This window comes from Gimesia sp., assembly GCF_048260065.1.
GTDB lineage: Bacteria > Planctomycetota > Planctomycetia > Planctomycetales > Planctomycetaceae > Gimesia.
This window is the reverse complement of sequence record NZ_JBLXHC010000010.1, coordinates 115,344-173,014: the sequence shown is the minus strand read 5'-3', so window position 1 is coordinate 173,014 and position 57,671 is coordinate 115,344. Positions and strand designations below refer to the sequence as shown.

Genomic DNA, 57,671 nt, shown 5'->3' with positions numbered 1-57,671 from the left:
GATGCGAACTCGTAACCAGAGAACGCTGGCCAGATCAATACAATGTTCCGGGGTGGGGATTTTTACGAACAGCGATGTAAAAATTCGATTCTGTCCTGCCCCTGAGAATCATGGGATTCAGTTTGTACGAACCGATCTGGCTGGTTCGAAACCAATCCCGGCTCTGATTGAAAATGCGGTTTTCAAACAGAGACGAACTGCGATTGAATACAAGGGGGCCTCGGTCGAAATGATCGAGCACGTGATGGCGGCATTAGCGGGCCTGCAGATTGACAATTGCCGCATCGAAATCAATGCCCCGGAAGCACCCTGTTTTGATGGTTCTTCCCGGGAACTTTCAGAAGAGCTGCTGGAAGCCGGCATTGTCGAACAGCCTTTTCCACGCAAACAGATTTGCATTGAGCAGCCTGTGAATGTCGAGGATGAATCGGGCAGCTTTATTCAGGCCAAGCCATTAAACCGCTCGGTACTGGCCATTGGATATTATCTGAATTACGGTGAAGACTCTCCCGTAGCTCCGCAGTGTCTGACACTCGAAATCAATCCGGAAACCTGGATGAGCCAGCTCTCCTTTTCCAGAACATTCGTGCTGGAACAGGAAGTCGAGGCGATGCAGTCGCTGGGCTTTGGTCAGAAACTGTCTGCGAAAGACCTGCTGGTGCTGGGAGCAGAAGGTCCGATTGACAATGAATTACGAACTTTAGATGAATGCGTGCGTCATAAAATTCTGGACTGTCTGGGTGACTTCGCTCTGATCGGTTGTGATCTGCAGGGTTATTTCTGTGCTCACCAGTCCGGACACGCTTTAAACCGCGAGTTAATCAAACAAATCAAAGCAACACACAAGTCTGCTCAGTCTGACAGTACCTGGAAGGTTGCCTGAAAATTTCCATTTCGGTTGCTTGCGAGCAACTCCAAAAATTTACGTTCTGGTACGTCGTTGACTGCAGACTTTTTAGGATGTCGAACATGCCGACAAAAATTTCAAATCTATCCTATGTCGATCCCCAGGCAGAAATCGGGGAAGATGTTACTATCGGGCCATTTTGTAATATCGGACCTCATGTCACCATCGGAAACGGGACGGTACTCGACAGTCATGTTTCCATAACAGGTCATACTACGATTGGCGAACGCAATCGATTTTTTCCCTGCTCGGTAATCGGCAGCGAACCTCAGGACGCTGGTTACACCGGAGCCCCAACGACCGTTATGATTGGGGACGACAACCTGTTTCGTGAAGGTTGTACCATACATCGGGGAGCCGAAAAAGAAGATCACAGTACCCGAATTGGTAATCGGAATACCTTTCTCTGCAATTCACATGTGGCACATAACTGTCGAATTTTTAATGATGTAACACTGGTGAATGGAGTTTTGCTCGGCGGCCATGTCCACGTTCACGACCGGGCCATTGTCTCCGGTAATACGGTCGTGCATCAGTTCTGTACGATCGGGACCCTGGCTTTTATCAGTGGATCTGCCCGGGCTACTATTGATGTGCCCCCTTATATGATCTGTACGGGATCGGATGATTTTCGCGTGAGAACCGTAAACATGGTTGGCATGCAAAGAGCGGGAATTTCAGAGAGTTCGGTTGCCGTCATTCGTCGTGCCTTCCGACTGTTTTACCGCAAGAACAAGAAGCTCGATGAAGTCCGCGAGATTTTCAGTCAGGAGCTGGACGGAGTGATTCCAATGGCTTTACAAACCCTGTTTGATCACTTTCAGGCGATTCAGGGCAGCAAAGCCGGTCGAGGTCGCGAAGCAGCCGCTCGAAGTGCAAAATTCAACCCGGAAGCAACTAATCAGGAAACAACACGGAGAGCAGCATGAGTTCATTGAATGTAGCCGTTGTCGGAGTCGGGGCGCTGGGACGCCATCACGCACGGATTCTGGCAGGTCTGGAAGGCGTCAATCTGTGTGCAGTCGCTGATACCAATCCGGTTCAGGGACAGGCCATTGCAGAGCAGCATGGCAGTCGCTGGGTTGCCGATTATCGGGAACTGTTTGAAGGCGTAGATGCCGTCTCACTGGCTGTACCCACTCACGCACATCTGGCGATTGCCAGTGAATTCCTGTCGCGTCAGATTCCGGTTCTGGTAGAAAAGCCGATTGCCTGCAATCTGGAAGAAGCAGAAGAACTGGTGCGTATTGCCGAGGCTCACAGAACATTACTGCAGGTAGGACATGTGGAACGCTTTAATCCTGCGACACAGGCTGCCTTTGATCGCTGTCCGAATCCACGATTCATTCGCAGTGAGCGGGTCAGTCCTTATACCTTCCGTTCGACCGATATCGGAGTCATTCACGATCTGCTGATTCATGATATCGACCTGGTACTTTCAGTCGTCAAATCGACTGTCAAAAGCGTCGAAGCGTTTGGTATTTCCGTGATGGGCGAACATGAAGACGCCGTACAGGCACGATTGCGATTTCAGAATGGTTGTATTGCCGATCTGACAGCGAGTCGCATTTCTCCCACAGCGAAACGGGCGATGCAGCTCTGGGGTGCAGCGGGTTGTGTCAGCGTCGACTTTACCAGTCGCGAAGTCACCGCCTATCGCCCTTCCGAAACGCTGTTGTATGGAACGCCTCCACTGGAACGCGCACGCAAAGCAGGCGCAAACCTGGAAGCATTGAAGCAGGATGTATTCGGAACGTTTCTGAAAGTGGAAACACCGGAAGTCTCAGCCGCGGATGCTTTAACTGCGGAACTGGCCAGTTTTGTTGATGCGATCCAGACCGGTTCGGCACCACTGGTAGGTGGTACACAGGCGCTGCAGGCAATGCAGGTTGCCGAACGTGTACTGGCGGCAGTGAATGAGCACGAATGGGATGGCAGCCAGCATGGAGCCGTGGGGCCATTCATTCAATTCCCAACAGAAGAACGCCGACTGGCCGGTTAATACAGCCAGTCAGCGGTTCGGGTTTCAGAGAACTGATCAGAGTCTGATTTATTTCAGATCTTTGAGTGCAGCGGTGACTTCTTCGGCGTGTCCGTCGACTTTCACCTTAGGCCAGGCAGCGGCGATTTTGCCTTCCTTGTCGATCAGGAATGTCGATCGCTGAATGCCCATGTATTTCTTGCCATAGTTCATCTTTTCCACCCACACTCCGTACTTCTCTGCGATCTCATGGTTTTCATCGGAGAGCAGGGTAAAGGGGAGTTCGAACTTGGTGGCAAACTTTTCGTGTGATGCGACCGAGTCAGGACTGATGCCTAAAATGACCGTGTCCGTGCGTTTGAATTTGGCAACGCGATCTCGAAAATCACACGATTCTGTTGTGCAGCCTGGTGTGTTGTCTTTGGGGTAAAAGTAAAGGAGAACATTTTTTTCTCCCTTGAACTGACTCAGACGCACTTTCCCTTCCGGGTATGCGGGAAGATTAAAAGCAGGAGCACGCTTGCCGGCTTCTGGTACTTTGCTTTCGGTAGCCATTGGAAATTCCTTGAGATTGAGAGGGAGAGTCGGCTTTATTGCCTGTCGAAAACTGCGTGAAAGGGGAAGCCTGTTTACATCACAGGCTTCGAACGATCAATGACGCACTGATATTTTAACAGGCTACCAACTACTTTTCGACTGAGCGAGTCTCACGAAATGGATGCTGTTGTCTCTGATTACGAACGCCAGTACTGTTTGTGGTACTTTGTAATCGTATCCAAAGCGGGTTTGGCCTGTCCCTGGGGATTGATCAGACCGGAATGAGGAAAACGTCTTGCATCCTGATCTCGAAAACGGGACCAGTACACACCTGTGACGGAGGGTTTGGCCAGCAGGAGCGGCAGGTAAAGATCGACCCATTCCGCCTGGGCGGCTTCACTCCAGTCGGTCTTCCACTGGTTGGACTGGACTTTGGACATGGATGGGTTTTTCTCATCCACGACAGCATCATCACTGGGGAATGCAAGCGTTATGTGCAGAGGCAGATTCAGCACGCTCCATTTATCGATCAGCTTGGAAATATCCAGCAGATCATGATGATGGGAACCGTTAGGGTAGTAGCCGATCCGCAGTTCCAGATCGATGCCGGAAAGCCCGACTCCCAGGCGGTCAATTGCATCTACAAACTGCATGGGGGATAACTGGTGCTGCCCCTTCGACAGGTAATCTCCCCAGGGTTGTTCGACTCGAATGTAGCATTGGATGGAGTCATCGGTCTGCTTGGCGATTTCAATGGCACGGGCCGTCAGAGTGAGCCGCGTTTCTTCGTTAAGACCGAAGACGCCGCCTGTGTTCATTGCGGAAACCAGCGTCCAGGTGCGAATACTGCCGGTATAGCGGGTGATCGCGGTTTCAATGAAATGCGAGATGATACTCTGGAAGTTGACCATGTCGAGCTTCCAGGATTCCAGCCAGTCAGGCAGGCCGTGCGGTGCAAAATCCAGCAGGCAGCCTCCCCGGATCAGCAGATGATTTTTTTCGCACCAGGCTACCTGCTGATCACACAGGTCCCAGTCCTGATCTCCCTCATATTTTTCGATCAGTTTCCAGTTAACCAGATCAATATTTGCGGCGTCGAATGCCTGGCAGATCTGTTTGCTTTCACTGGCATTGGGAATGAATTCTCCCAGGTTGCAGCCCAGTGATACCGGGAGCTTCATGGCCTGCGAACGCTGGTGTAAAATCGTCAGTCGCTGACGGGCATAGATCTGAACCAGCATTTCAGCTGCAGCGTGTGCTTTCTGCAATGCGACCCCTGCCAGCTCCGAGCATTCCTCAAGTTTGTCCTGAATCACGGCAGCCTGGGCGAAGGCAGCAAACGCTTCGTCGTGTAATTTGATTAATTCCGCCGGGATATTCAGGCCGGCAATCTGCCAGACACTGAGCTGATCTTTGAGTGTCGAGATTTTTCCCCGCGCCAGTTCGAGCATCAGGACATACGGTTCTTCCCGTTCGGGGAGCGATGCGGTTCTGACGACGGGGCGACCAAAGTCAGTGATGTTCCAGACAATATTCAGTTTACAACTCTGCGAAGTCTGTCTGCGGAATGTGATGACATTCCCGTCAACTTCAACCCGGGTTGGAAACACCCGACCATCGACAGCATTCAGATAGGCGCGATGAAGATCAGACCAGTCTTCAGGTACTTGAGAAGGTGCAATTAAAAAACGCAGGTTGCCCATGTAACGGGTCGCAATCGTTATCTGAATTAGAAAGAAGGAGTTAAGACAGTCATCGGGTTTATTGTAACGTCTCCTGAACGATTTTGGGATTGAAACGCACAGGATGGATGATGTTATGGATTTAAGGGACAGACGCGCAAGAAATCGGGTCTTAAGCTCTATTATTGCGTTTGAGGGACCAGAGGCAAGTGTAGAGTCGTATGGATGTACATGATGAGGGGAGATGCTGGATCTGGCGTGACCCTGACGATCCCCCATTTTATATGGGATTTATGGGTTATAATCTGCCCTGAATTGTTTAGCAGCTTCGATCCCGCTACACTTCGGATGTTCAAATTCATTAGATTTTAATCAGGATGGTCTCTGAATATGGCTGCAGCCGCTTTTATTGAAAGCACGCTTTCCGGTATTCCCGTAAAACGGGGAAAAGTTCGTGATGTATACGATTTTGGAGATCGGTTGCTGTTCGTCGCGACCGACCGGATCAGTGCATTTGACTGGATCCTGGCTCCCGGAATTCCCGATAAAGGCCGGGTCCTGACGCAGATCAGCCGCTTCTGGTTTGAACGGTTTACGGGGATTCCCAATCACCTGCTGAGCATGAATCCTGCCGACCTGCCACTCCCCGATGATGCCGATCTGGAAGCATTACAGGGGCGCTGTATGGTGGTCCGAAAAACGGAAGTCGTCCCGTTTGAATGTGTCGTTCGAGGCTATCTTTCCGGTTCCGGCTGGAAAGATTATCTGGCGAATGGAGCCGTCTGTGGAATCGAGCTGCCGGCTGGAATGCAGCAGAGTGACCAGTTACCCGAGCCACTCTTTACACCAGCTACAAAAGCAGAGACTGGCCATGATGAAAATGTTTCATTCCAGACCATGCGTGATGCGATTGGCGGCGAACTGGCAGACCGCCTGCGAGAACTGAGTATTCAGATCTATCAGCAGGGTTCAGAATACGCACGTCAGCAGGGCATGATTCTGGCAGATACCAAGTTCGAATTCGGTCTGCTGGACGGGGAACCGATTCTGATCGATGAAGTCCTGACCCCCGACAGTTCCCGCTTCTGGCCGGCAGATCTGTACCAGCCAGGGGGGGCTCAACCTTCGCTGGACAAACAGTTTGTACGTGACTGGCTGGAAACCACGACCTGGGACAAAAACAGCACTCCCCCCGTGCTGCCCGATGAAATCGTGATGAAAACCCGTGAAAAGTATTTTGAAGCATTTCAAATGCTGACCGGTCACGCGTGCACCTGGTAATACGGCCCTGAAAACGATTGGGATTCAGGAAAATCTGGCGATGGGGTCGCTGGCCCACTATACTGGAAACTGATGAACTTCTGCGACGAGGCGAAACGGATTATCGTTTCAGTCGGAACAGATTGCCTTGGTTCTCTGTTTGTATCGGTGTTCGAGGCACTGGATTGCCAAATTCAGCGATTTCTCCTGAACTTTTGCCAATGAACGGTTCCAGGAATCGTAGGTATTGGGCAGGGGGATTTAATTTCTCAAATTCCGACAGGCAGTCTGTCGATGAAACCAGTATGACTGTACGATTATTTCCTGAGTTCGTTTCTGATTCCCGACACAGTTCCGGTCGATTATTTCAATCCCGTTTTGTGTATGCGCTGATTCTCTGTTTCCTCGGGTTGGAGCTGTCTCCACTTTCGACTGCTCAAGCGGGAGAGGTGGAACTGGAGCATGGCACGATTATCAGGGGATCACTGGTTCCAATTCTAGGGCTGACAGATACGCTGGCAGCGAAACTGGAAGGCGACGTCCCTCCGCAGGAATCGGCACGCACGTTTGACGGTGCACCGATTTATCTGGTCGATGACGGGATGGTGCGGTATTTCGTCCCCCGCAGACAGGTAGTACGAAAAAATCACGATCAGGAACTGTCCCGTCTGGAAACTTTCAAGTTGCCTCAGCGGGTCACGGGTCGCAATCAGATGTTGAAGACCGTTGGATCCTATATTGATGTGACCGATTTCGATGAATTTGGTCGGCGGACTGTAACCCTGAATACGAGCAAAGGAAATCTGCCTTTGCTGCAGGGGGTGACCGAGATTACGCCGCAGTATCTCAAGGTGACAGGGCTCAAACATCAATGGGATCTGGGACTACGTACGACATCGATCAAAGAAGAAAACTTAGACGCGATGCTGAACCGCGCCATCGATCAACTGAATCCGAATGAGCGCATCGCTGTGGCTCGGTTTTATATTCAGGCCGGTCTGTATCTGCCCGCCGGCAAAGCATTTGAAAATATCGAACGCGATTTCCCTGAGTACAAAGATAAAATCGCGTCTTACGTGACTGAGTTACGCACACTGCAAAGTCAACAACTGCTTGATGAACTGAATCAGCGCCGTAAAGCAGGTCAGCACCGCCTGGCGCAAAATGCGATCATGAAGTTTCCCACCGATAACGTGGCTCAATCCATTCTCCGTCAGATCCGTGAAGTTCAGGATGAGTACCACCAGCAGCAGGAACAGATCGATAAAGCACAGATTCGTCTGGGAGAACTGGAAGCAGAGATTGAAGATCCTGAGACGAGAAATCTTCTGCAGGCTTATCGTCGCGAAGTGATGTCACAACTCAGTTTCGAAACCATCGGTCGTCTCGGGGCATTCCTGAATCTGGAAAGCGATGAGTCACTCTCCGCGCGGGAAAAACTGGCGCTGGCTTATTCAGGCTGGATCGTCGGTGCGGCGAATGTTGTCACTGATCTGAATACTGCGTTGAACCTGTGGACGGCCCGGGCACAGGTATTGGAATACCTGAGGAGTGAAAATGAGCAGTTGAATGATCAGATGCTTGAAACGCTCGGTAAGCTGGAAGGTGTTTCTGAAGCAGTCGTCAAGCAGATGATTCCGTTGCTGCCCCCCATTCTGGATGCGCCGGTGCGTGATATTTCAAACTCCTTTACCGTGCACGTGACAGATCCGAACGCCGAAGTCCCCGTCTCCTATTCTGTTTTATTACCAATTGAATACAACCCGCATCATACGTACCCGATGATTGTAGCGTTGCGGCCTTCCACTCTGGATGCAAACTCAGTACTGGGCTGGTGGGGAAAGTATAAGAAAGGTCCCGGCCAGTCACAGCGGCGCGGTTACATTGTGATTGCCCCGGAATATCTTTCGAAAGATCAGGAAAATTATGAAGACAATGTCACCGCACATTACACAGTGATTGAATCGATTCGTGATGCGAGAAAACGGTTCAATGTCGATTCCGATCGTGTGTTTCTGTCGGGGCATGGAACCGGCGCCGATGCTGCCTTTGATATCGGGATGTCACATCCGGATCTGTTTGCCGGTGTGATTCCAATCGCCGGTAAAACAAGTGCCTTCAACCTGCACTACTGGCAAAATGCCAAAGATCTACCATTTTATATCGTGGGAGGCGAACTGGATCGCGATACACTGGAGCATAATTCGCTGGTGATAAATCGGATGATGCGTTATGGCTACGATATTATTTATGCCGAGTACAAAGGCCGCGGTTATGAAAGTTACTACGAGGAAATTCATAAACTGTTTGACTGGATGGAACTGCACCAGCGGCTGAAATATCCTAAAGAGATGGAAGAGAAAATTTTAAGACCGATCGATAACCGGTTTTACTGGGTACGCACCGAAAACTTCCCGGCACAAATTATGCGACCAATCAGTTATTCCGGAAATCAGCGTATTCGCGCCCGCCCGGTGAGCCTGAAAGTCAGCATCAAGCTGGGCAATGTGATTTATGTCAGTTCCGGCGGGAAGATCAATACACTCTGGCTCAACCCGGAGCTGGTCGATTTTGATAAACGACTGGAAGTTAGGATCGACGGTCAGCGGAAGTTCAATGATTTTCTGCGACCCGATATGAAAGCCATGCTGGATGATTTCAAAAATCGAGGCGACCGCCAGAAACTGTTCGACGCCCGACTCGATTTCTTTTAACCGTTGGGTTCAGTTTCCCTCGAACGACATGATCCGTGCCGCGTGTCCTTTGCTGGAAGTCTTTTCACTGACGCGAATCTTTGCCTGATGTTTTCCCGGCTTTAACTCACTGTTAAAGACCACAGAGCGCGGATAATGCAGGCCTTTGCTGTAGTGATGATACAGGTCGAATGGTTGAAACGGGCCGCCATCAATGCTCACTTCCAGGATACCAGCGTCGGGACCAGCGACTACGAATACGCCCAGGGCAGTTCCTTCAAAATCAAGTTCCAGTTCTGCTCCTGCAGTATTTGCGGTCAGCATGGGAATGCTGGTGAAGCGGCTGCGCTTACTGCCGGGAATGTCATCCCATTTCGGAACTGAGATCTTCCAGCCTGATTCGATTTTCGCATTTTTGATATCGATGAAGTGCCCATTCATAAAACTGTGGGGATTGAGCGATTTCTCTGGGACGGGATGCTTGGCGGATTCTCCCGATTCCTGCCAGGCTTTCGTCAGCAGTTTTTCAATCATGGCTGCGCAGATGGCATTTCCGAAGGGAGCAGGGTGGGTGCCTCCGAACTGTTCCCAGGTCAGTTGTTTCGCGTCAATCAAGCGGGCGACTTCACTGGCCAGGTCGACGGTAGAGATCTGGTAGTGGCGGGCAACCTGTTCATGGCTGGAACTGGAGAGCGGTTTCTTCTGGTTTTGAATGGTCTCCAGCATGGAAGGATTGACAAAGTGTACCATCACAATATCTGCATTCGGATTGTGGCGGCGGATCTGGGCAATGACTCCTTCCATCCCACGAATGGCGGCCGCTGCGGAGTGACCGGCATCCTGGTCGTCGTTCACAGCGAATTCTACAAAAAACAGATCCACGGGTCCCTGGCTCAATACATCACGCTTCGTGCGAAAAGCGCCCGTATTGGAACACGTTGAAGAGATACCGGCGTTGGTGAATTGAAATTTGGTTTCCGGAAAGGTCTTTTCCAGAAACTCCATGACCATCGGGCGGTAACCATTCATTTCCGTGATGGAGCCGCCCAGAAATGCGACATGCCCGGTTTTGGTCGATTCGAATTTATGTTTGCTGTTCAGATAGCTGCCCCGTTGATGAATATGCTGGTCGGAAACCGCAGGAAGATTCTTTGGCGGTGCAGCCGATAAATGCGAGTTGAGAAACAGGACGATCAGCAAAGCTGTCAGTTGAACGCTGGGGGCAAAGGTTTTCATGGAATTCGAGACTCAAAAAGAAAAGTAGTTCCCGTGGGGAACGGGAAAAAGAACAAACAATACAGGATTCCAGCATGCAGAATCTGAAAGCCAAGGTCAAGAGTTCTCCTGTTCAACAATTGATTTCAGGTTACCGGGTTCGCTACGATGGAAGCTGAAACGAAGCTGGTTGTTCTGCTTCGCATACTGAAAGTCCTCAGCGTTGGCAGGAGTATTCATGAAATCGTGTTCTTTTCTCTTGATTGGTTTTTTCGCCCTGTTACTGGGCTCGTTACATACTGTAGAAACGCAGGCAGCTGATAAACCGCATATTGTGTTTGTAACCGGGGACGATGAATATCGGTCAGAAGAATCGATGCCTATGCTGGCGAAAATTCTGAAACGCGATTACGGTTTTGACGTGACCGTTTGCTATTCACTGGACGAAGACGGAAATATCTCTCCGGGAAATCAGAAGTCGATCAGTGGTCTGGAAGCGTTGGATGATGCAGATCTGATGGTCCTGTTTACCCGTTTTCGCGATCTGCCTCCCGAACAGTTTCAGCATTTTTTGAAGTACGTCAAATCGGGAAAACCGGTCGTCGGTTTTCGTACAGCAACGCACGCCTTTAAATTCAATGATCCCCAAAGCCCTTATAAAGAATGGAATGATCAAAAAATCGCAGAGCTTGTGGGTCAGAAATGGATCACACACCACGGTCACTTCGGCGACGGACATGAATATCTCACTGAAATCACAATCAACGATGATGTCAAAGATCATCCGATTCTACGAGGCGTGAAACCCTACAAAGCGTATTCCTGGTTGTACCATGTCGACGGAGGTAGTGAAGGGCATCAGCTGGCTGGCGACAGTCAGCCTTTGCTGACAGGTCACTCACTCAAATCCGGTCACCAGATGAAAGGGAACCTGGATAAATATCCGCTGGACAATCCCGTAGCCTGGACGAAAACTTATACGGGGGAAGATGGAACCAAAGGTCGCGTCTTCTTCACAACGACCGCTCATCCGTTTGACTTTAAAGATCCCAATGTCAGAAAACTGGCTTTGAATGGAATCTTATGGTCGCTGGGCATGGAAGATAAAATTCCGGCTGACGGCGCAAAAACCGATCTGGCTGGTGAGTACAATCCGAACAATTCCGGGACAGGACCCAAGAAATATAAAACCGGGCAAAAGCCAGGAAAGCTGTAATCGAATACCGTTCGAACGCACTTCTTTAGAGCGCAGTCTGTCACGGGCTGTGCTCTTTTTTGTCAGTAGTTTTTCCAGAAGGAAGGGACAAACAGCACGAGGATTGCAAACAGTTCCAGTCGGCCCAGCAGCATCAAAACCGTTAACAGGACTTTGCCGGAGAGGGTGAAGTCGGCGTAGTTTTCGGTGGGGCCCAGTTCTCCGACGCCTGGACCGATGTTATTGAGCGTGGCAACAACGGCGCTGGTACAGTCGATCAGTTTTTCCGGTTTATTCAACCGCCATTCGGTGTTCGGTTCAATCGCCGTCAATAACAGGCTGCTGAAAATGAAAATGATCAGAACCAGGCTGAAATAAACGGTCACATCATTGCGGATCCCCTGTTCGATATTCGTAGTACCAATCCGGACGGGGCGGACCACGTTCGGACGAAACGATTTTTCGATTTCCAGCCAGATGATTTTGGCAAACAGAACGAATCGGATGACTTTAATGCCCCCAGCGGTTGAACCGGCGCATCCGCCGACGAACATCAGCAGCAGCAACAGCATTTTGGATGATTCATTCCAGGTGTCGAAATCCCCTGTTCCATATCCGGTGGTCGTCATGATCGACACCGCCTGAAACCCGGCGTAACGCAAGGCCTCGGGAAGGTTGTTGTAAATCTGATTGCTCAACAGATTGTATGTCAGAAAAATCGTCGCCCCGGCCAGGATGAGTAAATACGTACGGTATTCAATATCATTCCGCAGAGGGGCAAAGAAGTGTTTCCATGAGTGATCGTTCGAACGCAGGTTTTTCAGGGAGAGGAAGTAAAGTGAGAAGTTTGTGCCTGCGATGACCATGAAAACAGCGATCGTAAATTCAATCAGCCAGCTGTTGAAATAGCCGACACTGGCGTTGTGAGTACTGAAGCCTCCGGTTGCCATCGAGCCAAAGCTGTGACAGAACGCATCAAACACACTCATCCCTTCCAGCCACAGGATCAACGCCAGTACCAGGGTGAATGCCACGTAGATGACCCACATCACAATCGCCGACTCCCGCACGCGCGGCCTGACTGCTTCGCTGGTGGGGCCGGGAACTTCCCGTTTCATGAGTACCTTTCCCCCCGCGCCAAGATGTCTCAGAATGGCGACGAACAACACAATGATCCCCATCCCGCCCAGGCAGTGAGTAAAACTGCGCCAGAACAGAACCGAGCGGGGGACCAGCGCCGGGTCTTCCAGTTCGCGGAGCACGGAGGCCCCAGTCGTTGTGAAGCCGGAAATCGATTCGAAGAGTGCGTCAGGAATGGTCATCGGAACATTCGGCGCGACCATTGATCCTGAAAACAGAAAAGGGAGACAGCCCAGAATCCCGGAATAAATCCAGCTCAGGCCCACGATAGCCAGCGCCTCTTTCCGCAGGATTGTGCCATGCTCTTTTCGGCCGATCAGGTAGAACAGGGAACCGGAACCCATGCTGCAGGCGATTGCGCCGCAGATGCCCCAGAATCCAGCTGCTTCGAATTCCGTTGCTTCACCAAAAACGGGAAAAGCCCAGGGGAGGCTGAAGACCATGGATGCACCTACCAGCATGCCCACGAGCCCCAGCAGGCGAAATAACAATAACCAGTTCATTATATTTCAACTTATTGATTTTGTACGGAATGGAACGACTGGATTCTTCCAGTAGATTCGAGTTAAATAGAGGTACACTATAAGCCGTGGGATTATAGCACGTCAGTACAAATTGAACGATACTACTCAATCCGATTTGGGAAATTCCATTATGGTCGCTCAGCCTCGCATTCAATTCTTTGTCTCTTTATTTTCAGTATTTTTGTTATTTTCTGCAGCAGACGCAGCAGAACTGGAACAGTTGACCTATCACAATCCAGGTCTCGAAGTTGATCTGGGAGTGGGCTTATGGGCCTGGCCACTACCGATGGATTTTGATGGTGATGGTGATATGGACCTGCTGGTCTCCTGTCCGGATAAGCCTTCCAATGGAACTTACTATTTCGAAAATCGATCCAACGGCAAAAATAAAATGCCGGTCTTTGAACCGGGAGTCCGTCTGGGGAAAGGTTATCATAATACCTGTCTGTCCTACGTGAATGGGGTTCCCCGTGTGCTGGTGTCGGGACAGGAAGCGGTCAATTTCAAAAAGCAGGGCTTTGACAAACTGAGCAAGCTGCCTGTGGATCGCAATGTACACGGAAAGAAAGTGCGTGCGAACCAATGGTACTATGTTGATTACGATGGTGACGGCGATCAGGATCTGGTCGTTGCCGTTGGAGACTGGGGAGATTACGGCTGGGATGATGCGTATAACTCAGAAGGCCAATGGACGAATGGTCCACTGCGTGGATTCGTATATGTTCTGAACAATGCAGGCACGGATCAAAAGCCGGAGTACGAGAAGCCGGAGAAGATTAAAGTCGGCGATCAGCCACTCGAAGTTTTCGGCTGGCCTTCTCCCAGCTTTGCAGACTTTGACCATGACGGCGATCTGGATCTGATCTGTGGTGAGTTTCTGGATCAACTGACGTATTTTGAGAATACCGGTTCCCGCACGAAACCTCGTTATGTGACAGGCCGACGATTGCATTACAACGGTCGGCCATTGCAGATGGATCTGCAGATGATCGTTCCCACTGCAATTGACTGGGATCAGGATGGCGATACTGATCTGGTGATTGGTGACGAAGATGGTCGGGTGGCCTTCATGGAAAATACGGGAGAACTTCTGGGGGGCTTACCTCAGTTTCTACCCCCTCGTTACTTCCGTCAGAAAGCTGCCGGAGTCAAATTTGGAGCACTCGCGACTCCCTATGCGTATGACTGGGATGGTGATGGAGATGAAGATCTGATCGTCGGTAACACAGCCGGCTACATCGGGCTGATCGAAAATCTGGATGGAGATCCTCAAAATCCCAAACTGGCGGCCCCCGTTTATCTGGAAGCGGGAGGACGACCCATCCGGATTCAGGCGGGCCCCAATGGTTCCATTCAGGGCCCCGCGGAAGCGAAGTGGGGATACACGACACAGACGGTCGCAGACTGGAATCAGGATGGTTTGCCCGATTTACTGGTGAATTCCATCTGGGGAGAAATTCTCTGGTACCAGAATATCGGCACAAGAACCAAACCGGAACTGGCTTCAGCGCAGACAATTCAGGTGGAATGGAATGGTGATGTTCCCAAGCCGCAATGGAACTGGTGGAATCCTCGCGGTAATCAACTGGTGACGCAGTGGCGAACCACGCCTGTCGCCGTTGATTATAATCAGGATGGTCTGATGGATCTGGTGATGCTGGACCACGAAGGTTATCTCGCATTTTTCGAACGCACGGGATCGGGGCAGGATTTGAAGTTACTGCCCGGTAAACGGATCTTCGTTGATGAAGCTCTGAAGCCGATTCAACTCAATCCCAAACGGGCCGGCGGCAGTGGACGCTATAAACTGCATATTGTCGACTGGGACGGTGATGGACGGCTCGACCTGCTGGTCAACAGTATGAACGCCGATTTTTACCGTAACGAGAAAACCGTCGACGGAAAAACCGTACTCAAAAACATGGGGCCGCTCAGTTCTCGAAAACTGGCCGGACATACCAGCAGCCCCTGTACGGTCGACTGGGATCAGGACGGTGTGCGAGACCTGATTGTCGGTGCAGAAGATGGTTATCTGTACTGGATGCAGAATCCGCGCTCGAAGAAGTAATTCCGTTTTTAAGGTGTGAACGGGCAGGGTAATGCAGTCACAGAATCGAATCGCATTTAAAGAGTGGGGAGCTGTCTGCGCTGCGTTGGAGCAGGGAACTCAATCGGTGATTGTTCGTAAAGGAGGCATTCACGAAGGGGAAGCCGGCTTTCGCGTTGAACACAGCGAGTTCTGGATGTTCCCCACGCGATTTCATCAGGGGGCAGAACAACTGCAACCTGCGAAATGCAGTCTGCTGAATCAGCCTTTGTCGCAGGAGCCGGAATCCGGGAAGTTGAATCTGTCACTCTATTCTGTCGTCGAAGCTGTGCTGGAACTCAAAGATCCAGCATTGCTCCCGCGTCTGCAATCGCTGCAGGTATTGAATGCAGAGACGATCCAGCAGCGGTTTGAATACAAAAATCCGGGACTGTTTGTGTTACTGGTTCGCGTCTTTCGACGGGAGCAGCCTGTCGAAGTGGAACAGGAATCGCGTTTTGCCGGTTGTCACTCCTGGGTGGAACTGTCGCAGGATTATACCACTGCTGATCTGAAGCCCGTATTGAATCCCGAGCAGTTTCAGGAAGCACAACAGGCGTTTCAGGAAATCGTAAACAGTGCGCAATAGTCACAGTTGATCAATAAAAACAGCCCGGTTTCAGGAAGCCGGGCTGTGTGCTCAATTGAGTTAAAGCTGTTATGCCTTGAAGATTTTTTCACGACCGGAAGTGACATTTTTGGTCGCATTGCGTGTATCCAGGATCATCTTACTGTGTTTGACGATGAAGTCATAATCGTAAGCCGTATGATCGGTGGCAATCAGCACGCAATCTTGCTCCGCCAGATATTCGGGCGTTAATTCCTGGCTTTCCATGGCAGGGACATTGTGATGTCGCATCTTGGGAAGTTTCGGAATATGCGGATCGTTGTAAGTAAAATTAACGCCACGTTCCAGCAGCAGATCCAGCAGATGGAAGGAAGGACTTTCACGCGGGTCATCGACATCTTTTTTATACGCCACCCCCAGCATGCAGATTTTGCTGCCTTTGAGTGGTTTGGAAAACTGATTGAGAAATTCGGACAGTCTGTCAATCACATAGCGTGGCATACGGGTATTAACTTCCCCGGCCAGTTCGATGAATCGGGTTGTCTGTCCTTCTTTGCGTGCCAGCCAGCTCAGGTAAAACGGGTCAATGGGGATACAGTGACCACCCAGACCAGGTCCCGGATAAAAGGCCTGAAAACCAAAAGGCTTCGTCTTCGCGGCGTCAATCACTTCCCAGACATCAATGTTCATGCGGTCAAATAACGTTTTGAGTTCATTGACCATCGCAATATTCACGGCACGATAGGTGTTTTCCAGAATCTTACAGGCTTCGGCAATTTCCACCGAGGAAACCTGAATGACATTGACGACCGCATGTTCGTATAACGCGGCGGCAATACGCAGACTGTTCTCATCAATCCCGCCCACCACTTTGGGAATGCCGGCTGCAGAGAAATCCGGATTACCAGGATCTTCCCGTTCCGGGCTGTAAGCAAGAAAGTAGTCTTCACCGACTTTGAGCCCCGTCGCATCTAAAATTGGCAGCATTACATCCCGCGTCGTTGTCGGGTAAGTGGTACTTTCGAGTACGACCAGCTGTCCGGGACGCAGGCTGGCAGCGATTGCCTCTGTGGTTTTCTCCACATACGTCAGGTCCGGGTCGCGGCTCGTTGTCAGCGGTGTGGGGACGCAGATCAGCAGGGCATCTGCCTCTTTCATCCGGGAGGCTTCCGCGGTTGCTTCGAACTGTTTTTTCTCCAGCCAGTTGGCGACTGTTTTGGAGGGGATATGCTGAATATAGCTTTTACCAGCCTGCAGCTGATCCACCTTGAATTGATCGACATCAAAACCCATGGTTTTGAAACCGCTGTTTACAAAAGCGTCAATCAGAGGGAGCCCGACATAGCCTAAGCCAATAATTCCAATGGTTGCCGTTTTGTCTTTGATCGCCTGCTCAAGCTGATTTGCCATCTAAATTACCGTCCTTGTTTAGTTTTTAAATGCAGGGAAATGATACAGCTGAAGTCGCCGGATCATATCACTCGAACTTATTTCCTGCAAGCATTTTAGCGGGTAGCCTCCCTTCGCCGCAGGGACCGGTTTTTTACTAGACAAGTGTTCGAAATCTGTCCCCATCCCTGCAGAGTTTCCCTCCTTTACAGCAGTCCGGAGTGCCGTAGAAGCGGTTCAGGGCTCGGTTCCCGGCCGCGGAATTCTTTGAACAGATCCATGGGGTGACGACTGCCTCCCATCGCCAGGATTGTGTCCCGAAATCGACGTCCGGTCTCTTCCACGGCCTGCTCATCGTCGAGCCCTGCTTCTTCAAATGCGCTGAACGCGTCTGCACTGAGAACTTCGGCCCATTTGTAGCTGAAGTAACCAGCCGCATAACCACCCGCAAAGATATGCTGGAACGAGCATAAAAACCGATCTTCGGGCAGCATGGGCAGGACCGACGTGCTTTGACTGATTTCGCGCTGTACGTCGAAAACGGATTGACTCCCCTCGGGATCGAATTCGCTGTGCAGTTTCAAATCGACGACGCCAAACTGAATCTGACGCAGCATTTGAGTACCCGCCTGAAAATTACGAGCCGCTTTGATTTTTTCAAAGAGCTCATCGGGCAGTGTTTCACCGGTTTCGAAGTGTTTGGCCATGCCCAGCAGAGTCGGTTTGTGATAGCACCAGTTTTCCATGAATTGACTGGCAAGTTCGACGGCATCCCATTCCACTCCATTGATGCCTGCCGCGTCGGCTTCGTTGATCGTTGTCAGCATATGCTGCAGACCATGCCCGAATTCATGGAACAGGGTTTCCACTTCTCGAAAGGTCATCAGGGATGGTTTGGAACCCACAGGCGGCGTCGAATTGCAGACCAGGTGTGCGACCGGAAGTTGTACTTTTCCGTTCACAATTTTGCGGCCCAGACAGTCGTCCATCCAGGCACCTCCCCGTTTGTCAGCAGGGCGGGCATAAGGATCGAGATAAAAACCGGCAATCGTTTCGCCAGATTCATTCGCGATGTTGAAGTAACGGACATCCTTATTCCAGACGGGAATGTCTTCCGTGACCTGGGTCACCGTAATGCCAAAGATGCGATTGACCAGATGAAACAGGCCATCCAGTACTTTTTCCAGTGAAAAGTAAGGTCGCAGTTCTTCATCGGTATAACTGAATCGCTGTTCGCGCAGACGTTCTGACCAGAAAGCGAAGTCCCATTGAATAATGGGTTCCGTTTCACCTTGTGCAGCAGCGAATTCCTGCAGATCTTTCAGATCCTGCTGGCCGTTATCAAAGGAGGCGGTTCGCAGGCGCTCTTCCATCTCAAGCACGGCATCGATGCTGGGGGCCATCTTTTCTGCCAGACTGACTTCGGCGAAGTTGGCATATCCCAGCAGTTGCGCTTTCTCTTTACGCAACTTGAGAATCTCTGGAATCAATGGTTCGTTATTGATGTCACCTTCTGAAGCACGCGTGATAAAAGCACGATATACTTTTTCCCTTAATTCACGATTACGACAGTGTTGCATGAACGGGCCGAAGCAGGGAAAGTCCAGGCTGATGCGCCAGGGACCCGCTTCGGGGGTCGCTTCGACATCAGGTGTTTTGTTATCCCAGCTGTTATAAGATTGTGCCGTCAACTGCTTGAGACTGTCGGGGAAGCCGGCTACATCATCGGCATTCGTAATCACCAGTGTGAAGGCTTTGGTTGCATCCAGTACATTGTTGGCAAATTTTGTAGACAGGCTCGAAAGTTCTCTGGCAATTTCATTGAACCGGACCAGTTGTTCGCCGGAGAGCCCAATCCCTGCCAGCTCTGCGGACAGAATCCGTTTTTCGATAATTCGTTTTTGTGCATCATTGAGCGTATTCCAGTTTTCACTGTCGCGCAAAGTGACCAATGCTTCGTAGATGGGTTTGCTCTGTCTGGCGCTTAATGAGAAGGCCACGATATCCGGCAGAACGCTTTCGTAGGCTTCCCGGATTTCAGGAGTATTTTTCACCCCCAGCAGATGTCCCACTGAACCCCAGGATCGTTCCCACGGATAATCCAGTTCTTCCAGAGGCTGCATTAAGCCTTCCCAGGTGGGTTGCGCTTCGGCTTCAATTTTTTTCAGACCCGCTTCTGACTGCTCCAGTAGTGCTTTGACTGCAGGTTGAATATGCTGAGGCTCAATACGATCGAAACGGGGAAGCCCCTCTAAAACCAGAAGGGGATTATCTGCTAAACTCGATTGCTGATCCATTTTTGAAACTGTCCTTCCCGGGGGAATTGATAATATGCATAATTGAGGGGTTATTGATACGGAAATCAGTACTGCCGTTGATCAGGCAGGTCATCATAAAAAAAACAGACGCTGATTTAAAAGGCATTCTTATGGATTCGGGAAATCGATACAATGCCTGAAAACAGTTTACCTTTTTTACAGGAAAGTTAGTACCGGAGAGCAGAGGATATGAGGCATCTTTTCTCCATCTGGACCGGACTGGTGCTATTGGTCTTTCTTTCGTCTTTCAGTCGGGCTGAAGAGGTTTCCCCGTCTGTCGCTAAGAAAACAAACGAATTAAACTCTGCGAAGGAATTAGTAATGAAGACCATGGGTGGGCGCCAGTTCTGGGGTGATGTACAGTTCTTTCAGGGCTGGAAGATTCAGCAGCATGTCATCAGCAAGCATTATCGCCTGCTGGATCCCAAAGATCAGAGGCATGCCAGTGGAGGATTGGCCGATTGTCAGCAGCGCCTGCAAGAGATTAGAGAAGCAGAAGAGATCCCCCCCATGCAGGGGAAAGCGGTCATTCTGATCCATGGCATCATCCGTTCTTCCAAATCGTTTGTAAAAATGCAGAAGACCTGTCAGGAGAAAGGCTGGCTGGTGGTCCCCTTCGATTATCCGAGTACACAGCGGACGATTCCCGAAAATGCGAGCTATCTGGGAAAGGTTATTCAATCACTGGAGGGAATCGAAGAGATCGACCTGGTGGTGCACAGTATGGGAGGGCTGGTTGTACGATCGTGGCTCTCGCAACAGGATGAAGTCGATCCGCGCGTGAAACGAATGGTCATGCTGGGAGTACCCAACCGGGGAGCGGATATGGCAGATCGCTTCCGTTCCAATTTACTGTTCAAAGCCATTTTTGGTCCTGCTGGTCAGCAACTGGTTACAGAAGCCAACAGCGATTTTATCGGCAATCTCCCGACCCCCCCTTTTGAATTTGGCGTCGTCGCCGGGGGACGAAACACTCTTAAGGGATATAATCCGCTGATTCGAGGAGATGATGACGGGACCGTCGCAGTCAGCAGTACGCGCCTGCCGGGAGCAGCTGACTTTATCATGCTGCCCGTTCTGCATTCATTTATGATGAACGATCCGGAGACGATTGCACATACGCTGCGATTTCTGGAGACGGGTGCCTTTCGCGAGTCCGGAAAACCACAGCCGATTCCTGTACCTCAGGCAGAAACAGTGCCATAATTATGGGTGGAAGTTGAACTTCCACTATTACCGTTTCAAATATTTATTGTACCCGTCTGAATGAAATGGACGCTTCGTATGGACCGTGATCAGCGACATCTGCAGTTGCTTTCCAAATTACAGATTCTTTTTGGTATTCTGAGCGTATTTGGGACCGTGATTTTTTACTGGGCGATCAAGGTCGTCTCGGATGCTGCCAGAGATTTTCTGGAACAGTCGCGTACGGAACTGGAAGCATCTCTGATGATCGGGTTTGGTGTGGTGCTGCTTTTAATTGGAATTGCAATTTTATTCTGTATCATTCTGGCGGGGCAGTCGCTGGCACGTTACGAAAACTACCGGTTCTGTATGATCGTTGCTATCTGTGAATGTCCGATGTTCCCGTTTGGCACCATGTTGGGAATTGCCACGATTGTGGTGTTGCTGCGTGATTCGGTGAAGAAGTTGTTTTTGAAAAACAGTGAGGAAAGTCAGCCCGCCAGCTAGCCGGTTTTGCGATTTTTCTTCTGTTACGCTTTCTCTCAAAGTCTGATCTTTCATGTCTGACAACTCAGCCGTACCTGCAAAAACGACTGGCTCCGCTCTCGCCTGGAAGTTAACGAAATGGGGACTGCTGGCGCTGGTGCTCTACTTTGTCTGGAAGCAGGGAGCACAACTCTACGAACAGCAGCAGGAAGCAATCTCCGACATTCAGATCAGCCCCGGCTGGCTGATTTTGTCTGGTATCTGCTACTTCATTGCCTGGTTGCCTTCCGTCTGGTTCTGGCAGAAGCTGATGCTGGCTTCCGGGGAAACAGTCGGTTTCTGGCCAACAGCGCGTGCTTATTATTGTGGTCACCTGGGAAAGTACATTCCCGGTAAAGTCACTGTTCTCTTGATTCGTGCCACGTTGCTCAAAGAATCTGGTGTTCGTGTTTCGGTCGCAGCAGTGACAGCCGCCTATGAAACACTGGCGGTGATGGGAGTGGGACTGGTTCTGTTTCTGGCATTAATTCCGTTTGTGATCGACGCCAGCCAACTGGATGAGTGGCCCGCGTGGGTTCAATATATTCAGTCACACCCTTTCGTGGTTCCCACTCTCATCCTGATTGTACTCTTTGTGTCACTCCCCCTGGTGGCGCGGTTGTTGAATCTGTTCTCAAAGAAATTCACACGCTCGAATGTGGAAGCGACAGCGGAAGCACCACAGCCGGACTTTTCCCTGCGACTGCTCTATGCTGGTGTATTGATGTTTTTACTCAGCTGGAGCCTGCATGGTTTGAGTCTCGGACTGACACTGGCTTCGATCAGCGATCAGGGACTGGTCTGGCAAGAATGGCCTCGCTGGATAGCCGCCGTGTCGGCTGCGTACGCTTTGGGGTTTCTGGCGCTGTTTGCTCCCGCCGGACTTGGTGTACGGGAAGGGTTAATCTCGGCAATTCTTGCCGGTTCTGCGGTAATCGGTGATGTGAATGCCTTTGTTGCTGCGATATTGATACGAATCGTTTCATTTGCTAGTGAATTACTGTCTGCCTTTGTTTTATACTATAGTTTAGGAGTTCAGGCTGTTTCAGACGGTGATTCCGTCTCGAAGCAGTCGGCTGCCGATACAGATAAAACTGAATAGATTTATAATATGAGCGAAAGGTGTGTGTTGTGCTCTCTATCATGATCCCGGTGTTGAATGAATCCGAAAGTCTGCCACAGCTCTATCAGGAAATCTGTGACACGAGCCAGCAGCATAACATCGATCTGGAAGTAATTTTTATCGACGACGGTTCGACCGACCGATCCTGGGAAATTATTTCAGGCATGGCTGCAAAAGATGACCGGGTTTCGGGGATTCGCTTTCGTCGCAATTTTGCCAAAGCAGCCGCACTGACGGCTGGTATGCGAGCCGCTCGCGGTTCGGTGATTATGATGATGGATGCCGACCTGCAGGATAACCCGAAAGAGATTCCCCGGTTTCTGGAGAAACTCAATGAAGGTTATGATGTCGTCAATGGCTGGAAAGAACGCCGTCTTGATCCCTGGCATAAAGTCTACCCAAGCAAAGTCTTTAACTGGATGATTGCCAAACTGACCGGACTACAGCTGCACGATCACAATTGCGGCTTCAAATTATTTCGAAAAGAAGTAGCCGCAGAAATTCGGATCTATGGAGAACTGCATCGGTTCATTCCCGTACTGGCAGACGCCCGTGGTTTTAGAGTCACTGAAATTCCGGTCCATCATCGCGAGCGACAGCACGGTCATTCGAAGTACGGCGTCCGTCGATTTCTTAGAGGGTTTCTGGATCTGTTAACCGTCCGTTTTTTGACAGGTTACGGACAACGTCCTCAGCACATGCTGGGAGCCATTGGTCTGGGCTTTCTTTCAATCGGATTTCTGGGCCTGGGGTATCTGGGGCTGATCTGGATTCTGACGAACCTGTTCGGTATGGGTTTCGGACCGATTGGGAGTCGACCTCTGTTAGCTTATTCGATTGCAGCAACCTTTCTGGGTGGTCAGGCCATCAGCCTGGGATTGCTGGCAGAACTGATTGTCGCTTACACAGGCCGCCATCAGGATTCCTACAGCATCTCTGAACGGACCGGGACAGCAACTCAGAATGAACAGGAGATTGTGGTCTGAATCAGAAGATAGATTTGGAAATCTAATGTCGATCCTGTTAACTGATCTGGAAATGAAGCCAATCGATGAAAATTACGTTTCTGGGAGCTGCTGGAGAAGTCACGGGCAGCCAGCATTTAATCGAAACCGACTCCCGCCGCATTTTGCTGGATTGTGGACTATTCCAGGGACACCGGGAAGAATCGTATCTGAAAAACAGTCACTTTGCTTATCCCCCGGAATCACTGGACGCGGTGTTTCTATCGCATGGTCATATGGATCATTGCGGGAATCTGCCACGACTCTACAATAAAGGATTTCGAGGGCCGATCTTCTGCACCTCGGCGACTGCAGATATTGCTGAGATCATGTTGAAAGACAGCGCACGGATTCAGGAAGAAGATGCACGTTATCTCGCGCGAAAGCTGACAGACAAGCACCCGCCGATTGAACCCCTGTATTCCGAAGATGATGTTACGGGAGTGGCGAAACAATTCGAACGTCTGGAGTATCAGGAATGGCACGAGCTAGGCGATGACCTCAAGGTCCGTTTTCTGGATGCCGGTCATATTCTGGGATCGGCGATCATCGAGATGAAGATCAAAGATCAGCGCGAGTGGCGGCATCTGGTCTTTACCGGCGATCTGGGGCGACGCGATTTGCCTTTACTCAGAGATCCGGAACTGATCGCAGGTTGTGAGGTACTGATTTCAGAGAGTACCTATGGGAATCGGGTTCACGAAAAGGCATCGGATGTTAAAGAGGAACTGGCACAGATTCTGGATGAAGCCTACCGACTGGAAGGGCGCGTGATCATTCCGGCGTTCAGTCTCGGGCGTACTCAGCAGATCATCTATTATCTGAATGACCTCTATAATGAAAAACGACTTCCGCATATTCCCATTTTTGTAGACAGCCCTCTGTCAACACGGCTGGTTTCCGTCTTTCGTGCGCATCTGCATGATATGGACAATGAAGTGCAATCAGTGATCTCCACCGACCGGGATCCTTTCGGATTTTCTCTGCTGGATTATGTTTCCTCGCGAGAGGAAAGTATTGCGCTCAATAAACGCAAAGGGGCATTCGTCGTCATTGCCGGAAGCGGGATGTGTGAAAATGGTCGCGTGCGCCATCATCTGAAAAATGGAATTTCCGATCCGGAAAATACGGTGGTGCTCATGGGCTACCAGGCCGCCAATACCTTAGGTCGGCGTCTGCAGAATAAAGATCCGAAGGTCAGGATTTTTGATCGTTATTACGAGGTCAAAGCGAAGGTGGTTCAGTTAAGCGGTCTGTCCGGGCACGCCGATGTCGAGGATTTTAAATGGTGGTATGAGGAATCGGCAAAGCGCGGCAACATCGGGCAGGTCTTTCTGGTGCATGGCGAACCGGAGTCGGCGACTGCCCTGGCAGCGTTGATCCGGGACCAGTGTGATGAGGACCCAATCATTCCCCAGTATCATGAATCTTTTGAAGTATAGCGATTCGATGACGAAACCGATTTCACACCCCGATCACAGTCTGCCCGCTCTGGGTATCCGGCAACCCTGGGCAGAACTGATTCTGCGTGGCGAAAAGACGATTGAAATTCGCTCCAGCCAGACACAGATTCGAGGGACGATTTATGTTTACGCCTCCAAAAAACTGGCGACCACACCCCATGCGGAAAAAGCAGCGTTGAAAGCTGATATCGACGTGGATACGCTTCCAACCGGCGTTCTGATCGGTACAGTCGAAATAGTTGATTCATTCCCGGCGACGGAAAAACATGCTTCCGCAGCCGGTGTGCCCGCTGAACTGCTTGCAGGAAAGTATGGCTGGAAGCTGGCAAACCCGAAGCGATTAAAAAAACTGATCGTTCCTGAATACCTGCCTTACGGAGTCTGGTTCTACCCATTTGTGCGCAAAAACCCCGGAGCCAGAAAGAAACCGTAAAGATCAGCCCCGGGTTGCTGCCGCCATCTGACCTGCATACTCACCAATACGGGCAATGACGTCTTCTCGCTTCTGATTTTCATCAGAGAATGCGGCGAACTGCTTCACAATCGCAGAGCCGATAATAAATCCATCCGCTTTTCCGCGGAGCGTATTGACGTGCTCCGGATTACTGATTCCAAAGCCCACCGCTAAAGGCAGGTCTGTCAATTCCCGTAATGATTCGAGGTGAGCTGTCAGTTCAGGCGGCAGTTCATCGCGAACGCCGGTTGTTCCCGCGACTGAAATACAATAGATAAATCCGCTGGCCGTCTGCACGATGCGTCTGGTTCGACCTTCCGGAGTCAGCGGGGAGACCAGTTGCACCAGATCCAGGTTACTGGACTTGACCTGCTCTGCGAAATCGGATGCTTCATCGCCGGGGAGGTCCGGTACGATCAGACCCGAGAAGCCGGCTCCTGCTGCTTCCTGCAAAAACTTTTCTGCGCCATAGCGAAAGATGATGGCATACGAAACCATGGCAACCAGAGGTGGAAGCTGAACCGTTTCGTCAGCAGAAAGTGATTTCAAAGTTTCAAACAGATCGTGAACGTGAAATTTGTTGTTGAGTGCACGCGTATAAGATGCCTGAATGACAGGACCATCGGCGATCGGGTCACTGTAAGGAAAACCGACTTCAACCAGATCGACGCCTTGCGCCGCCAGTTCTTTAAGGACATCTGCGGTGGTTTCCAGGTCAGGGTCACCGGCGGTGATAAAAGGCATGAATGCCATACGATTTTCAGATTTGACCTGGGCAAATTTTTCAGAGATGGATGTTGTCACGATTCGCGGTACTACTTTATGTAAATGATCAGGAGACAGATGCAGGGGACAAATGGAACAGTGAGATTAGATTTCCCGTCCTAACAGGCGGGCCACTTCATTCACATCCTTATCGCCGCGCCCGGATAAGCAGACGACAATCGTTTCATCGGGACCAGCTTCCCGGGCCGCTTTAATCGCATGGGCAATGGCGTGTGAAGATTCAATCGCGGGAATAATCCCTTCCAGTTTCGCCATGGTCTGGAAGCCTTCCAGGGCCTCATCATCGGTGATGGCGGTATAGTTGACGCGTCCCGAGTCTTTCCAGTAGCTGTGCTCAGGACCAACTCCGGGATAATCCAGACCTGCAGAAATGGAATGCACGTCCATCGTCTGGCCGTCATCGTCCTGCAAAACGTAACCAAAACTGCCATGCAGTACACCTTTGGCACCATAGCTGAGTGTGCTGGCATGTTCGCCCGGTTCGGGACCTCTGCCTCCAGCTTCCACTCCTGTCAGCTTGACGGATTCATCGTCGATGAAGGGGTAGAACATGCCTGCGGAGTTGGAACCTCCGCCGACACAGGCAATAACATGATCGGGCAGGCGACCCGTCTGTTCGAGACACTGTGCCCGTGATTCTTTTCCAATGACGGACTGAAAATCCCGGACCATCATCGGGAAGGGATGCGGTCCAATCACGGAGCCGATGATGTAATGAGTGGTTTCCACGCTCGACATCCAGTCGCGCATCGCTTCATTGACGGCGTCTCGGAGTGTGCGCGATCCACTGGTGACGGCGCGAACTTCTGCTCCCATCATTTTCATGTTGAAGACATTCAGCTTCTGACGGCGGATATCTTCTTCTCCCATATAGACAATACACTCGAGTCCAAAGCGGGCACAGGCAACAGCGGAAGCAACGCCGTGCTGACCGGCTCCCGTTTCGGCAATCACCCGTTTTTTTCCCATCCGCATTGTCAGCAACGCCTGGCCGATGGTGTTATTAATTTTGTGGGCGCCGGTATGATTCAGGTCTTCCCGTTTAAAGAAGATTTTCCCGCCCCCACAGAATTCGGTCAGTCGTTCCGCGAAGTACAGCGGGTTGGGCCGTCCGACGTAGTTTTTGAGCAGGTCGTCCAGTTCTGCCTGGAACGAAGGGTCCTGTTTCGCTTTCTCGTATTCCTGCGTCAGCTCTTCGAGAGCGTGCATCAGGGTTTCAGGGACAAAACGTCGACCAAATTCTCCAAAACGACCTGATGCGTCAGGCACATTTGATAAACTCGTACTCATAATTGGCTCAGATATACTAATGTAGGTTCGATAAAATGTAGCAGAGACCCATTATTGAATTCCCGGCGTCGATGGTCAATGCCCCCCAGTTGGACGGTTCAGAATCAGTAAAGGTTCGCCCGATATAAACAGGATAATTGATTGTGAACGTTGATATATGTACTTTGGTATCATGGCTTTGTGACATTTTAGACACGAAAGTGGAAGTGTCTCGTCAGATTTTTCTAGGTTTTTGCTCTCCAGTTAGATAAAATACGTGATGCGATTTGTGGGGCAGTCAGCCTCGCAGTCTGTACAGGAGGGGGATTTGATTATGAATATGGCAGATGAAAAACTGGCGGAAGCCATCAATTGCGAATCGATTCACATCGATGAATTTGAACGGTTTTGTCTCCTGGAGAGCAAACCACGCGGGTATCAGAATCTGGATGACAGCGATATCATCATTCCTGATTTTGCCCGGGATCTTCGTGCTGCACGTCGTGAAATAAACGACTTTGTACCCCCCGTGGGTTGAGCGGCCTGCTTGAAACTTCAAGGTGAAGTGGCGACCGGAAAAATCTGAGCTGTGATGAAATAGCGCTCACCTTCGCGCTCTACGACCAGTTCCGGTGCCCATTCCAGCAGAACCTTCAAGTCTCGTTTACTGAATGTATCGAGATTGCGGAAACTGAACCGGTTTGGCAAAGGCTGTTTGAGAACGCCTTCCTGGACCAGCTTTTTAAAGCGGGCAGGAGTGACGTAATCGGAGTATCCATAAGAGCCCGGGAGTCGGTATCTTAATATTTCTGCCCAGTTCACATACACATAGGCAATGTGCTCTGTTTTGAATTTCGCTTCGATTTCACTGGCCGGTTTCATTTTCAGTGCTTTGTCCGGCGTGTCTGATTTGATTTCCGCAGTCCACAGCTTGAAGATATCTTCGTCAAAGACAGTGCTATACACGACCGGGAACTCTGCATAAAACAGTTCGGCGTCGCCAACCGAGAGCACAACCTGATCCGGTTTTAACTTCATCTGATTCAACAGCAGAATTTCCGGTCCAGTCATCTCGATCGCAAACTTTTCTGCATGACGCATGTCGTCCAGATAAGCGTTGTATCCACTCAGACCGCTGGTCGTGATTCCCAGGTTGAACAGGACTGCCAGCAGAATGGCCGCCGACAGACTGACTTTCCAGATCGTACGGGAACACCAGGTCGCTCCGATTCCCGCCAGGACGGCGACCACTGGGATCATGGGAATCCAGAAGCGGTCGATCCGATGCGTAAATACCCACCAGGAAAGAAACAGAAATCCGACATAAATCCAGAGCCAGAAAATCAGACGACGATGCTGGGTTTTCAGGAATGCCAGTGGTGCCAGGCTGAAAAGCAGCGGACTTAACCAGTCGCTTTTGAATGTGACATCAATCAGTTTCACCACCAGATCAACGGGATTGTGATCTTTGGGACTATGCCCGCCTTTCCATTTCTGGTTGAGTGTTTCACTCAGGTCGGTTCCGCCAAATACAGAATAGAGTAACGGGTAGACCGGGTTTCCCGTCTCCACCAGGTTTTTCAACAGCCACGGTCCAATGGCGAGCAGCGTTCCGGCTGAGAACAGGACGGCCAGCTTGAGCGTGACGGTCTTTCGCAGTTTTTGCTCCTGTTTTAACAGAACCCAGCTGAAACCCAGCAGTGTCATGCCCAGGGGAATGACAACGGAAAGCACTCCCGGATACTTGCAGGCCATTGCCGAGCCGGACAGGAAACCGGTCAGACAGGTAAACGCCCACAGAGAGGAGGGGGGAGCCGTCTTGAGTACAGAGGAGTTTGCGTCATCCGGTGATTCAGGTTGCGACCATTTGATCAATGCTTCAATCGCAAGTATCAGGCTCAACAGACTGGCGATCAGATAAAAAGAGAGTGCACCTTCGGTATAGGCAATTATCGAAATCCGATACGTCCAGGGAGTTGTCAACAGGATCGTCACCGCCAGCCAGCCTGCATGCGCACCGAACCAGCGACGGGCAGTCGTAAACACGGCCAATGCGGAGAACAGGGAAAACGTCATCAGAATCAGTTTGCCGGCCTGCGCACCCGAGAACCAGTCTGCTTTTAATGTCATCGCCAGCAGCGTCAACATCTCAGTCAGGAAGGGGAAACTTGTATAAATATTGTGAGGCAGAAAACCAATATATCCCTGCTGATAGTATTCTTTCGGGCCACCAAAATGATATTCCAGTACATCGTAATCGGTCGAAGGCAGCATCGAACCCAGTAACATGCTCAAAACAAACGGTGACATGAGCAGGATGCAGATCATCCGAAACAATTCCTCATACCCAAAGGCTTCCGGCAGCTTGAGCTGGAATGGAATCAGGGTTCCCGTTTTCTGTTTTGATTCCTGAACTGCAGACAGGAAGCCGATCAGGGCTGAGAGAATTAACGTCAGGTAACAGAGTCCTTGTGAAAGGATTCCCAGCAGTCCGCCTCCCAGTGTCAGCAGGGAAACCGTAGAGATCCCAACTCCATATGCAAATACGGTACGCTCTGCAGTGAAAGGATTCGGCGGAACTTTGATGAGTCGGGTCAGCAGGATACCCAGTCCCCAGGCGCCAGCGAGGACGGTCAAAGCAATTCCCATCAAAGGTAACCGCTGCGGAAAAAAGGCCCAACCTGAGGGAGGGGCATTTTCAACGGGCAGAGGGTCAACCAGATCAATCAGCAGGACGGGAAGATAAGTAAATACATCCCAGCGGCTGGTTGCCGGATTGCTGTTAGGAAGGGTGAAACTGATGAAGGCGATAAAAAACAGCAGCAGCCAGACAATCGCGCCACGCACATACAATGGGCGGTCCTCAAGAGGAGCGAGAGCAGTGTCGTTGGCAACCGGGTTTTTCATGGGTGAAGATCTAATCGTATTGAAAGGTAATCTGGAATCGCAGGAGTTTTCATCAAGTACGGCGTTTCCAGTCGAATCCCAAATCCAGTGAAATCACAGAATGTGTGAGCGCTCCCACACTGATGCGTTCGACACCGGTTTCTGCCACACTGCGGAGACTCTCAAGCGTAATGCCTCCGGATGCTTCCAGCAGCGTTGTCGGCGAATTAGCGTTCCGTAACTCAATCGCCTGTTTGATGATCTCTGGTGTCATGTTATCGAGCAGCACGATCTCGGGTTTTGCCTGTAACGCATCCGCCAGTTGATCCAGCGTGTCCACTTCAACCTCTATCGGTTTCTGACCATTGACTGATTCGCGTGCCTGCTGAATCGCAGCGGCAATGGTCGGTTGAGAAGCGCGAGATGCCCAGCCCGCTAGATGATTGTCTTTAATCAGAACCCCATCATACAGACCCATGCGATGGTTCGTACCTCCGCCGGCAGCGACTGCATATTTTTCCAGAACGCGCCAGCCAGGAAGTGTTTTGCGCGTATCCAGAATGGTTGCGTTCGTCCCGGCGACCGCTTCCACATATCGGGCCGTGAGCGAGGCGACTCCACACAGATGCGTCATAAAGTTTAATACAGTCCGTTCACCAGTCAGAATTGAAGCAAGAGGGCCGGCACAAGTCGTAACGATTGAACCTGGTTCCAGCGTCTCTCCGTCTGAGAGATGATGAGTGCAGACGACTGCAGGATCCAGTTCACTGAAGATGAGTGATGTGATCGGAGAGCCGGCCAGGATTCCATGTTGTCGCGCGACAATCTGGATTTCTGCCTGATCCGACTGGTCAATCAGTGCCTGGCAGGTCAGATCACCTGTCTGCTGCAGATCTTCTTCCAGAGCGAGTTTGATGAGAGTTAAGGCTGCCTGTTTCTGGATGTCAGTGAAGGGAACGGTCACGGCTAAAAATCGAGCTTTCCTGCTAAGTGTCTCTGTAATGTTAATCTATTGCAGTGTTTAAGATTCAAGACGGCAATAAAATTCAGACGAATAATAAGAAAATAAAGCGTATAATGTCTATGGTCGTATCATACCAGTCTGCAGTCTGAGATGTAATTGGGAGAAGAGCATGATTATTGGAGTCCCTCGTGAAATTAAACAGGATGAGTATCGCGTAGCATTGATTCCGGTGGGGGCCGAAGAGCTGACAGCTGCCGGGCATACCGTGCTGATCGAACGAGGGGCCGGTCTGGGAAGTGGGATTCCCGACGAACTCTATGAAGAGAATGGGGCCGAGATTGTCGAAACGGCAGAGGAACTGTTTGCCCACGCGGATATGGTAATCAAGGTTAAAGAGCCTCAGCCAACAGAATGGGCTCTGTTGAAACCAGGCCAGATACTGTTTACCTATTTTCATTTCGCCGCTGATGAGAAATTAACGCGTGGCTTTCTGGAGACGGGAGCTACTGCGGTTGCCTATGAAACCCTGGAAGGCCCGCATGGTCAACTGCCTTTGCTGACACCGATGAGCGAAGTCGCGGGCCGAATGAGTATTCAGGAAGGGGCAAAATATCTGGAACGTCCGCAGCTGGGGCGCGGGATTCTACTGGGAGGAGTCCCCGGTGTTCCCCCTGCGCACATTGTCATTCTGGGAGGGGGAGTGGTTGGAAAAAACGCAGCACAAATTGCCGCAGGCTTTCAGGCGGATGTCGTGATTCTTGATATCAATGTCGACCGACTACGGTACCTGGAAGATATCATGCCTGCCAATGTGAATACCCTTTATAGCGATCGACACAATATCCGGGCAGAACTGGAACTGGCCGATCTGGTGATCGGTGCGGTATTGATTCCCGGAGCCCGTGCGCCGGTTCTGGTTCCTCGGTCCGCATTGAAAATGATGAAACCTGGTGCCGTGCTGATTGATGTTGCCGTTGATCAGGGGGGCTGTATCGAAACGACGCGGCCGACAACGCACTCCGATCCGACATTTGTGGTCGACGGTGTTGTGCACTATTGCGTGGCGAATATGCCCGGTGCAGTCGGTCGTACGAGCACCTATGCTTTGTGTAATGTGACGCTGCCATATGCACTCAGACTCGCCAATCAAGGCTTGAATACGGCCTGTGCACAGAACCACGGCCTGCTGACAGCGGTCAACGTCCATCAGGGGCAGGTGACCAATCGTGCGGTCGCTGAAACCTTTGGGATCGAATACAAAGAGTTCAAACCATAAAAAAAGAGGCGAGAACCAGGTTCTCACCTCTTGGGTTTCTATGGAATCGATTCGTCGACGGTCGCTTAAATCAGTGGGCCAGACCAGTCGGCAAATACACTATCCAGTTCTTCATCGACAACTTCGGAATCCCGAACATCATCCAGATCAAATTCAGGATTCAGGCTCAGTTCCAAGGTAGAATCTTCTGGTTCCAGGTCGTCTGATAGATCTGTTTCATAAGTGACATCAAACAGGGAACCGATCTGAAGATCCTGGTCCACGGACTGTTTCACAATCAGGCTTGAACCTGAAGGTGGCAATGCAGGGCTCAGATACCAGGATGGTAACTCGTCTGACTGCAGTTCCGCTGGTTGAGATGTTTCAGAGGCGATTTGCTGCTGCTCTGGTGCAACAACAGGTTTCGAAACAGGAACCTGGGGTTGTTCTGCAGGTGCAGTAGTGGCTGTTGAAAGGCTTTGTATCGTGGTAGCCGTCAATGGTGCACTCAATGGAACGATTACTGCTCCGTCTGCACTGTTGTAAGCGGCCTGCAGTATTTGAATATCCAGTGCGGAGATCATCTTCCTGGTAGATGGATCCAGGGTAGCACCCATGATGTCGTCCGGATAGAACGTTTCGTCGATATGCAGCCCGTCATCAGACAGTGGAGCAACAAAATCCCAGCTGACAAATTGAACCTGTCCGGTATCACTGGTTTCTACATGATCCGTGTAAGCGGAATAACTTGTTGTGAAGCCGGCAGCGTGACCGATTTCATGCAGAAGCACCGTATAGAGATCATAGTGACCTTCTGCAGCCGAGCCGGCAATCGCCAGGCCATTACTGTCGAATGCCTGACTATCCACAGAGGAGTACCAGCCCAGGCCGCCGGCATCGTCATCGATGTAAATACGACCTTTAACCGGAATCCCGTTTTCATCAAGTTCCAGAATATGGCCTTCACCCAGTTGTTGACCACCCAGGTCAGTTACGACGACTTGAACCGCCAGGTCAGGATTTCCTGTTGCGGTTTTCCATTCATCGGTGGCTGCATCAATCAATGTCGACAGACTGTCGCTACCAGCGGTGGTGATCTCAGACCCATACCATTCCTGCGGGAAGTTAGGCGGGAAGGAAACCTGTTGTCCGTTGTCTCTGGATTTGCCGTAATTCGATACCAGGAAAATCAGGTCTCGATAGTTCACCAGACCGCTCTTGTCAAAGTCAAGCGACCAGGCAAGACCAGACTTTGCATCTACCACGGAAGTACCATAGAAGGAAGTCAGTGTGATCAGGTCACGGTAATTGATAAGACCATCATCGTTCAGGTCGAACGGCACAGCCCAGAGTTCTGTATCCAGTATTTCGCCCGTAGAAGCAGTGACGCCACCAAAGTCAGTGACATCCAGAGAGGCGTTGATGACTCGGATACCCAGGTTATGCGGGCCGAGGAAGCCGGTCACTTGATCGATGGCAACGTTATCCTCGCCAATCGATTCAAATTTGACGCGTGCCAGCAGGACCTGTCCACTGCCACCGAGGTTCCCCTGGCCGTTCTGACCGCTGATACCGGAGACGATGCCCGCCTGATCATCAATGCTGGCTGAACTGGAACCACCAAAAGCAGAACCAAACTCGACCTCGGTTGCGGTAAAGTAGTCAGTATTGTATTCCAGATCGAAGTTACCGCCACTGATGCCCGAACCATCGCTGGTATTACCCCAGACTTCAACCCAGAAGCTGTCCCATTCATCGATCCAGTCCACACTGTCAGGCACAGAATCGGTTTCGCCATTCGCATCGGTTGCTGTTGGCGTTGTCACCAGCGAAGTACTGATAGTGGTATTCGGAGATGCCGTCCCGGTCAATGGTGGGCCAGCAGGATCCAGAATGGTACCGGTGGCGGTTGCGGAAGGAGAGAATTCCAGAATCTGTAAGCCGCTGAAGGTATCCGCGACAAACGCAAGTGTACCTGTCACGAACAGACTGCGGGCACTGCCGGGGGTATCAAACGTGTTCGCAATATAGCCTAATGCTAAATCGATGACCTGTAGACCTGCTGTTCCATCAGTCACATAAGCAAAGTTACCAACGACCTTCACACCAGAGGCGATACCGGGAGTATCCAGAGTATGGTGAGGTGACGCGTTAAACGGGTCAGAGATATCGATAACCTGCACACCACCTTCACGATTCGCCACATAGGCAAAGTCTCCCACAATATCGAGACCGATCGCGGCACCACCGGGCGTAGCGACTGTCTTGTGATGTGTCAAATTTCCATTGGGAAGTGTGGGATCTGAAACATCGATGATATGCAGCCCATTATTACCGTCTGTGACATAGGCTATGTCGTCTCTCACAATGACACCACCTGCCAGTCCACCGGGAGTGGAAACTCCAAAGCTGCCTAAAATCGTGGGCGAGACAGGATTTGTTATATCAATGATCTGTAATCCACCACCGTTTCCACTATCGTCAGCAACGTATGCCAGTGTCTGGGCACCTTTTACCTCGACAAAAACGCCACGGGCACGGGCGGGAGTGGCTATGCTGCCTACAAATGTGGGATTCGCAGGGTTCGAGATGTCAATGATCTGTAAACCTGCTTCGCCAACTGCCAGATACGCCAGGTTGCCGACGACATCAATTCCCTGGGCAATTCCCTGCTGGTTAAAGTCGTAGGCACCGACGTGAACCGGGCTGGAGGGATTACTGATATCGAAGATCTGTAATCCGCCATCCCGGTCAGCAATGTAGGCGTAGTTCCCCACAACATCGACGGCAATAGCCGCATCTGTCGTTGCAGAGCTACTGCGAGAATCAATGCTGGTCAGGTAGACCGAACGTGTGCCGGCCTGCAGACTCGACAGGGTCAGGTCAAAGGTTTCCGGACTTTCCACAATCGTATCAGGAGTCACGTTGACATTGACTATCTGTTGAGTTTCATATGCAAGAAACGTCAAAGTATCAGCGAACGGGGAGTAGTCGTCTAATGCGATGGCAGTACCATCAAAGGTTGCCGCATCGACGGTAATATCAATATCAACCGGGTTGGACAGTGTAACGATAAACTGGAAGGGACTGTCGTTTTCCGTGCCAATCACAGGAGAGATTGACAGGGTCGCCGAGTCGTCGTTGAGGATCGTTCCTGTTGCAGCAATATCGGTTAAAGGAATGGTGGATTTCGATACATCACGCCCCACGTTATCCAGGATACCGAACAGGACGGAGAACTCTTCATCACCTTCCACGACATCTTCATTGTTGATATGAATCGTGAAATTCTTGGTTAATGGATCTGTCGTATTAAAGTTCAGAATCAGTGGTTGATCAACGTCGATTGCCGTGTAGTCGTTCTCATCTAAGAGCGAAGAGACTGCTTCCGTATAAATCTCAACTGAAATATCCGTGTCGACCGGGTTAGACAGTGTTGCGGTAAATGTCATATCGCCGTCTGATTCGAGCTGGGTCACATCATTGATGGTGATCGTCGCATGATCATCGTTGATGATGGTACCGGTCGCGACGGTGGGTGACAGAGAAACATTCAGCCCGGCATTATTCAACTGGCTCAAAAGTACTCTGAAAACTTCGTCTCGCTCTACCTTGTGATCCTCGGCAATCAAAACGGTAAAGGTTTGAGTTGTTGGCGGAGAAAGTGATGTCGCATTTCCGGCAAATGTAAACACTTGAGGACTGACAGAAATATAATCACCATCGGCAACCGTTGCATTTCCAATAGCCGATCCAGGCAGATTTATACCGTCCGCCGTAGATGCGGTGAAACTGACATTCTGAGAGATTGCCGCGGAAAGATTGACATTAAACGTCAGGCTGGTGTATCCAGGCGGCGTGTTTGGAGCAGGAGTTCCTTCATTGATTGATGCAGAAGTGACGCTGATGATTCCTTTATCGAGACCGTTCTGGATGATTCCGATGCCTTCGGTTCCCGATGTGACATTCCTGCTGTTTGTTGCCAGGTTATCCATTGAAACTTTGAAGACTTCGTTCAATTCCACAATGCTGTCATTGACCACATCGACATCAAAGTGGAATGTCTGCTCTTCTTTGTTAAACGTAATCGTATAGGGGGAACCGGTTGTTAGAAAATCGATATCAGCAAGTGCGGCATCGAGCCCTGGGAATGCTAAGAGTTCTGACGCACTCAGACCCTCGGCGTCCGCAGTTAAAGTGATCGTCGTATCTACCGGTGCCGTCAGGCTTGCCGTGAATTGGAATACACTGCCGTTAGCTTCTTCGGTTTGAGATACTCGGGAGATATTGACTTGAGCAGTGTCCGTGTTTTTAATCGTACCGGTTGCCGAGGTTTTTCCCAGGGGGTCTCCAATGAGATCGGTGAGGAGGACAGCACGGTTACCAGCGGACAGGCTGTTTTCATCAAGTGAAACAGTGAACTCTTCGTCTAATTCAACGACATTGTCATTGTTGATGAAGACAGTAAATGTCTTGAATCTTTCACCTTTACCGAAGATCAATTCATGATCTGAGACCGGGGTGTAGTCATTGTCAGAATCAAAGCCTGAGAGCGCATTGGAGAGGGCAGTGCCATCCGCTGTGTTGACATTGATCGAAACTTCTGTATCAACTTCGTGATCCATCTCAACCGTAAATGTAATCGAACCTGCTTCTTCATTCCGGCTTACATCCTGGATATTAAACAATGCCTGCTCATCGTTAAGTATTGTTCCCGTCGCTTCGGTTGTTAAACCTCCACCAGCTAGTTCCACGTCGAAGTTCTGGACGTTCACAAGATTGCTGAGCAGGACGGTTAAACGTTCGTCAAGTTCAACAGTATCGTCGCCAATGATCGTGACGGTAAACGTATCGGAGGTAGAACCCGCGGCGAAAATGATTGTATCACTAGATGAAATATAATCATTGTCAGCAACTGTTGCTTCCAGATCCAGTGTTGCAGCATCGATTTCAATCGTGCCCGCAACCTCGTGATCCAGACTGAGTGTAAAGGTCATTGTGGTCGTGAAACCGTCGTCAGATTCCTGAACGTCATTGCCAGTGATAGACAAAATCGCTGAATCATCATTATTGATTACTCCGCGACCGTCGGTTCCGAACCTTACGTCCAGGCCACTGGCGGAGATCGAATTGATGATGACATCGAAATACTCATCCAGTTCGACGGTTTCGTCACCGTTTACCTGGACGAGGAAAGTAGCGGATTGGGTGAGTGCATTAAAGATGATTGAGCCATTGGTGATCGCTTCATAGTCGTTCTCGCCAACGTTGTTACCTGTATTTACTGCACCAGTTGTACCGGTTCCATCAGCAGTGGAATAATCCAGTGTGACTGCGGTGTCAACCTGGTTGGAGAGAGTAACGGTAAACTGCAAATTGCCTGTCGTATCACCTTCATCCTGAATAACCGTATCAATGTTCAAGATCGCGAAGTCATTGTCGTCGATGGTGACGACAGCGGTATTCTGAGTACCAATTACTGCATTAAACGTGACATCGGTAATCGCCAGATCAATCGTTTCATTAAATTCGACAACATCATCACCAATGATCGTGATGGTGTAAGTCGCCGTAGATTGATTAGCAGCAAATGTCACAGGTGTGTCGTCATTAATCGCGACGTAATCGACGCCAGAAGTCGCTGTTCCCGTTTTAAGGTCTGATATCAGAACGGTGGATTCAGCCCCAATTTTATCTCGAGTCAGGGTGATATTGATAGTTGTGATCGTACCCTGGTCTGTTTCGGTGACTGAGTACGTTGCTGATTCAAACTGAACAGCTGGAGGATCGTTGACGGTGATGTCGATGACATCTATGTCGAATTCTGCCGGACCGTCAAAGTTGGTCAGGTCGCTGGTGGTCATCGTCAGCGTGGCTGGCGTAGCGCCAGACATGGATGAATAATAACCGGAAACAGGAGTCCAGATGGTATTTTCCAGGGCCGTGTTTACATCGTCAATTAACCCTCGGAAAGTGAACGTGGTTTCGCCTCCGGTTCCGGTTCCAACGATCATCTGCACATTGGCTGTTGAACCCAATGTTAAAGTTCCATTGGCGGCGGTTAAAGTGACTTCGACCAGTCCATCCCCCAGAAACGCATCCGGGTCTGAAACTGTTAACGCATTTCCATAGGCGGTGCCGAAGTATAGCGGCGTTTCCGACTCCGTACTGACGGCAGTATTTGGACTGTCTGGAATTGGCGTCCCGTTGAAGTTATTGAGCGGTGGGTCGTTGGCCCCGTCTGTAACGACAATCGCAAACGAGGTGGTCAAGTCAGTCTGGTTTGGTTGCAGCAGATTGCCGGCACGGTCGGTGATTCCTGTAGCAGCAGAATTATCGACATTGATTGTATAACGCGTATCCAGTTCAAAGACACCAGCAACTGCCGAGAAAATCGCTTCATTGGTGTTTGAGTTATAACTGAAGAGATAGTCAACCCCTTCCACCAGTGTCCGTGTTCCAGTGCTGGTTTGTGCGGTCAGGATGAACTGCGAGGAGTTAATCTGAGCATCGTCAATGCCAATGCCGGTGTCCCGCAGTTCAACAATCATGCTGGTAAACAGTTCCGGATTTGCAATGTAGACCTGAGTAGCGACTGGGTCCAGGTCGAGTCCATTCACATCATTATCTGGTGGTAAAGTGATGGTAGCTGTCGGGCCGACAAAATCAGCTCTTTCAATTGCACCACGATCCTTGAACACGTTCGATCCGAGCCCCGGAGGAGGTGTCTGGCTCGCATCGTCAATACGCAGCTGGCCGAAGACATCATAGCTGGGGGCAAATACGTCAGACGCCGGGATTCCCAGCGGTGTTTTCACAGCGGTAAAGAGCGGACGATCAGCCAGACGGTTTAGAGAACTGTCGATGGCTTTCGAATTATCAGCCAGGTAAAAGTTTCCAGCAGCAGCATCAACAAACAGTGCATCGGTATCCAGTAATTCAATCGCGTGGGTGCCCACGGTTCCGTTTACCAGGTTCCCCTGGAACAGGTTTGCGTCAACTACGACAGAAGCACCACCGATTGTCTGAACGTTGATACCATTGACGGCCTCGGCAACGATATTATTGACAATCGTTGCACTGATACGACTAAAGACATTGATTCCCTCCAGACCACCATAGATCGTATTATTCACAACTTTGACGACAGGAATCACACTTTCCGGGAAGAGAATATCTCCAGTAAGGTCAATGCCAGCGAACGTTGAATTAACAATGAGATTGTTCTGCAGTACTGCCCCGGGAGCCAACAGCTGAGTATTCAAAGTCGGCAAGACCCGCGTTCCCCCCTGATGAGGGAAGTAGCCTTCAAAGACATCGCCACGTACGGTTTCGACGACAATACCATTTCGAGAACTCTGGATCTGGTTCCCTTCAATCAGGACCATACCCTGTTCGCGATGGAAGTTGTCATCTCCCAGTAAGCCATCTTCTGCCACCAGTCGATCATTCGTGTCGAAGAGTCTGGCGATCTGAATGTTCGACTCGGTTTTGTCGGGAAGGACTCCATATTCTGTACCACGCCTGATTTCAAGGTTGTAACTTCCTGTCAGCAACTCATTGGCGGCATTGCTGGATTCAGTATTCCCTGTTCCGTAAACATCGAAGAAAGCCGTTGATACGTTTGCGTTGGTGACCATCTCACCACGTTCAGCAAAACCAACGATGATATCGTCGATGTAAAACCCTTCGCCCGTGTTGTTCTGCCCACGTCTGCTGCTGTTAAACGCAGACTCGACGTTACCGTGTATGTCTGAATCAAAGTCTCCATGCTCACCAATCGACCCGGCAGTACTGTAATCGAAGCGGAGCTTTAAACCGGACTGACCGGCAAAAGCAGACAGATCGATGCGCGCCTGACGCCAGACATTATTCGCAGTGTCGAAAAGTTCCTGAACGTAATCACGACCAGTATCATCGCCGTTCGTATTTTCCGATGCTGTGTGCGTGATATACGTAGGCAATTCCCAATTGTCAGTTGAAGTTGATTTTGTAGAGTTGTTTGTTGCAATTAAGTGCCAGGTACCAAATTGATCCTGTAAATAAACACGGGCGCTGTCTCGCATCTGGTTAGTTGTAGATGAATTTGTTCTCTCAGTGTCCAGAAAATAATTGAAATAAATGGTAGGTGCATCATTGGCTGAATAACCATCCAGACTGAATGTGTTGGTTGTCAGACTTCCCAGAGCGCCCCCGGGAAGATTAACGTTATTACCAATATTAGAGTTACTGGTCAGGTCAAATAGAACATCATTGTTATAAATTCCATACTGTGAATTATCAGCTCCTGGCGTATAAGTTAAGTATGAATTTTGTGTCGATGATCCTGGTATATGGTATTGTTCCAGACCAAAGTAAAAGCTGATCGCCCCATCCTGCTGAGAAAAATCATTATCGGAATTTTCTTTATCCAGTGTCAGATCAACTTCACTAGGCAGACGGCTGTTATCGGGGGCAGCATTAATACCGTGTCCGGCTGTTGTCCCCTGACGTTGTGTCGTATGCCAGAGATTAAAGTCCAAGGGTGAGAAGGCAATACCTGAACTTGAACTAGTAGCATCAGATGATTGTTCGGTGCCATTATTCCCAAATACGCTTACCAGAGCGCCGTTGTTATTAGTGTCAAGCGCAACAAGTTCCCCGGACTCAGTAACTGCAAACACATAATTTTTGTATGTACTTTCAAAAAGATTTTGGGGACCTAAGGCAGCTCCAGAAAAATTGAGTCCATAACTTTGTCGTAGTTGTGCACTGGTGTTGTCTGTACTGGAAACATTAATTTCTAGAACATTTCCATTTTCTGTTACACCGTATAAAGGAGTCCCCCCATTAGGACTTGAGTTAAAAGATTTGAAGGCCATACCAGTAACCAAATCATCAAAAACTGGCGTCCCATTTCCATTAATTGTGGTATATGTTCTAGGAGTTGTTGTACCGAGCCCAAGTGCCTGATAGCCATTCGTACTGGCATTTCCAATCATTCCAGCCCTGATATATTGTTTGGCTGATAGCGAATCATTTATTTGAGCAACAATCTGTCCAAGATTCCACGAAGTAGAGCCACTACTATCCCCATCTAATGTGATTGTAATAGAAGCTGTACCTACACTGATTGAGTTAGAGGTACCGTGCTGAAATCGGACCTGAATATTTTCACCGCTCTCACCAGGCACGACAGATTCAAAATATAATGTACCCCTGCGCGGTGTGGAATTAGTATCAGTGATTTCTCCTGTAGAAACATTTGCTGCAGTAATATTGTTTCCCTGAAGCAGATAACCGCGGAAGCCATTCACGAGTGTGCCACTACTATTACTATTTCCAATAACAGCTCCTGTAGCAGGGGTTGCTTCATATAATTTTTGGAATTGAACGCTATTTCCTGAATTATCACGCCCTGATTCTGTTACCGCGTAATATAACTCGTAAGTAGGAGTTGTACTTGTACTTCCTACACGTGCATATGTCATTGCCTCGATACTACGTGTATCAGAGTCTACAGGGGCATTAGTAAGGAGTTTTAGTTGCCTGCTGAGATTTGCAGTTCCTTGAGTGTATTGAGTTCCAAGAAGTTGATTTCCTGAAATAGTAGTTATGTTTACTGTGCCAACAGGATTGTCAGGTAAATTTCCTGAAGAATCGATTTCAATTAACTGATTATTTATGATACCGAACAGTCTACCATCAGATCGCATTACAATGTCAGAAATCTGATGCGTTGAATCAACGCCTGTTACGTTTCCAATGGAAGTTTCAATGTTTCCATACTGAGGATCCATTGTCGACAAATTCAAACCATTGGTAGTGAAGAGCACGACATCGGACAGATCAAATCCGGTGACGTGAGTGTCAATTTCACTATCAGTGATATCAAACAGTTGAGTGTCTGGTTCAATATCGACTCCATTCGACGAGTAACCCTGAGAACCGATGTGATCTTCTACAATTCGCTGGAGGGAGTTAATTGGTTCCAGGCGAACCTGAGCATTCGAGTTTGAGCCGTTGTAGGTTGATTGCAAGGATGACGCGAGTCGAGTGTTGGATGTGACGGCGACATAATACCTGCCGGCTTCCGGAAGTTGAACACTGCCGATGAACGGATCGAGTGTGCCGAATGAACCTCGGGTCAGATCATCCGCATCCGCTCCCTGTCCGATGCCCGGCTGATCGTCGGCGACATTCGATTCACGGCTGACAAAAATGAGTCTCCCGTTGGAATCAAAGACTGAGAGCGTTGTATCTGCTCGACCAAGTCCGTCTGCATAATCGATATCGAATACCGTTGCCCAGGTTTTTCCACCGTCATTGACGTCTTCGGCTCCCTGGAGGTCTTCAAAGGTGATCTCGAACTCATATAAATCGACTTCACCTTCAGAGGTAAGTTCGCCACTCACGCCAATCGTATTCCGGTCGCTGGCCAGTAGATTTCCCAGGTTCTGGATTCCTGATCCGATTTCAACGGTTTCATTCACCAGAGGGGAGTGAGCTGGAAGGCCTGCCAGATAAATGGCGTCTGTGGCGTAGCGGATATCAGAATAACGGACGGTAGAACCGGGCTCTTCATCTACCTGTCGCAGTCGTACCTGTAGTTGGTACTCGCCATGAGATTGTCCCCCGTTACTGCTGACCCGGACGAAATACGTCGTCAGGATTCCGTCCATGCCGGGAAGTACAATTCGCATACCGGCATCATTGGGATTGCTCGAGTAGAAGTCGCCACCGAAATTAGGATTCTCAATCAAGGGGTTTGGAGTCGTCGCAAATGGAGCCGTTCCTGCAACGCCATCGGTGTTAGTATTGGCCACTGCGATGACACGTCCGAGTGGGTCCAGCAGTTCAATGACAGTATCCAGCGCGAGGTTGGTCCGGTCGATGTCGATCCAGATTTGAGTACCCGCTTCGGCATTAAAGCTGTAGATATCTTGATCATTTGAGTTGTTACTGGCGATAGAGCCATGGACTTCGAAACCAAGTCTGCGGTTCTCATCTCCACTCTTTTCATCCGGCGCCAGTTCTCCCAGGAATTGAGCTTTGCGGATGAGGGCATTGATGTCACCATTGCCATCCAGCACTGCCAGCTCATTTTCATTATAGATGGCGACATTACGATCGTGGCTCATTTCCAGGAACTGCAGCCCAGTCCAGTCACCGGCTGCCGGATCGGATTGCGTGCTAAATGTATTGTCAACAAATGTTCTGGTTACGCTATTTCCATCCAGATCGATTCCGGAACCAATGGTGTCGTCATAAATGGATGTTAGAACAACTGGATTTTGCGGCGTACCAAGGATCTGCACGATACCACCAATACGGTCGTCGATATTTGCACCATGCCCAGTCGCCGTGAAACCGGCACCGGAACTCAGTTTGACAACCAGGCTGGCATCTGTTGAACTCTGAAGCCGTAAGCCGCCGTATGTGTGGAAATTATCAACGGTGATTGTGTTGTTTAAGATATGGTCAATGTCCGTATCGTCCCAGACGGATTCGACAGTCAGCAGTTCCCCACGAACGACCATTCCCAGAATGCCATCTACATCCGGGTCATCTATCAGGAACTGATTCAGGCGAACCATGGGGCCTGCGTTGCCAGCCAGATAGTCAAAGGCGTCGATGGGACCAGTTGATCGTCCATAGTCGTCCAGGATATCTGACTTCAGAGAGTTGGCATTAATGTCGATCACACTGCCGCCATTATTGACGAAACGGTTGTTGACAATAATAGGCTGGGCACCACGCACAAAGATCGTGGTTGCTTCATTTATGCCGAGGCCGTTGCGGTCTGTAGAGGAAGCGTTTCCTTGATTTCTTTCGAATAATGTGTTGGTTAAACGCAGATCAGCCTGATGGACTTCGATGGCGTTGACAAAATCTGAAAATCCTTCCAGGGGAACTTCACCGCCTCCATAGGCGATAATGGCATGGTCAATAGATCCATAAGAAGTCTGGTTGAGAATGATTCCCCCCCAGTTACCTGCCTCCGCTTGACTTTCGTTTACACCCTGGCTGTCGTCGTTGGTCGTATCGAATGTTCCACCGGCACCGTAGCGGTCATCATACAATGACGTGAAGATAACAGGAGACTCTTCAGTACCTTCTGCAATGATGCCCGCGTTCCCTCGACCTGTCTGAATTCGGGCTCCCCCGAGTTTCACGACCATGCCGGCATCAAAGATGACGCTGCCACTGTAACGTGCCTGCAAGCCTGTTCCCGTATCGATGGGGCCACCCGTTCCGGCTTCGATGAACAGGTTTTCTGTAATGATGTGGACGATGTCGGTATCGTCAAAACGTGCCGTGACGTTAACTTTGTCGATGTCCTGTCCAAACAGTGTTTCACTGCGAATGAACAAACCGTTGAGTGAGTTGTCGATAATTGTGTTACCGTAAATATCAGGACCGTTTCGCTTCAATGTCTGATCATGGTTGAAATCACCATTCTTCATTAGAGTGACATCAAAACTGTTAGGATCTGCTGAGATCGCGGCATTCGCGCTGTTAGTGATCGTATTGTATGCCAGCGTGGGACGTGCTTCCTGGATATGGATCGGAGCAATCGTCTGAAGCACTGAATTGACAAATACCTGACCACCACCATAGCTGATATCGGCATTGGCGATGTAATTCAGGAAGACAGAGTCGTCTTCATAGTCGGAGTCGGCACGGAAGATAATACCACCCCAGTCACCGGCATTGGCACCATCGGAGGGGCCATCATCGTCGCCACCGACTGCGTCGTTTCCGTACGCAGTCAGGACTACCTGTGCATCAGGAGTCCCCAGAATCTGCAGGGCAGCGTGGCTGCGATCTTCGAGAGTCGAGGAACTGCCGACGTCGATCACGGTATTCTGCAGCTTGATGACGGCACCCTGGTCGATGATCACGGTCACGCCTTGTGGAACAATAATGGATTCCCCGTCTGCCAGGACGTTGAAGTCGTCATCATAACCAATCAGGTAGTTGTCACTGTCGTCTGTGGTACGCAGGTCGCCATCAGTACCACCATTACCTAAAATACGGATGACCTGTGTCGAAGCAGTTACATTATTCAATGCTTCGGAAATTGTGGAATACGCATTACCCAGTGTCCCATTACCGACGGCAGGGTTGGTCTTGTCGACATAAATCGTATTGGTAGCGTCGCTCGCGACAAAGAAGAAATCGTAGGCACCACCGGGAATACCATCAGAATCACCATCGAAATGTGTTCCCGTTTCATCCAGCAGAATTTCAATGGTATCGTTGGTGGCTGGCAGAAGTGCAGCTGCTTCATCCGTAGCCACAGGTGCATCGTTTACGCCAGCGATTTCAATCGTAACGGTTGCTGTATCGGTTGCCCCGTTTTGATCTGTGATTGTGTAAGTGAAACTATCTGTATCAGTTTCAGTTGCAGCGAGACTTTCAAATGCGCCATTGGGGTCGTAAGTGAAGGTTCCATCGGCGTTCACAGTCAGGAGTGCACCCGATACCAGTGTGATCTGGTTGCCCACTTTTAAAGGCGAACCATTGACTTTAGTAACAGTGAATGAATCAGAAGAATCTAAGTCACTGTCAGCAGTGGTCGGATTGGCGCTGAAGACGTTTCCGTCAATCACGGGGGTATCTTCATCTGTGTTGATTGTATCGTCCACTGCGACGGGAGCATCGTTCAGACCATTGATGGTAATTGTAACGGTCTGCGGGACGGTGATTCCCAGGTCATCGACGACATTATACGAGTAGACAATGACAGTCGATTCGCCAAGTGCAAGTCCACTGTAAACGCTGGGGTCAATATCCAGCGCGTTGCCATTGATTGTGACTCCACTATCGTCTCCACTGATCCAAGTCAGGCTGTCGACGTTCAAAGTGTCTGACAGATCAGGATCACTGGCATTGGTCAGCAGGTTCAGGCTGTAAGCGGGGGTGTCTTCGGTGGCGATAGAAGTGACTGGCGCTGAGACAGAGGGGTCATTATTGAGACCATTGATCGTGATCAAGACGGTGGCGGAATCGGTGCCGCCATGTCCGTCATTGATAATATAAGTGAAGCTGTCGATGTCCGTTTCAGAATCTGCCAGATGATCAAAAGCCCCGTTGGGGTCATAGCTGAAAGTTCCATCTGCATTCACAGTGAGCAGGGCGCCGGAATTTAAAGAAATGGGGGTTCCGATAATCGAATTGCCGCCACTTGTGGAGATTCCATTGATATGGGTAATCAGCAGCGTGTCGTTTGTGTCGGGATCGTTGTCTGTACCGCTGCCATTATCTGCCAGGAGGTCACCACTGATCGAACTGTTCTGATCGGTTGTGAATGCATCCGCGTTTGCTGTCGGGCTGTCGTTGACTCCGGTAATCGTGACAGTAACGGTTCCCAGCGATTGTCGTCCGAATCCATCCTCTTGCAGAACATAGGTGAATGTGTCTGTAATGGTTTCACCGGCAGACAGATAGTTGAACAGGTTACCCTGATTGTAGTCAATACTGCCATCGCCATTCAGATTAAGAGTAGCGCCGCGAGCCGATGTCAGACTCGGCAAAGAAGATACGGTTAAGTTTACTGGGCCTACACCCGGATAGCTATCATTGGCTAATACGTCAATGTTGCTGATCGTCGTATTTTCCGTGGTTTCTATCGAATCCAGACCGGCTATCGGTATCAGATTATCGGAGAGAGTCAATGTGACGGTCGCCGTGTCGAAGCCACTGTTTCCATCACTGATCTGATAATTAAAGGTTTCAGTGGTTGTCCCTGTGAGGGAATCATAGACACCATTCGGATCATACGTAAATGTCCCATCCTGATTCAGAGTCAGCAGTGCACCGGAGCCCAGTGTGATTTGGGATCCCACATCTACTGTTACTCCGTTGACTTGTGAAACAATCAGTGTGTCACTGGTGTCAGTATCGCTGTCAGCTCCGTTCCCATTATTCGGGAAGATGTTCCCGCTAAAGCTGCCTGTGTTATTTACATCAAATGCATCGTCCTGGGCCTCGGGGCCGTTGTTGACGCCATTGATTGTAATAGTCACAGTGGCTGTGTCTTTCCCGCCGTTGCCATCTTCAATGGTGTAGCTGAAACTGTCTGTCGCGGTTTCAGAAACAGCCAGACTAGCAAAAACACCATTCGGATCATATTCAAACGTGCCATCGTCATTCACGGTCAGCAGTGCACCCGAGGCAAGTACGATCTGATTATTCACACTCGCCGAGACGCCATTTACTTCAGTAACTCTGAATGTATCCGTGTCGTCAATATCACTGTCGATGCCATTTCCATTATCTGCGAACAGGTCTCCGTTGAGTGGCGCACTTTCATTTGTCTGCAATGTATCAGCTGTCGCAACGGGAGGATCATTTACACCTGTGATGTCGACGGTCACAGTGCCTATAGAGGTTTCTCCATTTTCATCTTCCAGAATATAGGAAAAGGTGTCTGCAGCCGTTACGAATTGCCCAGCGTCGAGAGCATCGAAATTCCCGGTGGGATCGTAATTGATTGTTCCATCCGCATTCAGTGTCAATGTGGCACCGCCGGCAGATGTCGGGCTGGTAAAGCCGATCACCTTCAGATTCGCATCGACACCATCAGGATCAGAATCGTTTCCTGCGACATCGATATTGGTAAGAGGGGTGTCTTCGTCCGTTGCAAGAGAATCCGCATTGGCGACCGGCAATTGATTTTCCGAAATGGTCAGGGTCACCGTGGCCGTATCAGTGCCACCAAAGCCATCGTCAATCGTGTAAGTAAAGGTCTCGGTGGCAGTCGTGATTCCTGTAATGGTTGCATAGTCTGATCGCGTCGTTGGATCGTACTCGAAAGTTCCGTCTTGATTTAAAGTGAGCAAGCCACCCGAAAGGAGTGTGATTTGATTGTCAACACTCGTAGTGACTCCTTCTACTGAAACAACAGATAATACATTGGTGGTGTCAGGATCACTGTCAGCACCACTACCGTTATCGGTAAATACGTCACCATTAAAGATCAGGTGTTTTACGATTCCGAATGCGTCCTCATTGGCAGACGGGGGATCATTCACTCCGGTGATTGTAATCGTTGCGGTCTGTGAGACTGTGCCTCCATTGCCGTCAATGACATCATAGGTATAAACGATGACAGCAGATTCGCCTTCTGCCAGTGAACTGTAGAAAGCTGGGTCAATATCCAGTGAGTTGCCATTGTCTGTTACACCCCCGTCATCGCCACTGACCAGAGTCAGATTAGTGACATTCAACGTGTCTGTCGTATCCGGATCACTGGCATTGGTCAGGAGCTCCAGGGTGAACACGGCATCGTCTTCCGTCATCGAGCCAGTCACCTCAGCTGAAACGGCAGGATCATTATTGGTACCGTTAATTGTGACAAATACGGTTGTCGTCGCCGTTCCTCCTTTACCATCTTTGATTGTATAGGTGAAACTGTCGTTGGCTGTTTCTGTGACTGCCAGGCTTTCGAAGGCACCGTTGGGATCGTAGTTGTAGGTGCCATCAGCGTTGACTGTCAGGATGGCGCCGGAGTTCAATGCGATCGGTGTCCCGATAATGGAAATACCGTTGCTTGTGGCAATCCCATTCAGGTGTGTCACAACGAGGACATCGTTCGGGTCGGCATCACTGTCGGCACCGCTACCGTTATCCGCGAAGAGGTCACCGCTGCCAGCGGCATTTTCATCGACAGAAATTGCATCACTGTTAGCGACCGGGATATGATTGATACCGGTCACAGTGACAGTGACGGTTCCCAGTGATTGTCGTCCGCTTTCATCTTCTACAATATAAGTGAAGGTGTCGGTGACGTTTTCACCGGCAGACAGATAATTCAGGATGCCTGCAGGATCATAGTTGATCGTATTGCCAGACACAGATAATGCGACGCCGAGTGCCGATGTCGAAACAGGTAGTCCGGCAAGAATCAGATTTGCATTATCTCCGTCAGGATCGTCATCGTTAGATAAGACAGCGATATTGTTAAGCGGTACATCTTCCGTAGTGGCGACAGCATCCGGATTTGCAATTGGTGTTAGATTGTCGGATAGATTCAATGTGACGGTCGCCGTGTCAAAGCCACCGTTTCCATCACTGATCTGATAATTGAAGGTTTCTGTGTTAGTACCAGACAGTCCATTGGGATTGTAAAGAAAACTACCATCTGCGTTGACTTGTAATAAGGCACCGGAGGACAACGTGATCTGGTTACCCACACTTCCAGCCAGGCCATTGACTTGTGAGATGCTAAGTACGTCAGAGGTGTCAGGATCACTGTCAGCACCGCTCCCGTTATTCGGGAAGAGGTTACCGGTAAAGGTGCCGGAAGTATTTACGTCAAATTCATCATTCTGGGCTACGGGATCATTGTTGACGCCATTAATCGTGATGGTCACAGTGGCTGTATCTGTCCCGCCGTTGCCATCTTCGATGGAGTATGTGAATGAATCGGTAGCAGTTTGAGAAACGGCCAGCCAGTCGAAGGCACCATTGGGATCATAGTCAAAGGTTCCATCAGCGTTGACGGTCAGCAGAGCACCTGAGGCAAGCACGATCTGATTATTAACACTCGCCGAGACGCCATTAACTTCCGTTACAGTCAGGATATCGCTGGAATCCGGGTCGCTGTCAACTCCCCCGCCATTATCAGTCGACAGTAAGTCGCCACTGGTTATGAGATCTTCATCGGTTGAAAATGAATTTGAAGTGGGAAGGGCTTCATCAACTGGATCGGCAGCGAAGTTGAGTCTCAACTCATAGACACCATCTGTGTAACCGTTATCGCCAGAGTTTTCAATTTCCGGATTGTAATTATCATTGCCGGTGCTGGTTACCCCTATGAAGTATGTCCCCGCAGCTAAATTCAGTTCCAGTAAAGAGTCATTACTGAAGTAGTCGTCATTGCGGGCGATGACGTTATGGTCTTCATCAAACAGCGTAAGTACGCTGTTAAGGAGACTGGAATTGGTAAGACGTTCCGCAAAAACCTCAGCACGAAATCTACCTGACTCGTTCAGATGGAATTCGTATAAGTCGATATCATTAGCGTCGTTGCGAAAAAGTCTAAGCAGATGATCGATATCGTAGTCACCTGGATAGACAGTCTGTCCAGGATCTTGCGGCAGATCACCATCCGAAGTCGGAGTCTCTGCCCCCCCCATAATTGCAGGGAGATCATATGCATGTCCGAGTCCCAGTGCGTGTCCGATTTCATGAAACGCAGTATCCATCCAGCCTCCCCCAAAGACGTTATCTTCAGGGAGTTGAAAGTCGGTGGCGTCCATAACAATGTTACCAGAGAGTGAGCCCAAAGGAGCCAGGCCAAGTACCCCTTCAGGACCCACAGGAATTCCAGTTTCGGACGCACGCAAGTCTCCGGTAACAATCGTCATTCCCTGGTTAGCCGATTCGACAAACTCGATACCGGTGTAATAGGCATAAATTTCAAAAATTTCACGTGCGCGTTGTTTCTGTTCCTCTGTGATCGCATTCTGTAATGGATTTCCTTGTGCATCGATGCCATAGAAATCGCGGAAATTGTAATAGGCTACAGTGATTGATCCCGATATAACGGGGTTGGTACCACTGTTCGCAATATGGGAATCCAGATTCGCAGGTAAATCTCTGTGGCCGGGTTCATCTCTGCCACCGGGCAGGGGAGGCAGGCCGATTCCCTGTGGTTGAATTTCAGAAGTGATCACAAACTCTTCTGAACCGGGAGTCCATACAGATGAAACATCTACACTAGTACCATTGATCTTTGTGGCGGTATCAAATGAGGAGTTCTGATCGGGAATATTTTCTACACTCAACAACTGCTTATAGGTGGTGTCGAAGAAATAGGGGGTGTTACCCGTCCCCATTGCCACGGTCCTCAGATCTCCGAGATCAGTTTCAGTGGCGACAGGTGCCGGAATATCAGTAGCCGAGTCACTACCACCACCGGCAATGATTTCCACAAAACGTTCGGCAGGATTGCCATAAGGATCTAATCTGACAATGTGGCCTGTTGAGTCGGAATAAATCAGATAGCCATTGGCATCGAAGGTAAAGTCTGTGGCTGTAGACAGGTTGAGATCAGTTGCTAAAACTCCGTCGGCAAGGGGAGTACTTCCTCCACCGGCTACTGGTATTAGTAAACTTGTCGGATTAGCCGGATCAAAGTTCAGGTCAGGAACTGTAGGACCGAAAGGAGCTGACTGGCTTGTGTGAAAATCAATGTAGTAAATTCCTGTGTCTAAGTCCGGGTAAGAAGGGAGCGGTGATGTATACCCGGAAGTGAGAATGAAAAGATTGCCCCAGGAATCATATTCCAGATCAATGATATCCATGCTAATTTCGAAAGGAGAAGTACCAAATTGAGTGGGAACTCCTGCTAGAACAAGTCCTGAATCTCCATCGATCAGAATCAACTGACCAGCACCTGAATCTTGAAAAGAAATATTTCCTGCGCTATCGATGGCTAGCTGAGCAGGACTGACTAGAGCCAGGTCTGTGGGGGCATCCCCCGTATCGGCTGTATTATCTGAACCACCACCGGCGATCAGCGTAGCCTGCTGTGTGACAGAGTCGATTTTCAAAACAATGCTGTCAGCAGCCACATACAGATTGCCGGCTGTATCCAGCGCCAGATCTCGAATTTCTATGAGACCCAGGCCACTGCCAATGATGCTGATTTTATTGGATGAATGGTCAACGCGAAGAATCTGATCTGTGCCGCCATCATTGTAGATAAAGTAATAGTTTCCAGCGCCATCGACGACGAGACTTCTGATATCAGCATTCAGATCCAGGTTTGAAATCGATAATCCGTCAGAAGGTGCGGTAGAGCCGGAGCCCGAGAGGATTGAAATCGTTTCATTGTCGATGTCCAGAGTTGTGTATGTGTCTATGTCTGTATCTTCAAAGGGCGTATCAGAAACACCGACACGCAGTCGATAATTATGCCCGGCAACCAGTGGCGTGGACAGTTTCAGTACAGTCACGTCCGATAGCGCATCATAAGTGGCAGTATAACTGGTCGTCAGCAGTGGAGTATTATTATTAAAGGTATCAATAATCTGGTAAAAGCGGGGATCGTTTGCCAGATCCGGATTCAGGTCGTCATCATTGAAATAGACCAGGATCTGGTCATCGCGGACCACCAGATTGCCATCTGCTCTGGAGAATCCGGGATCGGCAGGATTGGTCAGAGAAAATGAGATCGCAGGTGTGAATGAATCACCTGAGATCGTCAGGTCTGTCCCACTTTGTGAAATCGTCGCATAGCCACCAGTTGCCAGGAGGGAATTATTAAAGGCTTCCAGGATGCTTGAAGCGACTTGAGATTCCGAATCTGTAGCTGCATAAGCTACCTGGAGATTGTTCGCATCATTCAAACCGCCACCGTTCAGGTCCATCTCAAAAGCCACAGAGGCACCGCCCACGGTGATGGTGAAAGTGTCTCCATCCTGCAGAGCAGTGGCGTCATCAACAGACAGAACCTGCTCGCGTAAAACCGGCTGAGCGACGACAGCGACAACTTTCGCTCCCAGATCCAGTTCGAAGTTGATGATCTGATCGGCACCGTTCTGGATTCCATCGTCAGAGAAATCCTGGAATGCATCACCATTCAGATTGGCTAATGGATTGTTACCGGTTCCAAAGATGGTGATCTGGTAATGATCGTCGGGAAGGGCAGAGGCAAAGCGGACGATGACTTCATTTGGATTGTCACCGATACCGACGTAGCCGGGCTCGATCATAACTTCGTTGCCATCTGCGAAGGTTCCATCCTGACCACTGCGGACAATCTGAATGCCTCCCAGCGAAGCGGGGTCAATCTCCTGGCCGGGAGAAAAGACGAAGGTCAGTTCCTGAGGTGCTTCGTGATAGACCTCGCCGTCGGTGAGTGAGAGGTCGATATTCGGTTCGATATTGACCAGCGATGCTCCCGCCAACAGTGTGCGGTCTTCCAACTGCTCGGCAGTGGAAAAGGTGCTCACATAGTTTTTGATTCTATTTCGGCTTTGGCGTTTTCTCTGGCCTCTGCGAAGACAGTTTAACAAAGAGATAGATCTGCGAAATGACGACACGAAGGATGGGCGGCCCACAACCATGGTTTCAGTCTCTCTAGCAAATTGATGTAAGAATCAGTCAGGATTGATTCTAGATGTTATTAGTTAGCCAAAAATATAATCCTATTTTTGATTGGAAATGACAAATTCAGGAAATGTGTATTTTTCTAACAGAAAGGATTAATCCGATTCTGCCGTTATTGTTAAATAAGCTAAAATGGTCAATGTGAGTAGTCAATATAAATCTACTCAGATAAACGCGTATATCTCTAAAAACAATTGTAGCGATTGAAAGAGTCGCTGAGTACATCAGCGGAATTTCAGTTCAGTTTAAGTTACTAAGTCGTTATTTGATAAAACTTTGAAATCTGAAATTAAGTTCGTGAGAGAGTATCAGCAGGCCTGATTTTAGTGAATTTATATTGGCGATAGTAAGTGTTGTGTCTTTATGTATACTGAGTGTATGTCATTCGCCTCGTTAAGATTCGAACGATTGGGTTCGTGATTTCTAACTGTCTATCTCGAAAATAAATTTTCAAAATTCAGAAACATGGAGAGCCAGTCTTTCGGTCTGAATTCCTGCTTTCTTTTTAAGTGATCTCGCAATAGACTAATTACTCAATTGGTCATAAGTGTTTTAAAATAAATGCCTTCTGTAAAATAAGAGATTCATGACTAAACCGCTGATGGTAATCAATGTGGTAGGTCTCACCAGCGAGATGCTGGGAGATCGCACACCTCATTTAACGAAACTGGCAAATCAGGGATTTTCCAGATCGATGGGAACGGTACTGCCGGCCGTGACCTGTTCTGCCCAATCCACTCTGTTGACGGGGTTGATGCCACGAGAGCATGGGATCGTCGCTAATGGCTGGTATGACCGGGATCTTGCTGAGGTCATGTTCTGGAAACAGTCAAACAGACTTGTCCAGGGGGAAAAAATCTTTGAAACCGCAAAGCGTCGCGATCCTGCTTATACCACGGCGAAAATGTTCTGGTGGTATAACATGTATGCGCCGGTGGAGTGGTCTGTGACTCCCAGGCCCAGTTATCCCGCGGATGGCCGAAAAGTCTTTGATTCCTATAGCCAGCCGGAAGGTCTGAAAGATGAATTGCAATCAGAACTGGGGGTATTCCCACTGTTACGTTTCTGGGGACCCGGCGCAGATATCACCAGTTCCCGCTGGATTGTTGATTCTTCGATTAAGGTGTTTCAGGAGAAAAAACCAAATCTCACTTTAGTCTATCTGCCTCATCTAGATTACAACCTGCAGCGTCTGGGAGTCAGTGATCCTGCCATCGACCGGGATATACGTGAAATCGATCAGGAAGCAGGTCGACTGATTGAAGCAGGACAGGCAGCAGGTGCAGAGATTGTAGTCCTCTCCGAATATGCTATCACCGACGTATCCAGACCAGTTCATCTCAATCGTATTCTCAGAGAGCAGGGGTGGCTGAAAGTCAGAAAAGAAGCTTTAGGCTGGGAAACCATGGACTGCGGTGCCTCGGAGGCATTCGCCGTTGCCGATCACCAGATTGCTCACGTATACGTGCAACAGCCTGAAAAAATTTCTGCTGTCAAAGCACTGCTGGAAAAAACTGATGGTGTTGAAATGGTTCTCGATCGGAGTCAACAGGCTGGGTTTGGCATCGATCACGAACGCTCGGGAGAACTGGTGGTAATCGCTGCTCCGGGGGCCTGGTTTACCTATTATTTCTGGCTGGATGATGTGCTGGCACCCGATTATGCCCGCACGGTCGATATTCACCGCAAACCCGGTTATGACCCGGTCGAACTGTTTATTGATCCAGCCATCAGGTTCCCGAAACTACGTATTGCGAATCGGCTGGCCAGAAAGATCCTCGGCTTTCGATACTATATGGATCTGACCAGTCTCGATGCGACTCTCGTCAAAGGAAGCCATGGCCGCTTACCGCTTCCCGGGAAAGAAGAGGCAGAAGCTCCTGTGTTTATCTGCTCATCAAAAAAAATTGAGCGGGATGAAATTCCCATGACAGCAGTCAAAGAGATGCTGCTGGAACTGCAGTTTGGCAAATAGGGCCAGGCTCCGGTAAGTCAAACTTCAGAAAGAAAATACGGCGATTGAAGTTCGTATTCTCGCAGGCAGATAATCTTTGTCTCCCGTGTTGATAAATACCCCAGCTTCACAAAATCGGCATTGACTCAAAACCGTGTTGTGAAGATGATTCCGCCGCCTGTGGCAGCAGCAGATTGCATTTACAGAACTGGACTTAAATCAACATCTGAAACACCCGCATTCATGTCATATCATTTAATCAACACCATTCAAAAATTAGGCCATCCTAAAGTCATGGTGCTCGGCGATCTGATTCTGGATCGCTATACCTGGGGAAATGCTGAACGCATCAGTCAGGAAGCTCCCGTTATCCTGTTACGTGAGGATACTCAAGAAGTTCGACTGGGAGGCGCAGCGAATGTTGCCAACATGCTGATCGGTCTGGAAGCAGAAGTGACCATGGCCGGCGTCACAGGCATTGACCCTGATGGGAGCGTGATCAAAGAGGCGCTCGAAGAATGTGGCGTGAACTGTTCTGCTGTCATTGCAGATCCGAGTCGACCCACTACCGTAAAACAGCGTTTTATGGGGAGAGCACAACAGAGGCATCCTCATCAGATTCTGAGAGTCGATCGTGAAGTGAATACGCCACTTGATCAGGCAACTTCTGAAACGCTACTCAATACCATTCTGCCTTTGATCCCGGAGCAACAGGCGATTCTGGTCAGTGATTACGCAAAAGGTGTCTGCACTCCTGAAATCTTATCGACGATCATCAAAGCGGCCCGTACAGCGAATGTGCCCGTGATTGTCGATCCTTGTCCGGGACGAGATTACCTGATGTATTCTGGTGCGACCGCCATTACCCCCAATCGGCTCGAAACATCTCGTGCTGTGGGTTTCGATGTGAAAAACAGGGAAGATGCATTTCGGGCAGGCAGGCAGCTGTGCCTGGAATTGTGTCTTGATTTCGTCTTTGTCACTCTGGACAGTGATGGTATCGCTTTGACACTGTCAGATGGGACAAGCGAGTTACTGCCGACCCGCAAACGCGAAGTCTATGACATCACCGGTGCCGGCGATATGGTGCTCGCTACGATTGGTGTCGGCTGTGCCGCCGGTATTGCTCCTGATGATCTGGCACGACTGGCCAATGTTGCCGGTGGTCTGGAAGTCGAGCAGATTGGCGTGGTCACGATCAGTCGCGAAGAGATGCTCGCCGATCTCCTGATGGGATCTCGGGTGACCAGCGAAAAAATATTGCCGCTGGAAGAATTGCAGCGACATGTGGTTGCCCGCCAGAAGCTGGGGCAGAAAGTCGTTTTGACGAATGGCTGTTTTGATGTGATGCATGTTGGACATGTCTCTTATCTTGAGCAGGCTGCAGCAGAAGGGGATTGCCTGATTGTTGCCGTCAACAGCGATAACAGTGTCCGCTCTCTGAATAAAGGTCCGGACCGTCCCATTTTCGGCCAGGACCACCGTGCTTCCATGCTGGCTGCTCTGGAAGGAATTGATTATGTAGTCATCTTCGATGAATCGACTCCTTGTGAACTCATCAGCGTTCTGAAGCCGGATCTGCTGGTCAAAGGGGGCACATATCAGAAGGAAGAGATCGTAGGCTGGGAAATTGTCGAATCATATGGCGGTGAAGTGAAAGCACTGGGGATTACTCCGGGTATCTCAACCACTCACGTACTCGGCATCATACGCAGCAGCCAGGAAAGTGATAGCATCTCGACCGTGAACAACTTCCCCATTGAACTGCCAAAACGAAAAGCCGGATGAAAATTGCAGTCTTTTTACCGAACTGGATTGGAGACGCCGTAATGGCGACTCCTGCGCTGCGGGTCATTCGAGAAGAATTTTCGGAAGCAGAAATCGTCTCCATACAAAGACCTTATGTGGCTGACGTGCTGGACGGACTGACTCTCGTCGATCGATCCATTTCCTGGAAAAGCGGAGAGAAGCTGATTTCTCAGTTTCGTTTTCTGCGACAGCTCAGGAAAGAGCGCTTTGATCTGGCGGTCCTGTTTCCCAATTCATTTCGCAGTGCCAGCCTCGCATTTTTAGCTGGAATTCACAGACGAGTGGGAATCAATCGAGATCACCGAAGCTGGTTATTAACCGATGTGCTGACCGCGGGTGACCGACAGAAACCACATCCCGCCATTGATGAATATCTGCGAATCGCCGCAGTTGT

At 49.9% G+C, this 57,671-nt stretch carries 30 protein-coding genes (1 of these 30 only partly in view); 19 read left to right on the top strand and 11 right to left on the bottom strand.

Annotated features, from left to right (window positions below):
• The first annotated feature begins 1 nt into the window (after position 1).
• The 3 genes from lpxC (at position 2) to ACN0YN_RS18950 (ending at position 2,909) form a co-directional block, all read left to right on the top strand.
• Positions 2-883, top strand: coding sequence for a UDP-3-O-acyl-N-acetylglucosamine deacetylase (gene lpxC, locus ACN0YN_RS18960; protein WP_417386574.1), 882 nt, complete (start codon positions 2-4; stop codon positions 881-883).
• A gap of 86 nt (positions 884-969) precedes the next feature.
• Positions 970-1,836, top strand: coding sequence for an acyl-ACP--UDP-N-acetylglucosamine O-acyltransferase (gene lpxA / locus ACN0YN_RS18955; protein WP_417386573.1), 867 nt, complete (start codon positions 970-972; stop codon positions 1,834-1,836).
• Positions 1,833-2,909, top strand: a complete 1,077-nt coding sequence (locus ACN0YN_RS18950) for a Gfo/Idh/MocA family oxidoreductase (protein WP_417386572.1) — start codon at positions 1,833-1,835, stop codon at positions 2,907-2,909. The genes lpxA and ACN0YN_RS18950 overlap by 4 nt, the downstream gene beginning before the upstream one ends.
• Before the next feature lie 48 nt (positions 2,910-2,957).
• Here the strand turns inward: ACN0YN_RS18950 and bcp are convergent, their stop codons facing one another.
• A complete protein-coding gene (gene bcp / locus ACN0YN_RS18945) occupies positions 2,958-3,443 on the bottom strand; it encodes a thioredoxin-dependent thiol peroxidase (RefSeq protein ID WP_417386571.1) in 486 nt (161 codons plus the stop codon).
• A 179-nt stretch (positions 3,444-3,622) separates the two neighbouring features.
• Entirely contained in the window at positions 3,623-5,128 is a 1,506-nt protein-coding gene (locus tag ACN0YN_RS18940) for an endo-1,4-beta-xylanase (protein WP_417386570.1), read from the bottom strand.
• Between the two features lie 369 nt (positions 5,129-5,497).
• On the opposite strand from ACN0YN_RS18940, the gene ACN0YN_RS18935 reads away from it, so the two are divergent.
• Together ACN0YN_RS18935 and ACN0YN_RS18930 are read left to right on the top strand one after the other, a co-directional pair.
• Complete coding sequence (locus ACN0YN_RS18935) at positions 5,498-6,388, top strand: phosphoribosylaminoimidazolesuccinocarboxamide synthase (RefSeq protein WP_417386569.1); 891 nt, start codon at positions 5,498-5,500, stop codon at positions 6,386-6,388.
• A gap of 284 nt (positions 6,389-6,672) precedes the next feature.
• On the top strand, positions 6,673-9,081 hold the full coding sequence (locus tag ACN0YN_RS18930) for a hypothetical protein (RefSeq protein WP_417386568.1): 2,409 nt from the start codon (positions 6,673-6,675) through the stop codon (positions 9,079-9,081).
• Between the two features lie 9 nt (positions 9,082-9,090).
• On the opposite strand, the gene ACN0YN_RS18925 is transcribed toward ACN0YN_RS18930, so the two are convergent.
• Positions 9,091-10,296, bottom strand: a complete 1,206-nt coding sequence (locus ACN0YN_RS18925; protein WP_417386567.1) for an SGNH/GDSL hydrolase family protein — start codon at positions 10,294-10,296, stop codon at positions 9,091-9,093.
• 217 nt (positions 10,297-10,513) lie between these two features.
• Here ACN0YN_RS18925 and ACN0YN_RS18920 point away from each other — a divergent pair, with 217 nt between their 5' ends.
• The gene (locus ACN0YN_RS18920; RefSeq protein ID WP_417386566.1) at positions 10,514-11,491 is read left to right on the top strand and encodes a ThuA domain-containing protein; all 978 of its coding nucleotides are present in this window, start codon (positions 10,514-10,516) and stop codon (positions 11,489-11,491) included.
• Positions 11,492-11,553: 62 nt separating this feature from the next.
• Here the strand turns inward: ACN0YN_RS18920 and ACN0YN_RS18915 are convergent, their stop codons facing one another.
• Entirely contained in the window at positions 11,554-13,113 is a 1,560-nt protein-coding gene (locus ACN0YN_RS18915) for a TrkH family potassium uptake protein (protein ID WP_417386565.1), read from the bottom strand.
• 151 nt (positions 13,114-13,264) lie between these two features.
• Between ACN0YN_RS18915 and ACN0YN_RS18910 the strand changes: the two genes are divergently transcribed.
• Positions 13,265-15,202: an FG-GAP repeat domain-containing protein gene (locus ACN0YN_RS18910; protein ID WP_417386564.1), complete on the top strand. Its 1,938-nt coding sequence runs from the start codon at positions 13,265-13,267 to the stop codon at positions 15,200-15,202.
• A gap of 31 nt (positions 15,203-15,233) precedes the next feature.
• Positions 15,234-15,809, top strand: a complete 576-nt coding sequence (locus tag ACN0YN_RS18905) for a DUF1802 family protein (RefSeq protein WP_417386563.1) — start codon at positions 15,234-15,236, stop codon at positions 15,807-15,809.
• Positions 15,810-15,878: 69 nt separating this feature from the next.
• Here ACN0YN_RS18905 and ACN0YN_RS18900 read toward each other — a convergent pair whose 3' ends face one another.
• Both ACN0YN_RS18900 and ACN0YN_RS18895 read right to left on the bottom strand, forming a co-directional pair.
• Entirely contained in the window at positions 15,879-17,198 is a 1,320-nt protein-coding gene (locus tag ACN0YN_RS18900) for a nucleotide sugar dehydrogenase (protein WP_417386562.1), read from the bottom strand.
• Positions 17,199-17,383: 185 nt separating this feature from the next.
• Positions 17,384-19,474 carry a M3 family metallopeptidase gene (locus ACN0YN_RS18895; protein ID WP_417386561.1) on the bottom strand — a complete coding sequence of 697 codons (2,091 nt, stop codon included), beginning with the start codon at positions 19,472-19,474 and terminating at the stop codon, positions 17,384-17,386.
• A gap of 342 nt (positions 19,475-19,816) precedes the next feature.
• On the opposite strand from ACN0YN_RS18895, the gene ACN0YN_RS18890 reads away from it, so the two are divergent.
• From ACN0YN_RS18890 to ACN0YN_RS18865, 6 genes are all read left to right on the top strand, one after another.
• Positions 19,817-20,701 (top strand): esterase/lipase family protein, encoded by an 885-nt coding sequence (locus ACN0YN_RS18890; RefSeq protein ID WP_417386560.1) that lies wholly within the window; start codon positions 19,817-19,819, stop codon positions 20,699-20,701.
• 78 nt (positions 20,702-20,779) lie between these two features.
• Positions 20,780-21,187 (top strand): hypothetical protein, encoded by a 408-nt coding sequence (locus ACN0YN_RS18885; RefSeq protein ID WP_350196375.1) that lies wholly within the window; start codon positions 20,780-20,782, stop codon positions 21,185-21,187.
• A gap of 52 nt (positions 21,188-21,239) precedes the next feature.
• On the top strand, positions 21,240-22,307 hold the full coding sequence (locus ACN0YN_RS18880) for a lysylphosphatidylglycerol synthase transmembrane domain-containing protein (RefSeq protein WP_417386559.1): 1,068 nt from the start codon (positions 21,240-21,242) through the stop codon (positions 22,305-22,307).
• 41 nt (positions 22,308-22,348) lie between these two features.
• On the top strand, positions 22,349-23,314 hold the full coding sequence (locus tag ACN0YN_RS18875; RefSeq protein ID WP_417386684.1) for a glycosyltransferase family 2 protein: 966 nt from the start codon (positions 22,349-22,351) through the stop codon (positions 23,312-23,314).
• 65 nt (positions 23,315-23,379) lie between these two features.
• Entirely contained in the window at positions 23,380-24,774 is a 1,395-nt protein-coding gene (locus tag ACN0YN_RS18870; RefSeq protein WP_417386558.1) for an MBL fold metallo-hydrolase RNA specificity domain-containing protein, read from the top strand.
• Between the two features lie 7 nt (positions 24,775-24,781).
• Entirely contained in the window at positions 24,782-25,228 is a 447-nt protein-coding gene (locus tag ACN0YN_RS18865; protein ID WP_417386557.1) for an ASCH domain-containing protein, read from the top strand.
• 3 nt (positions 25,229-25,231) lie between these two features.
• On the opposite strand, the gene trpA is transcribed toward ACN0YN_RS18865, so the two are convergent.
• Positions 25,232-26,053, bottom strand: a complete 822-nt coding sequence (gene trpA / locus ACN0YN_RS18860) for a tryptophan synthase subunit alpha (RefSeq protein WP_417386556.1) — start codon at positions 26,051-26,053, stop codon at positions 25,232-25,234.
• A gap of 66 nt (positions 26,054-26,119) precedes the next feature.
• Entirely contained in the window at positions 26,120-27,325 is a 1,206-nt protein-coding gene (gene trpB / locus ACN0YN_RS18855) for a tryptophan synthase subunit beta (RefSeq protein WP_417386555.1), read from the bottom strand.
• Positions 27,326-27,638: 313 nt separating this feature from the next.
• Here trpB and ACN0YN_RS18850 point away from each other — a divergent pair, with 313 nt between their 5' ends.
• Positions 27,639-27,842, top strand: coding sequence for a hypothetical protein (locus ACN0YN_RS18850; RefSeq protein ID WP_417386554.1), 204 nt, complete (start codon positions 27,639-27,641; stop codon positions 27,840-27,842).
• Positions 27,843-27,859: 17 nt separating this feature from the next.
• Here ACN0YN_RS18850 and ACN0YN_RS18845 read toward each other — a convergent pair whose 3' ends face one another.
• Both ACN0YN_RS18845 and nadC read right to left on the bottom strand, forming a co-directional pair.
• Positions 27,860-30,211 carry a hypothetical protein gene (locus ACN0YN_RS18845; RefSeq protein WP_417386553.1) on the bottom strand — a complete coding sequence of 784 codons (2,352 nt, stop codon included), beginning with the start codon at positions 30,209-30,211 and terminating at the stop codon, positions 27,860-27,862.
• 52 nt (positions 30,212-30,263) lie between these two features.
• Positions 30,264-31,154 carry a carboxylating nicotinate-nucleotide diphosphorylase gene (nadC, locus tag ACN0YN_RS18840; protein WP_417386552.1) on the bottom strand — a complete coding sequence of 297 codons (891 nt, stop codon included), beginning with the start codon at positions 31,152-31,154 and terminating at the stop codon, positions 30,264-30,266.
• Positions 31,155-31,323: 169 nt separating this feature from the next.
• Here nadC and ald point away from each other — a divergent pair, with 169 nt between their 5' ends.
• Positions 31,324-32,430 (top strand): alanine dehydrogenase, encoded by a 1,107-nt coding sequence (ald, locus tag ACN0YN_RS18835; RefSeq protein ID WP_417386551.1) that lies wholly within the window; start codon positions 31,324-31,326, stop codon positions 32,428-32,430.
• Between the two features lie 65 nt (positions 32,431-32,495).
• Here ald and ACN0YN_RS18830 read toward each other — a convergent pair whose 3' ends face one another.
• On the bottom strand, positions 32,496-53,357 hold the full coding sequence (locus ACN0YN_RS18830; RefSeq protein WP_417386550.1) for an Ig-like domain-containing protein: 20,862 nt from the start codon (positions 53,355-53,357) through the stop codon (positions 32,496-32,498).
• A 743-nt stretch (positions 53,358-54,100) separates the two neighbouring features.
• Here ACN0YN_RS18830 and ACN0YN_RS18825 point away from each other — a divergent pair.
• From ACN0YN_RS18825 to waaF, 3 genes are all read left to right on the top strand, one after another.
• Positions 54,101-55,489 (top strand): alkaline phosphatase family protein, encoded by a 1,389-nt coding sequence (locus ACN0YN_RS18825; protein WP_417386549.1) that lies wholly within the window; start codon positions 54,101-54,103, stop codon positions 55,487-55,489.
• 222 nt (positions 55,490-55,711) lie between these two features.
• The gene (locus ACN0YN_RS18820; RefSeq protein ID WP_417386548.1) at positions 55,712-57,256 is read left to right on the top strand and encodes a PfkB family carbohydrate kinase; all 1,545 of its coding nucleotides are present in this window, start codon (positions 55,712-55,714) and stop codon (positions 57,254-57,256) included.
• Positions 57,253-57,671 carry the start of a lipopolysaccharide heptosyltransferase II gene (waaF, locus tag ACN0YN_RS18815; RefSeq protein ID WP_417386547.1) on the top strand. Its footprint extends 646 nt past the window's final position, so 419 of the gene's 1,065 nt are visible here — the first part of the coding sequence; it begins with the start codon at positions 57,253-57,255; its stop codon lies beyond the right edge, outside the window. Before ACN0YN_RS18820 ends, waaF begins: the two co-directional genes overlap by 4 nt.

What these genes read in the sequence shown, in the direction of transcription:
- lpxC (WP_417386574.1), top strand. Translation starts at nt 2, where the DNA reads ATGCGAACTCGTAACCAGAGAACGCTGGCCAGATCAATACAATGTTCC.
- lpxA (WP_417386573.1), top strand. Translation starts at nt 970, where the DNA reads ATGCCGACAAAAATTTCAAATCTATCCTATGTCGATCCCCAGGCAGAA.
- ACN0YN_RS18950 (WP_417386572.1), top strand. Translation starts at nt 1,833, where the DNA reads ATGAGTTCATTGAATGTAGCCGTTGTCGGAGTCGGGGCGCTGGGACGC.
- bcp (WP_417386571.1), bottom strand. Translation starts at nt 3,443, where the DNA reads ATGGCTACCGAAAGCAAAGTACCAGAAGCCGGCAAGCGTGCTCCTGCT.
- ACN0YN_RS18940 (WP_417386570.1), bottom strand. Translation starts at nt 5,128, where the DNA reads ATGGGCAACCTGCGTTTTTTAATTGCACCTTCTCAAGTACCTGAAGAC.
- ACN0YN_RS18935 (WP_417386569.1), top strand. Translation starts at nt 5,498, where the DNA reads ATGGCTGCAGCCGCTTTTATTGAAAGCACGCTTTCCGGTATTCCCGTA.
- ACN0YN_RS18930 (WP_417386568.1), top strand. Translation starts at nt 6,673, where the DNA reads ATGACTGTACGATTATTTCCTGAGTTCGTTTCTGATTCCCGACACAGT.
- ACN0YN_RS18925 (WP_417386567.1), bottom strand. Translation starts at nt 10,296, where the DNA reads ATGAAAACCTTTGCCCCCAGCGTTCAACTGACAGCTTTGCTGATCGTC.
- ACN0YN_RS18920 (WP_417386566.1), top strand. Translation starts at nt 10,514, where the DNA reads ATGAAATCGTGTTCTTTTCTCTTGATTGGTTTTTTCGCCCTGTTACTG.
- ACN0YN_RS18915 (WP_417386565.1), bottom strand. Translation starts at nt 13,113, where the DNA reads ATGAACTGGTTATTGTTATTTCGCCTGCTGGGGCTCGTGGGCATGCTG.
- ACN0YN_RS18910 (WP_417386564.1), top strand. Translation starts at nt 13,265, where the DNA reads ATGGTCGCTCAGCCTCGCATTCAATTCTTTGTCTCTTTATTTTCAGTA.
- ACN0YN_RS18905 (WP_417386563.1), top strand. Translation starts at nt 15,234, where the DNA reads ATGCAGTCACAGAATCGAATCGCATTTAAAGAGTGGGGAGCTGTCTGC.
- ACN0YN_RS18900 (WP_417386562.1), bottom strand. Translation starts at nt 17,198, where the DNA reads ATGGCAAATCAGCTTGAGCAGGCGATCAAAGACAAAACGGCAACCATT.
- ACN0YN_RS18895 (WP_417386561.1), bottom strand. Translation starts at nt 19,474, where the DNA reads ATGGATCAGCAATCGAGTTTAGCAGATAATCCCCTTCTGGTTTTAGAG.
- ACN0YN_RS18890 (WP_417386560.1), top strand. Translation starts at nt 19,817, where the DNA reads ATGAAGACCATGGGTGGGCGCCAGTTCTGGGGTGATGTACAGTTCTTT.
- ACN0YN_RS18885 (WP_350196375.1), top strand. Translation starts at nt 20,780, where the DNA reads ATGGACCGTGATCAGCGACATCTGCAGTTGCTTTCCAAATTACAGATT.
- ACN0YN_RS18880 (WP_417386559.1), top strand. Translation starts at nt 21,240, where the DNA reads ATGTCTGACAACTCAGCCGTACCTGCAAAAACGACTGGCTCCGCTCTC.
- ACN0YN_RS18875 (WP_417386684.1), top strand. Translation starts at nt 22,349, where the DNA reads ATGATCCCGGTGTTGAATGAATCCGAAAGTCTGCCACAGCTCTATCAG.
- ACN0YN_RS18870 (WP_417386558.1), top strand. Translation starts at nt 23,380, where the DNA reads ATGAAAATTACGTTTCTGGGAGCTGCTGGAGAAGTCACGGGCAGCCAG.
- ACN0YN_RS18865 (WP_417386557.1), top strand. Translation starts at nt 24,782, where the DNA reads ATGACGAAACCGATTTCACACCCCGATCACAGTCTGCCCGCTCTGGGT.
- trpB (WP_417386555.1), bottom strand. Translation starts at nt 27,325, where the DNA reads ATGAGTACGAGTTTATCAAATGTGCCTGACGCATCAGGTCGTTTTGGA.
- ACN0YN_RS18850 (WP_417386554.1), top strand. Translation starts at nt 27,639, where the DNA reads ATGAATATGGCAGATGAAAAACTGGCGGAAGCCATCAATTGCGAATCG.
- ACN0YN_RS18845 (WP_417386553.1), bottom strand. Translation starts at nt 30,211, where the DNA reads ATGAAAAACCCGGTTGCCAACGACACTGCTCTCGCTCCTCTTGAGGAC.
- ald (WP_417386551.1), top strand. Translation starts at nt 31,324, where the DNA reads ATGATTATTGGAGTCCCTCGTGAAATTAAACAGGATGAGTATCGCGTA.
- ACN0YN_RS18825 (WP_417386549.1), top strand. Translation starts at nt 54,101, where the DNA reads ATGACTAAACCGCTGATGGTAATCAATGTGGTAGGTCTCACCAGCGAG.
- ACN0YN_RS18820 (WP_417386548.1), top strand. Translation starts at nt 55,712, where the DNA reads ATGTCATATCATTTAATCAACACCATTCAAAAATTAGGCCATCCTAAA.